Annotated in this window: 53 protein-coding genes, 5 tRNA genes and 5 pseudogenes (1 of these 63 cut by a window edge); 35 read left to right on the top strand and 28 right to left on the bottom strand. The window is 66.4% G+C overall.

The genetic code is table 11. From position 1 onward, the window contains the following. Both FFS49_RS09585 and FFS49_RS09580 read left to right on the top strand, forming a co-directional pair. Positions 1-84: the final stretch of a hypothetical protein gene (locus FFS49_RS09585; RefSeq protein WP_105817552.1), read on the top strand. It extends 129 nt beyond the left edge of the window; the window shows 84 of its 213 coding nt (coding positions 130-213); its start codon lies off the left edge, out of view; its stop codon occupies positions 82-84. 262 nt (positions 85-346) lie between these two features. Continuing rightward, positions 347-601, top strand: a complete 255-nt coding sequence (locus FFS49_RS09580) for a GlsB/YeaQ/YmgE family stress response membrane protein (RefSeq protein ID WP_039343362.1) — start codon at positions 347-349, stop codon at positions 599-601. Positions 602-680: 79 nt separating this feature from the next. Here FFS49_RS09580 and FFS49_RS42365 read toward each other — a convergent pair. The 4 pseudogenes from FFS49_RS42365 to FFS49_RS09565 all read right to left on the bottom strand — a co-directional run. Then, positions 681-866 (bottom strand): annotated as a pseudogene (locus FFS49_RS42365) (TlpA family protein disulfide reductase); the annotation flags it as partial. Beyond that, positions 855-1,155: pseudogene (locus FFS49_RS09575) on the bottom strand (exo-alpha-sialidase); the annotation flags it as partial. The pseudogenes FFS49_RS42365 and FFS49_RS09575, both read right to left, overlap by 12 nt. Beyond that, positions 1,152-1,592 (bottom strand): annotated as a pseudogene (locus tag FFS49_RS09570) (TonB-dependent receptor); the annotation flags it as partial. The pseudogenes FFS49_RS09570 and FFS49_RS09575, both read right to left, overlap by 4 nt. Then, a pseudogene (locus FFS49_RS09565) lies at positions 1,589-1,723 on the bottom strand (DUF2946 domain-containing protein); the annotation flags it as partial. The pseudogenes FFS49_RS09570 and FFS49_RS09565, both read right to left, overlap by 4 nt. A 238-nt stretch (positions 1,724-1,961) precedes the next feature. Here FFS49_RS09565 and FFS49_RS41945 point away from each other — a divergent pair. Together FFS49_RS41945 and FFS49_RS09560 are read left to right on the top strand one after the other, a co-directional pair. Further along, entirely contained in the window at positions 1,962-2,066 is a 105-nt protein-coding gene (locus FFS49_RS41945) for a chorismate mutase (RefSeq protein WP_171026749.1), read from the top strand. Positions 2,067-2,289: 223 nt separating this feature from the next. Next, positions 2,290-2,883, top strand: a complete 594-nt coding sequence (locus FFS49_RS09560) for a chorismate mutase (protein WP_039343368.1) — start codon at positions 2,290-2,292, stop codon at positions 2,881-2,883. Positions 2,884-2,917: 34 nt separating this feature from the next. Here FFS49_RS09560 and FFS49_RS09555 read toward each other — a convergent pair whose 3' ends face one another. Next, positions 2,918-4,054 (bottom strand): exonuclease domain-containing protein, encoded by a 1,137-nt coding sequence (locus FFS49_RS09555; protein ID WP_105817553.1) that lies wholly within the window; start codon positions 4,052-4,054, stop codon positions 2,918-2,920. A gap of 141 nt (positions 4,055-4,195) precedes the next feature. Next, positions 4,196-4,399, bottom strand: coding sequence for a cold-shock protein (locus tag FFS49_RS09550; RefSeq protein ID WP_011351289.1), 204 nt, complete (start codon positions 4,397-4,399; stop codon positions 4,196-4,198). 395 nt (positions 4,400-4,794) lie between these two features. Between FFS49_RS09550 and FFS49_RS09545 the strand changes: the two genes are divergently transcribed. Both FFS49_RS09545 and FFS49_RS09540 read left to right on the top strand, forming a co-directional pair. Further along, on the top strand, positions 4,795-5,067 hold the full coding sequence (locus FFS49_RS09545; RefSeq protein WP_039343484.1) for a hypothetical protein: 273 nt from the start codon (positions 4,795-4,797) through the stop codon (positions 5,065-5,067). A 500-nt stretch (positions 5,068-5,567) separates the two neighbouring features. Then, positions 5,568-6,719: a porin gene (locus FFS49_RS09540; RefSeq protein WP_105817554.1), complete on the top strand. Its 1,152-nt coding sequence runs from the start codon at positions 5,568-5,570 to the stop codon at positions 6,717-6,719. 83 nt (positions 6,720-6,802) lie between these two features. Here FFS49_RS09540 and greB read toward each other — a convergent pair whose 3' ends face one another. Beyond that, the gene (gene greB, locus FFS49_RS09535; protein ID WP_071334099.1) at positions 6,803-7,366 is read right to left on the bottom strand and encodes a transcription elongation factor GreB; all 564 of its coding nucleotides are present in this window, start codon (positions 7,364-7,366) and stop codon (positions 6,803-6,805) included. Positions 7,367-7,494: 128 nt separating this feature from the next. Between greB and FFS49_RS09530 the strand changes: the two genes are divergently transcribed. The 3 genes from FFS49_RS09530 to FFS49_RS09520 all read left to right on the top strand — a co-directional run bounded on the left by FFS49_RS09530 (position 7,495) and on the right by FFS49_RS09520 (position 7,852). Continuing rightward, positions 7,495-7,571 (top strand) — tRNA-Arg (locus tag FFS49_RS09530). 67 nt (positions 7,572-7,638) lie between these two features. Then, positions 7,639-7,715: transfer RNA gene (locus FFS49_RS09525), tRNA-Arg, on the top strand. Positions 7,716-7,775: 60 nt separating this feature from the next. Then, positions 7,776-7,852 (top strand) — tRNA-Arg (locus FFS49_RS09520). A gap of 194 nt (positions 7,853-8,046) precedes the next feature. Here FFS49_RS09520 and FFS49_RS09515 read toward each other — a convergent pair. From FFS49_RS09515 to FFS49_RS09500, 4 genes are all read right to left on the bottom strand, one after another. Beyond that, entirely contained in the window at positions 8,047-10,413 is a 2,367-nt protein-coding gene (locus FFS49_RS09515) for a bifunctional (p)ppGpp synthetase/guanosine-3',5'-bis(diphosphate) 3'-pyrophosphohydrolase (RefSeq protein WP_039343380.1), read from the bottom strand. Positions 10,414-10,476: 63 nt separating this feature from the next. After that, positions 10,477-10,680, bottom strand: a complete 204-nt coding sequence (gene rpoZ / locus FFS49_RS09510) for a DNA-directed RNA polymerase subunit omega (RefSeq protein ID WP_006025620.1) — start codon at positions 10,678-10,680, stop codon at positions 10,477-10,479. A 58-nt stretch (positions 10,681-10,738) separates the two neighbouring features. Then, positions 10,739-11,422: a guanylate kinase gene (gene gmk / locus FFS49_RS09505; protein WP_046545150.1), complete on the bottom strand. Its 684-nt coding sequence runs from the start codon at positions 11,420-11,422 to the stop codon at positions 10,739-10,741. Positions 11,423-11,428: 6 nt separating this feature from the next. Further along, on the bottom strand, positions 11,429-12,352 hold the full coding sequence (locus FFS49_RS09500; RefSeq protein ID WP_011351283.1) for a YicC/YloC family endoribonuclease: 924 nt from the start codon (positions 12,350-12,352) through the stop codon (positions 11,429-11,431). A gap of 173 nt (positions 12,353-12,525) precedes the next feature. Here FFS49_RS09500 and rph point away from each other — a divergent pair, with 173 nt between their 5' ends. From rph to FFS49_RS09450, 9 genes are all read left to right on the top strand, one after another. Continuing rightward, positions 12,526-13,257, top strand: coding sequence for a ribonuclease PH (rph, locus tag FFS49_RS09495; RefSeq protein ID WP_105817555.1), 732 nt, complete (start codon positions 12,526-12,528; stop codon positions 13,255-13,257). 1 nt (position 13,258) lies between these two features. Continuing rightward, positions 13,259-13,885, top strand: coding sequence for an RdgB/HAM1 family non-canonical purine NTP pyrophosphatase (gene rdgB, locus FFS49_RS09490; RefSeq protein WP_039343391.1), 627 nt, complete (start codon positions 13,259-13,261; stop codon positions 13,883-13,885). A gap of 34 nt (positions 13,886-13,919) precedes the next feature. Further along, entirely contained in the window at positions 13,920-15,134 is a 1,215-nt protein-coding gene (hemW, locus tag FFS49_RS09485; protein WP_105817556.1) for a radical SAM family heme chaperone HemW, read from the top strand. Positions 15,135-15,178: 44 nt separating this feature from the next. Beyond that, positions 15,179-15,266, top strand: a tRNA-Ser gene (locus FFS49_RS09480). 142 nt (positions 15,267-15,408) lie between these two features. Further along, the gene (locus tag FFS49_RS09475) at positions 15,409-15,804 is read left to right on the top strand and encodes a hypothetical protein (RefSeq protein ID WP_071334095.1); all 396 of its coding nucleotides are present in this window, start codon (positions 15,409-15,411) and stop codon (positions 15,802-15,804) included. Between the two features lie 239 nt (positions 15,805-16,043). Continuing rightward, positions 16,044-16,337 (top strand): hypothetical protein, encoded by a 294-nt coding sequence (locus FFS49_RS09470; RefSeq protein ID WP_046545146.1) that lies wholly within the window; start codon positions 16,044-16,046, stop codon positions 16,335-16,337. A gap of 336 nt (positions 16,338-16,673) precedes the next feature. After that, positions 16,674-17,165 (top strand): energy transducer TonB, encoded by a 492-nt coding sequence (locus FFS49_RS09465; protein ID WP_039343403.1) that lies wholly within the window; start codon positions 16,674-16,676, stop codon positions 17,163-17,165. A gap of 293 nt (positions 17,166-17,458) precedes the next feature. Next, the gene (locus tag FFS49_RS09455; protein WP_039343408.1) at positions 17,459-18,769 is read left to right on the top strand and encodes an MFS transporter; all 1,311 of its coding nucleotides are present in this window, start codon (positions 17,459-17,461) and stop codon (positions 18,767-18,769) included. A 105-nt stretch (positions 18,770-18,874) separates the two neighbouring features. After that, positions 18,875-19,054, top strand: a complete 180-nt coding sequence (locus FFS49_RS09450; protein ID WP_039343411.1) for a hypothetical protein — start codon at positions 18,875-18,877, stop codon at positions 19,052-19,054. 18 nt (positions 19,055-19,072) lie between these two features. Here the strand turns inward: FFS49_RS09450 and waaC are convergent, their stop codons facing one another. Further along, positions 19,073-20,071: a lipopolysaccharide heptosyltransferase I gene (waaC, locus tag FFS49_RS09445; protein WP_105817557.1), complete on the bottom strand. Its 999-nt coding sequence runs from the start codon at positions 20,069-20,071 to the stop codon at positions 19,073-19,075. Positions 20,072-20,241: 170 nt separating this feature from the next. On the opposite strand from waaC, the gene FFS49_RS09440 reads away from it, so the two are divergent. Further along, positions 20,242-21,798 (top strand): chloride channel protein, encoded by a 1,557-nt coding sequence (locus tag FFS49_RS09440; protein WP_105817558.1) that lies wholly within the window; start codon positions 20,242-20,244, stop codon positions 21,796-21,798. A 116-nt stretch (positions 21,799-21,914) separates the two neighbouring features. On the opposite strand, the gene FFS49_RS09435 is transcribed toward FFS49_RS09440, so the two are convergent. The 5 genes from FFS49_RS09435 to FFS49_RS09415 all read right to left on the bottom strand — a co-directional run bounded on the left by FFS49_RS09435 (position 21,915) and on the right by FFS49_RS09415 (position 25,307). Continuing rightward, positions 21,915-22,316, bottom strand: a complete 402-nt coding sequence (locus FFS49_RS09435) for a YXWGXW repeat-containing protein (RefSeq protein WP_039343424.1) — start codon at positions 22,314-22,316, stop codon at positions 21,915-21,917. Between the two features lie 160 nt (positions 22,317-22,476). Beyond that, positions 22,477-22,731, bottom strand: a complete 255-nt coding sequence (minE, locus tag FFS49_RS09430; RefSeq protein WP_006476634.1) for a cell division topological specificity factor MinE — start codon at positions 22,729-22,731, stop codon at positions 22,477-22,479. A gap of 12 nt (positions 22,732-22,743) precedes the next feature. Continuing rightward, the gene (minD, locus tag FFS49_RS09425) at positions 22,744-23,559 is read right to left on the bottom strand and encodes a septum site-determining protein MinD (protein ID WP_039343429.1); all 816 of its coding nucleotides are present in this window, start codon (positions 23,557-23,559) and stop codon (positions 22,744-22,746) included. Between the two features lie 59 nt (positions 23,560-23,618). After that, positions 23,619-24,404 (bottom strand): septum site-determining protein MinC, encoded by a 786-nt coding sequence (gene minC, locus FFS49_RS09420; RefSeq protein ID WP_105817559.1) that lies wholly within the window; start codon positions 24,402-24,404, stop codon positions 23,619-23,621. A 186-nt stretch (positions 24,405-24,590) separates the two neighbouring features. Next, positions 24,591-25,307 carry a GNAT family N-acetyltransferase gene (locus tag FFS49_RS09415; protein ID WP_224756027.1) on the bottom strand — a complete coding sequence of 239 codons (717 nt, stop codon included), beginning with the start codon at positions 25,305-25,307 and terminating at the stop codon, positions 24,591-24,593. Between the two features lie 466 nt (positions 25,308-25,773). Between FFS49_RS09415 and FFS49_RS09410 the strand changes: the two genes are divergently transcribed. Beyond that, positions 25,774-26,934, top strand: coding sequence for an alkane 1-monooxygenase (locus FFS49_RS09410; protein WP_105817560.1), 1,161 nt, complete (start codon positions 25,774-25,776; stop codon positions 26,932-26,934). Between the two features lie 102 nt (positions 26,935-27,036). Here FFS49_RS09410 and FFS49_RS09405 read toward each other — a convergent pair whose 3' ends face one another. From FFS49_RS09405 to serS, 3 genes are all read right to left on the bottom strand, one after another. Next, positions 27,037-28,572: a methyl-accepting chemotaxis protein gene (locus tag FFS49_RS09405; protein ID WP_105817561.1), complete on the bottom strand. Its 1,536-nt coding sequence runs from the start codon at positions 28,570-28,572 to the stop codon at positions 27,037-27,039. A 519-nt stretch (positions 28,573-29,091) separates the two neighbouring features. Further along, a tRNA-Ser gene (locus FFS49_RS09395) sits at positions 29,092-29,182 on the bottom strand. Positions 29,183-29,297: 115 nt separating this feature from the next. Next, entirely contained in the window at positions 29,298-30,599 is a 1,302-nt protein-coding gene (gene serS / locus FFS49_RS09390) for a serine--tRNA ligase (RefSeq protein ID WP_039343442.1), read from the bottom strand. 263 nt (positions 30,600-30,862) lie between these two features. Between serS and FFS49_RS09385 the strand changes: the two genes are divergently transcribed. After that, positions 30,863-31,129, top strand: a complete 267-nt coding sequence (locus FFS49_RS09385) for a DUF2164 domain-containing protein (RefSeq protein ID WP_105817562.1) — start codon at positions 30,863-30,865, stop codon at positions 31,127-31,129. 49 nt (positions 31,130-31,178) lie between these two features. Here FFS49_RS09385 and FFS49_RS09380 read toward each other — a convergent pair whose 3' ends face one another. From FFS49_RS09380 to FFS49_RS09370, 3 genes are all read right to left on the bottom strand, one after another. Next, positions 31,179-32,489, bottom strand: coding sequence for a replication-associated recombination protein A (locus FFS49_RS09380; RefSeq protein WP_071334088.1), 1,311 nt, complete (start codon positions 32,487-32,489; stop codon positions 31,179-31,181). A gap of 178 nt (positions 32,490-32,667) precedes the next feature. Then, positions 32,668-33,357: an outer membrane lipoprotein chaperone LolA gene (gene lolA / locus FFS49_RS09375; protein ID WP_105817564.1), complete on the bottom strand. Its 690-nt coding sequence runs from the start codon at positions 33,355-33,357 to the stop codon at positions 32,668-32,670. Positions 33,358-33,403: 46 nt separating this feature from the next. Then, the gene (locus FFS49_RS09370; protein WP_105817565.1) at positions 33,404-35,713 is read right to left on the bottom strand and encodes a DNA translocase FtsK; all 2,310 of its coding nucleotides are present in this window, start codon (positions 35,711-35,713) and stop codon (positions 33,404-33,406) included. A gap of 439 nt (positions 35,714-36,152) precedes the next feature. Between FFS49_RS09370 and trxB the strand changes: the two genes are divergently transcribed. From trxB to FFS49_RS09355, 3 genes are all read left to right on the top strand, one after another. After that, positions 36,153-37,115: a thioredoxin-disulfide reductase gene (gene trxB, locus FFS49_RS09365; RefSeq protein ID WP_105817566.1), complete on the top strand. Its 963-nt coding sequence runs from the start codon at positions 36,153-36,155 to the stop codon at positions 37,113-37,115. A 136-nt stretch (positions 37,116-37,251) separates the two neighbouring features. Next, entirely contained in the window at positions 37,252-38,031 is a 780-nt protein-coding gene (locus FFS49_RS09360; protein WP_039343456.1) for a Smr/MutS family protein, read from the top strand. Next, positions 38,018-38,641, top strand: coding sequence for a trimeric intracellular cation channel family protein (locus FFS49_RS09355; RefSeq protein WP_039343458.1), 624 nt, complete (start codon positions 38,018-38,020; stop codon positions 38,639-38,641). The genes FFS49_RS09360 and FFS49_RS09355 overlap by 14 nt, the downstream gene beginning before the upstream one ends. A gap of 81 nt (positions 38,642-38,722) precedes the next feature. Here the strand turns inward: FFS49_RS09355 and ugpC are convergent, their stop codons facing one another. The 4 genes from ugpC to FFS49_RS09335 form a co-directional block, all read right to left on the bottom strand. Then, the gene (ugpC, locus tag FFS49_RS09350; RefSeq protein WP_046545128.1) at positions 38,723-39,841 is read right to left on the bottom strand and encodes a sn-glycerol-3-phosphate ABC transporter ATP-binding protein UgpC; all 1,119 of its coding nucleotides are present in this window, start codon (positions 39,839-39,841) and stop codon (positions 38,723-38,725) included. A gap of 112 nt (positions 39,842-39,953) precedes the next feature. Next, positions 39,954-40,811, bottom strand: coding sequence for a carbohydrate ABC transporter permease (locus FFS49_RS09345; protein ID WP_011544828.1), 858 nt, complete (start codon positions 40,809-40,811; stop codon positions 39,954-39,956). Continuing rightward, positions 40,801-41,739 (bottom strand): sugar ABC transporter permease, encoded by a 939-nt coding sequence (locus tag FFS49_RS09340; RefSeq protein WP_039343490.1) that lies wholly within the window; start codon positions 41,737-41,739, stop codon positions 40,801-40,803. The genes FFS49_RS09345 and FFS49_RS09340 overlap by 11 nt, the downstream gene beginning before the upstream one ends. A gap of 139 nt (positions 41,740-41,878) precedes the next feature. Then, positions 41,879-43,126, bottom strand: a complete 1,248-nt coding sequence (locus FFS49_RS09335; protein ID WP_039343464.1) for an ABC transporter substrate-binding protein — start codon at positions 43,124-43,126, stop codon at positions 41,879-41,881. 431 nt (positions 43,127-43,557) lie between these two features. Here FFS49_RS09335 and zwf point away from each other — a divergent pair, with 431 nt between their 5' ends. The 3 genes from zwf (at position 43,558) to FFS49_RS09320 (ending at position 47,702) form a co-directional block, all read left to right on the top strand. Next, positions 43,558-45,027: a glucose-6-phosphate dehydrogenase gene (gene zwf / locus FFS49_RS09330; RefSeq protein ID WP_046196648.1), complete on the top strand. Its 1,470-nt coding sequence runs from the start codon at positions 43,558-43,560 to the stop codon at positions 45,025-45,027. Between the two features lie 88 nt (positions 45,028-45,115). After that, entirely contained in the window at positions 45,116-45,796 is a 681-nt protein-coding gene (gene pgl / locus FFS49_RS09325) for a 6-phosphogluconolactonase (protein WP_039371066.1), read from the top strand. Beyond that, positions 45,774-47,702, top strand: a complete 1,929-nt coding sequence (locus tag FFS49_RS09320) for a bifunctional transcriptional regulator/glucokinase (protein WP_105817567.1) — start codon at positions 45,774-45,776, stop codon at positions 47,700-47,702. The genes pgl and FFS49_RS09320 overlap by 23 nt, the downstream gene beginning before the upstream one ends. 102 nt (positions 47,703-47,804) lie before the next feature. On the opposite strand, the gene FFS49_RS09315 is transcribed toward FFS49_RS09320, so the two are convergent. Then, on the bottom strand, positions 47,805-49,022 hold the full coding sequence (locus FFS49_RS09315) for a Bcr/CflA family multidrug efflux MFS transporter (protein WP_039371060.1): 1,218 nt from the start codon (positions 49,020-49,022) through the stop codon (positions 47,805-47,807). 249 nt (positions 49,023-49,271) lie between these two features. Here FFS49_RS09315 and FFS49_RS09305 point away from each other — a divergent pair, with 249 nt between their 5' ends. The 8 genes and pseudogenes from FFS49_RS09305 to nusB all read left to right on the top strand — a co-directional run bounded on the left by FFS49_RS09305 (position 49,272) and on the right by nusB (position 55,490). Further along, positions 49,272-49,736 (top strand): hypothetical protein, encoded by a 465-nt coding sequence (locus FFS49_RS09305; RefSeq protein ID WP_011351244.1) that lies wholly within the window; start codon positions 49,272-49,274, stop codon positions 49,734-49,736. Between the two features lie 174 nt (positions 49,737-49,910). Continuing rightward, positions 49,911-51,194 carry a glutamate-1-semialdehyde 2,1-aminomutase gene (hemL, locus tag FFS49_RS09300; RefSeq protein WP_105817568.1) on the top strand — a complete coding sequence of 428 codons (1,284 nt, stop codon included), beginning with the start codon at positions 49,911-49,913 and terminating at the stop codon, positions 51,192-51,194. 15 nt (positions 51,195-51,209) lie between these two features. Beyond that, positions 51,210-52,331: a bifunctional diaminohydroxyphosphoribosylaminopyrimidine deaminase/5-amino-6-(5-phosphoribosylamino)uracil reductase RibD gene (ribD, locus tag FFS49_RS09295; protein ID WP_071334082.1), complete on the top strand. Its 1,122-nt coding sequence runs from the start codon at positions 51,210-51,212 to the stop codon at positions 52,329-52,331. A 2-nt stretch (positions 52,332-52,333) separates the two neighbouring features. Beyond that, positions 52,334-52,432, top strand: a pseudogene (locus FFS49_RS42560) (riboflavin synthase); the annotation flags it as partial. 194 nt (positions 52,433-52,626) lie between these two features. After that, on the top strand, positions 52,627-53,145 hold the full coding sequence (locus FFS49_RS09285) for a DUF1993 domain-containing protein (RefSeq protein WP_105817569.1): 519 nt from the start codon (positions 52,627-52,629) through the stop codon (positions 53,143-53,145). A 193-nt stretch (positions 53,146-53,338) separates the two neighbouring features. After that, the gene (gene ribBA, locus FFS49_RS09280) at positions 53,339-54,481 is read left to right on the top strand and encodes a bifunctional 3,4-dihydroxy-2-butanone-4-phosphate synthase/GTP cyclohydrolase II (protein WP_039371045.1); all 1,143 of its coding nucleotides are present in this window, start codon (positions 53,339-53,341) and stop codon (positions 54,479-54,481) included. Between the two features lie 53 nt (positions 54,482-54,534). Beyond that, a complete protein-coding gene (ribH, locus tag FFS49_RS09275) occupies positions 54,535-55,056 on the top strand; it encodes a 6,7-dimethyl-8-ribityllumazine synthase (RefSeq protein ID WP_105817570.1) in 522 nt (173 codons plus the stop codon). Beyond that, positions 55,053-55,490, top strand: coding sequence for a transcription antitermination factor NusB (gene nusB / locus FFS49_RS09270; protein WP_021157083.1), 438 nt, complete (start codon positions 55,053-55,055; stop codon positions 55,488-55,490). The genes ribH and nusB overlap by 4 nt, the downstream gene beginning before the upstream one ends. The last annotated feature ends 41 nt before the right edge of the window (positions 55,491-55,531 follow it).

The raw sequence follows: 55,531 nt of genomic DNA, 5'->3' as shown, positions 1-55,531 counted from the left end.
CCCGCGACCGTCGCACGGCTGATCGCCGACGCAGGCGACGGATTGCCCGACGTGGGCATGCAGGCATCGGTGCACGAACGATGACGCCGACGGGCGACCTGCTTCACCGGCGGCCGTTTATTACAACTTCATTTCATCATGCATCACCCACGCACGAGCCTAGCCGTATGCAGACAAATTCCCTGGAAAATCCCGTTAAGGGTGCATAACATTACTTAACGATTCCGACCCGTCTAACGCGTTACATTGCGTGGGCGGCGCGGCAGGTCGCGATGCCGCCTTCATTCAGCTTGCGGTAACGCAGCCGACGTCCGGTCTTTCGACACAACTCAAGGAGAGGACAACCATGACTCATGGCTTGATTATGTGGCTCATCATCGGCGCGATCGCCGGCTGGCTTGCCGGTTTGCTCGTCAAGGGCGGCGGCTTCGGGCTGATCGTCGACATCATCGTCGGGATCGTCGGCGCGGTGATCGGCGGCTGGCTCGCCGGGATACTCGGCATCAGCATCGGCAGCGGCTTCATCGGTTCGGTGATCGTCGCGGTCGTCGGTGCGGTGATCCTGCTGTTCGTGATCCGGCTATTCAAGCGAGCGGCCTGACGCTTCTCTCCACGCGCCTTCGGGCGCGTTTTCGCATCAGGCCGGCGCGCGGCCCGTTCGCCGCGCGCCGTCGCCCCATTCAGCGCTTCGCGCGCTCCAACCAGCTGTCGAGCACGTCGGCCGTCAGCAATCCGCTGCGCGCCTCGCGTGCGCCATCGCGTCCGATCCACACGGTGCGCGGCATCTCCCCTCTCCACCCCGCATCGAGCGCCGCGCGCAGACGCTCGGGCATCGGCTCCGCATTCGCATACTGCGCGACCTGCGGGCGATTCCCGGCGCTCGTGTAGACCGGTTCCGGCATCGCGTTGACGGTGACGGGCGCGGACAGCGTGTCGCCGGCATCGTCGGAATGCGCGACGACAACGTGCGCGCCCTCGACCCATGCACACCACAGCCGGTGATGCGTGTCGAATGCCGCCCCCCGTCGCGAGCGGCTACTTCTGCCGCGTGGGTGCGGCCTGCATGCTCATGCGCGCGGCGTGCGAATCGGCGGTCTTCGGCACGTCGTGCGCGTCGTGCACGCCGGCTGGCGACAGCAACGCGAGCGATCTCACAGCGACCACTTCAGTTCTCCATTGAAAGTACGGCCCGGATACGGGTGGAGAACGTAATAGCGGCGGTCCGTCAGGTTGTCGATGCCGAGCGACGCGCTCCAGTGACGGTCGAAGCGGTGACGCGCCTTCAGGTCGACGACCGTGAACGAACTCGTGCCGCCGTAGACGTCCGGGTTCACGTCGCTGTTGTCGAGCGTGTTAGACAGGCGGCCCGAGTAGCGCACGCCGACGCTCGCCACCCAGTGCTCGTCGAAGCGATGCGACGCGAGCAGGTTCGCATGCACGCGCGCAATCCGCGGAAAGCGCGAGCCGACATATGCGGGATTCGCGACGTCGGCGAGGATCCGCGCGTTGCTCGCCGACACGTTCGCGTCAATCGCGAGCCCCTTCAACCCGACGTTCTCGCCGCTGAACGCGAGTTCGACGCCACGTACGCGCCCGCTGCACTGCACAATTCGAGCGTGAGCTCGCCGGAGCCGCTCGACGCGAGACGCGCATAGCCGATGACGGGCGACAGTACGTTCAGCGCCAGCCACACGAGGCCGATCCATCGCGTCGTTCGTTGCATCGCGGTCCAGAAAAAATGCGCGCGAGTGGAACAAGCGGCCCGATTGTTGCCGATTCCGCACAATGCAATAGTCGGCCTCCAGCGCGCGTCAGAGCGCATGTGCCGTTAATACAACAGAGACAAAATCTAACGATTCGCCACTGGCATAAATCCAAGCACGAGGTTGATAATCATCGAACCTGCTGGAGAAATGACCATGGACGAAAGACCAACTCGCATGCCACCGCCGGAGCAAGTGATGAGCCCGGATCCGGAACCCGTCGGCGTGGAATTCCTCGCCGAATTGCCTGACCACGTGCGGGCATTCTTCGACGAGCAGCACAAGCTGTACGCGCCGAAGTGAACGCCTGTTCGGTTCTGTAACCGCCACGTGTCGATCATCGCTATCGTGCGGTTCATCAATGCGCATCGCGCGCAATTCGCCTCGCACCCGGGCCGCAACAGCCTGACGGTGCCGGATCAGCTCGCCTGCTGATTCTCCGGTCGCTGCGCTACGCCGCGCGACTGTCTTCGTCTATCCTTCTGGTTTTCCACTTCCGGCCCGCCCGGCTCTCCCGATCGTTCCGATGAAGCAAGCCATTCGTGCCAGCCTCGCTGTCGCCGCGCTCGGCGTCGCCCTCTTTTCGTCCCCGCGCATCGCCAATGCAGACGGTGACGACACCGCCCTCACCAATATCGTCGCGCTCGCGTCGCAGCGCCTCGCGCTCGCCGAACCGGTCGCTCGATGGAAATGGGCGAATCACAAGGCAATCGAGGACCGGCCGCGCGAAGCGGAACTGCTCGTATCAGTCGAGAAGCGCGCGGCGCAGGCCGGCGTCGATCCCGCGTTCGCACGGACGTTCTTCGAGGATCAGATCGCCGCGAGCAAGGATGTGCAGAACGCGCTGTTCGCGACTTGGCGCGCGACGCGGCCACCGGAAGGCACGCCGCCCGATCTCGCAACCAGCACGCGCCCGGCGCTCGACCGGCTGACGCAGAAAATGCTCGCGGGGCTCGCGCAGGTTGCGCCGCTGCGGGATGCGCCTGATTGCCAGGCGAGGCTCGCGCGCAGCATCGCCAACTGGAAGACGCTCACGCGCTACGACGCCACGCAAACGCAGGCACTCGACACTGCGCTATCGCACGTCTGCTCGGCCGGCGGCGCAAGCGCGATCGGCTGACGGCCGCGGGCGCGGGTGGCGCGACGGCGCCTGATTAACCAGTCTGCCCCGCAGGCGTGAGCGCGGCGAGCGGAATCAGCTGCAGCCCGCGTGCGAGATGCGTCTGCAGCAGGCGGTGGGTGAAAGGTTCGAACGCACCGCCCGCTCCGTCGGCCGCGAGTTGCGCGGCCGCGTCGAGCGATTCCGTCGCGCCGAGATAGCGCCAGCCATCGATCACATGAAACAGGCGGCGCTCACCGCTCGCCTCGAACGCGACGGCACCTTCGAATGGCCAGGGCGCAGCGCCGGCACGAGCATCGGCCGCGGGACGCCGGTTGTACGACGGCCGCAGCCGGGCAATCCATTGCGCTTCGGCCAGCATCGCCCCCAACTCGTTGCCGGTCTCGCGCCATTCGACCCGCCGCACCTGTTGCGCCAGCCGCATTTCCTTCGACGAACGGCGCTCGCCCGTCAGCAACGCACGCAGCCGCTGCCGCACACGCACGCTGCGGCCGACATACAGCGGCACATCCTCCTCCCCGAACAAGGCGTACGCACCGCAGCCGGGCGGCGCGGTATCGAGCCACGCTTCGGTCAGGTCGCCGCCCAGACGGAAGTGGCGCGTCGTGCGTGCGATCTGCTCACGCAGCCGCTCGAGCGGCACGGTGTCGTGCAACAGGCGCCAGAACTGCCACACCAGGTCGGCATCCGCCAGCGCCCGGTGGCGTGCCGCCGGCACGAGGCCGTGGCGCTCGATCAACGCGTCGAGGCCGTGCCGCGATTCACGCGGGAACAGCGCCTTCGACAGCCGCACCGTACACAGCACATCGGGATTGAACGCGAAGCCGGCGCGCTCGAATTCGGCCCGCAGGAAGCCGCGGTCGAAGCTCGCGTTGTGCGCGACGAAAAGCTTGCCGTCGAGCCGCTCGAACAACCCCGGCGCCAGCGACGCAAATGACGGGGCGTCGCGCACCATCTCGTCCGAAATACCCGTCAGTTGCTGGATGAACGGCGGAATCGACTGCCCCGGATTGACGAGCGTCGTCCACGTCGACACGCCGAGCGGGCCGATTTCGACCACGCCGATTTCGGTGATGCGGTGTTCGGCGGGCGAGCCGCCAGTGGTTTCAAGGTCGACGAAAACGAGCGGCTGTTCGCTGGCGGGATCGGACGGACAGGGGGAATCAGACATGAAAAGACTGGAAAACGATGCTTTCGTGAGTATGCACCGGCATCCGGGTTCGCGGCCAGCGCGAACCGGAATGTTCCGCCCCCGCAAAACAAAAAGCCCCCGCAATGCGGGGGCCGGACGTGATCGGCAATGCGTGGCGCGTCAGACCGCCTGGATATTCGCTGCCTGCTTGCCTTTCGGCCCGACTTTCACGTCGAACGAAACACGCTGGTTTTCCTTCAGCGTCTTGAAGCCGTCCATCTTGATTTCGGAAAAGTGCGCAAACAAATCTTCACCACCATTGTCCGACGTAATAAAGCCGAAACCTTTAGCATCGTTAAACCATTTCACGATACCGGTATCCATGTCTTCGTTCCCCACTCGATTAGATCCAAAAAAGCTATTTTTATAGCCGTTTCCCGAAATCCCGAAACATTGCGCCAGCACCCGCACCAGCACGCCGCCCGAGGACGGAGTGCTGACATTTATAAATTGGACAATCCGGGTGCGTCAAGGAAATTTTTGACGATCGTTTTATCAAAAAAGAGCTAATACCACTGGAATCGGTACACCGGCGCCTCTGATTAATTGATTCGCATCAAAAACCTGTCAATATTACCGGGATCGGAGCATTAATAATCGTGGCCGTGAAATTCCTACCGGGGACAAATCGACTCGGTAAATTCCTCGGGTTTTTTCCGGGTTGCGGAAGGCAAAGGATATTGCGATGCTCGGTTAACGCCGGAAGGAAGGAGATGGTCATGTGGCTGGACGGAATCAAGCGCTTCGCGAGCCGGCTCGGACGCGCACGCCGCAAGTCCCGCGCCCTGGCTGAGTCCGCGGCCTCGCGCGAAGCGCCGTACGACACCGAATTCGATACGACCTGGCACGGCGATCACTGGCAGAACCTGCTCTCGTCGCCTCTCGATGCCCGTCACTACGTGATGGAAGACTGGACATACACGCCGCCCCCCAACGAAGCCAAGGAGGCCGCACCCGCGGCCAAGCGCAAGCGGCGCTCGTTCGCGCAATAGCGCGCGGACCGACGGGGCAAAAAAAAAGCGCGACTGGGAAGTCGCGCCGACAAAGGTTTGGAGATCTTTTCCGTCAACGAAAAAGTCTGCTTCGGAAAGCAGAGATCGCAGTATAGCGAGAGAACAACCTTTCATTAGCCATGCTCCACACAAACCTCTATTGCCGATGTGTCAATAATCGGATTACGGGCATCCCCGCCTCCTGTTGACCGCCTGTCGCAAACACGCAACGCCCGTTACGCAGTCCTGATCGCCATTTTTCTTTGCTGCACCACCGCAAACCCTTGATGGGCAATCGTTTGCGCCACATTGCCGATCTTTGCGGATTCCAAAATATACTATTGCTTAAAGCGCATCCCTCCCCCGCTCCGCGCGCTCCGTACACTGCAAATGGCTTTCTGATAGGCGCACCGCCGCCCTGCGGACCGGCCGCAACGTCAAGCAAAGCATGCCAGTCCGCAACAGGTTCGATCGACATCATCCTGTTTGGAGACAGATCCATGAAAAAAACCCTGATCGTCACCGCGTTGTCGGGTGTATTCGTTACGGCAGCTCACGCTCAGAGCAGCGTGACGCTATACGGCCTGATCGACGCAGGCATCACCTATACGAACAACCAGGGTGGCCACAGCTCATGGTCGGAACGCAGCGGCCAGATCAACGGCAGCCGCTGGGGCCTGCGCGGCACGGAAGATCTCGGCGGCGGCCTGAAGGCAATCTTCGTGTTGGAAAACGGCTTCAACATCGCCAACGGCACGCTCGGCCAGAATGGCCGCGAATTCGGCCGCCAGGCGTTCGTCGGCCTGTCTCATGACCAGTTCGGCGCCGTCACCCTCGGTCGCCAATACGATAGCGTCGTCGACTACATCGGGCCGCTGTCGCTGACCGGTACGCAATTCGGCGGCACCCAGTTTGCCCACCCGTTCGATAACGACAACCTCAACAATTCGTTCCGGATCAATAACGCCGTCAAGTATACGAGCATCAATTACGGCGGCCTGAAGGTCGGCGCGTTGTACGGCTTCTCGAACAGCAACCAGTTCTCGAACAATCGCGCGTACAGCGCAGGCGTGTCGTACACGTACGCCGGCTTCAATATCGGCGCTGGCTACCTGCAGTTGAACAACGACATCTCGGGCCTCACGTCGGCTGCGGTCACCAACAGCGGGGGCGCGGTAGCAGGCGACAACACGTTCGTCGGCAAGCGTCAGCGCGTGTTCGGCGGCGGCCTGAACTACACGTTCGGCCCGGCAACGGCCGGCTTCGTGTTCACGCAATCGCGTGTGAACCGCGCGCTCGGCATCTCCGCGGGTGCCTCGGGCGTGTCGAACGGCCTGGGCCTCGACGGCACGTTTGCCCGGTTCAACAACTACGAAGTGAATGCGCGCTACGCGCTCACGCCGGCCTTGTCGCTGGCCGGGTCGTACACATACACCGCCGGCTTCCTGGATGGTCGTCATCCGGGCTGGAATCAGTTCAACCTGCAGAGCGACTATGCACTGTCCAAGCGGACCGACGTGTATGTGCAAGGGGTGTATCAGCGCGTCAGCACGGATGGCCTGGGCATCGGCGCCTATGTCAATGGCCTCGGTGGTGCTTCGTCGACCAACAAGCAGATCGCGGTCACGGCCGGCCTGCGCCATCGCTTCTGAGCGACCGGCATTTCCACCGCACGCCGAATGGCGACGCGCCCCATCGGGGCGCTTTTTCTTTGCCGGGTTGCACCGTGCACCGCTCAGGCGTTGCCAGGCGCCGGGTAACGGACGTCGAGCACGTCGATCGGCTGCGGGCCGGCCGGCGTCATCAGCATGACGGTATCGCCAATCTTCGCCTTGATCAGTGCGCGCGCGACCGGCGAAATCCAGCTGACACGGCCGTGATCGAGATCGACCTCGTCGATCCCGACGATCGTGATCGTGTGATCCTCGCCGTCCGGTGTCTCGTAATCGACCGTTGCGCCGAAAAACACCTGGTCGACATTCTCCTGCCGGCTCGCATCGACGACTTCGGCCAGATCGAGCCGTTTCGTCAGGAAGCGGATGCGGCGATCGATCTCGCGAAGCCGCCGCTTGCCGTAGATGTAGTCGCCATTCTCCGACCGGTCACCATTCGACGCGGCCCAGGATACGAGCCGCACGACCTCGGGACGCTCGACGTCGATCAGGTTCAGCAATTCGTCCCTCAGCCGCTTGTGGCCGGCGGGCGTGATGTAGTTCTTCGAGCCCGCCGGAATCGCGGGCTGGGCCTGGTCCAGATCGTCGTCGTCGCCGTCCGACTCTTTGACAAACGCCTTGTTCATGATGCGGATTCAACATGGATGACTGATACTCCAAGGGTACACGAAGGGCGCCCCGGCAACGCCATGCACCTAATTTGCGAATAAGGCTTCCCTTTTTATACAACCCTGCTATAATTTCGCTTCTGCGTGCGGCTGTAGCTCAGTTGGATAGAGTACTTGGCTACGAACCAAGGGGTCGTGGGTTCGAATCCTGCCAGCCGCGCCACTTTTTCCGAGGGCCTTCTGAACCGAAGGCCCTTTCAGTTCGAAGCAGTAGAAGTTTTGTTTTGCGTGCGGCTGTAGCTCAGTTGGATAGAGTACTTGGCTACGAACCAAGGGGTCGTGGGTTCGAATCCTGCCAGCCGCGCCACTTTTTTGGGAGCCTTCCCATCGCAGAAGGTTCCGACAGTCAAGCAGTACCGTTTTGCGTGCGGCTGTAGCTCAGTTGGATAGAGTACTTGGCTACGAACCAAGGGGTCGTGGGTTCGAATCCTGCCAGCCGCGCCACCTTAAAAGGGCTTTCCTCCGGGAAAGCCCTTTTTCTTTTCCGCCTTCCCTTCCCCTGCTCGCCGCACGGCAACGTCGGTTGCGTAACACCTCCTTTCGGAAGAACGTCGACCACACCGCGCGTTCGCGTCTCCGGCAGCACAAATGAAAACGGCGACCATTGGCCGCCGTCGATCGCCCCTGCGGGCCAGGCGTCAATAATCCTGCCGCTCGCGCTCGATGCGCATGCCGCCGTCGTGGCGCGCATGCGCGCCGTCGTCGGTCGAACGCTCACGCATGATCCGCATCACGTCCGGATTGGTTCGCACGCGCCGCATCACGTTCGCGAGATGCACGCGGTCGCTGACCTGGATCACGAAGCGCAGTACCGTCGATTCGTGCGTCAGATCCTCGTCCATCGCGATATGCACGATGTTCGCATCGGCCGACGTGATGTCCGCCGCCACGCGCGCAAAGATGCCCTTCGTGTTCTTCACGAGCGCCTTCACCGCGACATCGAACAGGCGCCCAGGCTGCGGCGCCCATTCGACGTCGATCCAGCGGCCCGGATCGCGGCGATGGATACGCTGCGCCACGCGGCAATCGGTCGTATGAATCGCCATGCCCAGACCGATGCCGATGTAGCCCATGATAGCGTCGCCCGGAATCGGCCGGCAGCATGCGGACAACTGCACGGACATCCCTTCGGTGCCGGTAATCACGACCGGCGGTGCGTGGTGCGCAGGATGCCGCTCGGACTTCGGCAGATCATCGTCCGCATCACGGCCGCTCATCAGCACCTCGATGCGCTTGGCCATCACCGCGGCCACGCGGCGGCCGAGGCCGATGTCCGCGAAGATTTCCTGACGGCTCTTGTTGCCCGTCCACTGCACGAGCTTCTCCCACACTTCCGGCTCGACATCGGCCAGCGCGAGACCGTAGCCCTTCAGGCTCTGGTCGACCAGCCGCTCGCCAAGCTGCACCGACTCGTTCAGGCGCATCGTCTTCAGGTAGTGACGGATCGCCGAGCGCGCCTTGCCGGTACGCACGAAGCCGAGCCATGCGGGATTCGGCTTCGAATACGGCGCGGTGATCACCTCGACGATGTCGCCGCTCTTCAGCTCGGTGCGCAGCGGCAGCAGCTCGTTGTTGATCTTCACGGCCACGCACTGGTTGCCGAGATCGCTGTGGATCGAATACGCGAAATCGAGTGCCGTCGCGCCACGCGGCAGCGCCATGATCTTCGACTTCGGCGTGAACACGTAGACCGCGTCGGGGAACAGGTCGATCTTCACGTGCTCGAGGAATTCGCTCGAATCGCCGGCTTCGCTCTGGATGTCGAGCAGCGACTTCAGCCACTGGTGCGCGCGCTTCTGCACGTCGCTGAGATCGGCGCTGCCGTTCTTGTACAGCCAGTGCGCGGCGACCCCCGCCTCGGCGATCTCGTGCATCTTGCGCGTGCGCACCTGGAACTCGATCGGCGCGCCGAACGGGCCGACCAACGTAGTGTGCAGCGACTGATAGCCGTTGATCTTCGGGATCGCGATGTAATCCTTGAACTTGCCGGGCACGGGTTTGTACAGCGCGTGCAGCGCGCCGATGCACGTGTAGCAGTCGAGCGGGCTGTCGACGACGACACGGAAGCCGTATACGTCGAGCACCTGCGAGAACGACAGCTGCTTGTCGCGCATCTTGCGGTACACGCTGTAGATGGTCTTTTCGCGGCCGGTGATCTCGGCGTCGATCTTCGCATCGGCCATCGCGCGCTGCGCGGCTTCGAGGATCTTGCTGATCACTTCGCGGCGGTTGCCGCGCGCGGCCTTCACGGCCTTCTCCAGCGTCGCGTAGCGATGCGGGTTGAAGTTCGCGAAGCTCATGTCCTGCAGCTCGCGATACGTGTTGTTCAACCCGAGGCGGTGCGCGATCGGCGCGTAGATGTCGAGCGTTTCCCGCGCGACGCGGCGGCGCTTTTCCATCGGCACCGCGCCGAGCGTGCGCATGTTGTGCAGGCGGTCGGCGAGCTTGACGAGAATGACGCGCACGTCGCGTGCCATCGCGAGCAGCATCTTGCGGAAGTTTTCCGCCTGCGCTTCCTCGCGGCTGCGGAACTCCATCTTGTCGAGCTTCGACAGGCCGTCGACCAGTTCGGCGACCTTCGGGCCGAACCGTTCGGCCAGCTCGCTCTTGGTCACGCCCTGGTCTTCCATCACGTCGTGCAGCAGCGCGGCCATGACTGCCTGCGCGTCGAGCTTCCAGCCGGCGCAGATTTCTGCAACGGCAACGGGATGGGTGATGTAGGGTTCGCCGCTCTGGCGATATTGACCGAGGTGGGCTTCGTCGCTGAAGTGGAACGCCGCCTTGACCTCTTTGATTTCTTCCGGAGGAAGATACTCGGCAAGCACGCCCGTCAGTTTCGCGATCGAGACGACGCCGTGCTTGCGAGGCTGCTCCGGTGTGGCGGTCGGCCCGAACAGATGCCGGAAGGACTGTTCGAGGACCGCGTCGATGTACTGGCGCGCAGGCGACTGGGCCGTGGCTTCGGTGGTCGGATCCGCGGAGGCGGACGATGGGGTGGTGCTCATATTCGCCTCCAGGTCGAGTCGTTGCGCGCGTGGATTACATGGCTGGAACGGGCCGGATGCGCGTTACACCGGCACCTTCTTCAGCATCTCGACGCCGACCTGGCCGGCAGCGATTTCGCGCAGCGCGACGACGGTCGGCTTGTCGCGGCTTTCGATCTTCGGCGTATGGCCTTGCGCGAGCTGCCGCGCGCGATAGGTGGCGGCGAGCGCCAGTTCGAAGCGGTTCGGGATTTGCTTCAGGCAGTCTTCGACGGTAATGCGAGCCATGTTGGTAATTCCTTCTGAATATAGTCCTTATTCTACCTTATGTCCCTCGTCCCCCGCGTCATTCCGCGTGGGGCAGATGGATGCCGAGCTCGATGAACAGCTCCGTGTGTCGCGCGTACTGCGAAGCAAAGCGCAGGCGCGTGGCTGCGACGATGCATTCGAGCTCCGCGAGCGCACGTTCGAAATTCTCGTTGATCACCACGTATTCCGCTTCGGATGCGTGCGCGATCTCGCTGCCGGCGGCCAGCAGGCGGCGCGTGATCACGTTCGGTTCGTCCTGGCCGCGCTTCTTCAGGCGCTCCTCGAGCGCGTCGAGCGACGGCGGCAGGATGAAGATGCCGACCGCGTTGCGGAACTGCTTCTTCACCTGCAGCGCGCCCTGCCAGTCGATCTCGAGCAGCACGTCGTGGCCGTTCTTCATCTGCTCTTCGATCCAGACGCGCGACGTGCCGTAGTAGTTGCCGTGCACTTCCGCGCTCTCGAGGAATTCGTGCGCCGCGTGACGCGCACGGAAATCCTCGACCGTCGTGAAGTGATAGTGCTGGCCGTCCTGCTCGCCCGGACGCGGCTTGCGCGTCGTGTACGAGATCGACAGGCAGATGTCGCTGTCCTTCGACAGCAGCGCATTCACGAGCGTCGACTTGCCGGCGCCCGACGGCGCGACGACCATGAACAGGTTGCCGGGATAGACGCCGCCGTGCAGCGAATGCGACGCGTGGCCGTCGCGGTGGGATTCGGTCATGTTGCTTTACTCCAGGTTTTGCACTTGCTCACGCATCTGCTCGATCAACAGCTTGAGCGCCATCGATGCGTCGGCGAGTTCCTTCGCCGCCGCCTTCGAGCCGAGCGTGTTTGCTTCTCGATTCAGTTCCTGCATCATGAAGTCGAGACGCTTGCCGACGCGGCCGCCCTTCTCGATCACGTGACGCGTTTCGTTCAGGTGCGCGGTGAGCCGCGACAGCTCTTCCGCGATGTCGATCCGGATCCCGTACATCGTCACTTCCTGACGAATGCGCTCCGCGGCCTCCTCGCGCGTGACGATCGTCGAGCTGCCCTCGGGCGCCGCGATACCGAGCGCCTCCTGCAGCCGTTCGACGATCTTCTGCTGGTGCTTTGCGATCAGCTCCGGCACGAGCGGCGTGATGCGCGCGACGATCGCTTCCATCTCGGTGACGTTCGACAGCAGCATCGTCGCCAGTTGCGCGCCTTCGCGCGAACGCACGACGACGAGTTCGCCGATCGCTTCCTTGCCGCACGCGAGCACCGCCTCGCGGATCGCGTCAGCCGACACACCGCTCTCGGCGATCACGCCGGGCCAGCGCAGGATCTCGCCCGCGCGCAGGCGGCCGACGCCCGGGAACGAGTCGAGCACCGAGCGCTCGAGCTCGGCGAGCTGGCCGAGCGCGGACTGGTTCAGCGCGCCCGCGCCGATGCTCTGCTCGCCGCGCTGCAGGTTGATGCGGATGTCGACCTTGCCGCGCGACAGCTTGTTCATCAGCATTTCGCGCAGCGCGGGTTCGCACGCGCGCACGTCGTCCGGCATCCGGAAATTCAGGTCGAGGAAGCGCGAGTTCACGGTGCGCAGTTCGACCGACACGCTGGTGCCGCCGTTGCCGGTGGCCGTCGCGAGTTCGCGCGTCGCGCTCGCGTAGCCCGTCATGCTGTAGATCATGGTTCGTCTCGCCGTCTGGGTGCCCTCGCGGGCGGGAATATGTCGAGGCGCCCGGCGCATCGGAAAGCGCGGGGCGGGAAGCGCGCATTATCCCATTTTTGCGGACCACCCCGCCGGGCACGCCCGCCGTTCGGCGCTAAAATCGGGGTTTCCTCTCGTTCCGCGATTCCCACATGACGTCCTCCGTTTCCCGCCCGAGCGGCCGCCGCGCCGACGCACTGCGCAAGGTCGCCCTCACGCGCCACTACACGAAACATGCCGAAGGCTCGGTGCTGGTCGAATTCGGCGACACCAAGGTGCTCTGCACCGCGAGCGTCTCCGAACGCGTCCCCGACTTCCTGCGCGACCGCGGGCAAGGCTGGCTGACCGCCGAATACGGGATGCTGCCGCGCGCGACGCACACGCGCAGCGACCGCGAAGCCGCCCGCGGCAAGCAGACCGGCCGCACGCAGGAAATTCAGCGCCTGATCGGCCGTGCGCTGCGCGCGGTGTTCGACCTCGAGGCGCTCGGCACGCGCACGATCCATATCGATTGCGACGTGATCCAGGCGGACGGCGGCACGCGCACGGCCAGCATCACCGGCGCATTCGTCGCCGCGCACGACGCCGTGTCGAAGTTGATCGCGGCCGGCAAGCTCACGCGCTCGCCGATCACCGACCACGTCGCCGCGATCTCGGTCGGCGTGTACCAGGGCGCGCCGGTGCTCGACCTCGATTACGCGGAAGATTCGCAGTGCGACACCGACATGAACGTCGTGATGACGGGCGCCGGCGGTTTCGTCGAAGTCCAGGGCACGGCCGAAGGCATGCCGTTCTCGCGTGCCGAGATGAACGCGCTGCTCGACCTCGCGCAGGGCGGGATCGCCGAGCTCGTGCAGCTTCAGAAAGACGTGCTGGGCGCCTGACATGCCGGACGACCACACCACCGCGCCGCTGTCGCGCATCGTTCTCGCGTCGAACAACGCCGGCAAGCTGCGCGAATTCACTGCGCTGTTCTCGACGGTCGGCATCGAGATCGTCCCGCAGGGCGACCTTGCCGTGCCGGAAGCGGAGGAGCCGTTCGGCACCTTCATCGAGAATGCGCTGACGAAGGCACGCCACGCGTCGCGGCTCACCGGGCTGCCGGCGATCGCCGACGATTCGGGCCTGTGCGTGCGCGTGCTGCGCGGCGCGCCGGGCGTCTATTCGGCCCGCTACGCGCAGCGCGCGGGCCGCGACAAGGGCGACGCGGCGAACAACGCGTATCTCGTCGAGCAGTTGCGCGGCGTCGACGACCGGCGCGCATACTACTGCTGCGTGCTTGCGCTCGTGCGCCACGCGGACGACCCGGAGCCGCTGTTCGCCGAAGGACGCTGGGCGGGCGAAATCGTCGATACGCCGCGCGGCGAGCACGGATTCGGCTACGACCCGTATTTCTACCTGCCGTCGCTCGGCGCGACGGCCGCCGAACTCGAGCCGGCCGTGAAGAACACGCACAGCCATCGCGCGCTGGCGCTGAAGGCGCTGCTGGCGCGGCTCGCGGAGGAAGCATGAGCACGCCCGATACCCGTTTGCCAACGGAGGCCGCATGAGCCAGGCCGCGGAAACCGGCGCGCGCGTCGTCGCGACCTTCACGTCGCCCGGCCAGGTGCGGCTCACGTCGCTGCCGCCGCTCGCGCTGTACGTGCATTTCCCGTGGTGCGTGCGCAAGTGCCCGTACTGCGATTTCAATTCGCACGAGTGGAAGGGCGAACGGTTTCCGGAAACCGAATATCTCGACGCGCTGCGCGCCGATCTCGAGCAGGCGCTGCCGCTCGTGTGGGGCCGCCAGGTGCATACGGTATTCATCGGCGGCGGCACGCCGAGCCTGCTGTCGGCGGCCGGCCTCGACCGGATGCTGTCCGACGTGCGCGCGCTGCTGCCGCTCGACGCCGATGCCGAGATCACGCTCGAGGCGAACCCGGGCACGTTCGAGGCCGCGAAGTTCGCGCAGTTCCGCGCGAGCGGCGTGAATCGCCTGTCGGTCGGCATCCAGAGCTTCAACGAGGCGCACCTGAAGGCGCTCGGCCGGATTCACGACACCACGCAGGCACGCGCGGCCGTCGAGATCGCCGCGAAGAACTTCGACAACTTCAACCTCGACCTGATGTTCGCGCTGCCGAACCAGACGCTCGACGAATGCCGCACCGACATCGAGACCGCGTTGTCGTACGCGCCGCCGCATCTGTCGCTGTATCACCTGACGCTCGAGCCGAATACGCTGTTCGCGAAGTTCCCGCCGGTCGTGCCCGATGACGACGCGTCGGCCGACATGCAGGAATGGATTCACGCGCGCACGACCGAGGCCGGTTACGGACGCTACGAAGTGTCCGCGTATGCGAAGCCGAATCATCAGTGCAAGCACAACCTGAACTACTGGCGCTTCGGCGACTATCTGGGGATCGGCGCGGGCGCGCACACGAAGCTGTCGTTCCCGAACCGGATCCTGCGGCAGGCACGCTACAAGCATCCGGCAACCTTCATCGAGCAGGCGATGGCCGGCACGGCCGTGCAGGAAGAGCGTGAAGTCGGCGCGCGCGACCTGCCGTTCGAGTTCATGCTGAACACGCTGCGGCTCGTCGAGGGTTTCCCGGTGCACAGCTTCGCCGAACGCACGGGCCTTCCGATGAGCACGATCGAGCCGGCGCTGCAGGAAGCGGAACGGCGCGGGCTGATCGCGCGCGATTTCGCGCAGATCGCGCCGACGCCGCTGGGCCAGCGTTTCCTCAACGACCTGCAGGAATTGTTCCTGCGCGACGATTGAGGGGATGAACCACGCGGCATTTCGGTTACAATGCCGCCTCGTGTGGAAGCGTGGCCGAGCGGTTTAAGGCACCGGTCTTGAAAACCGGCGACGGGAAACTGTCCGTGAGTTCGAATCTCACCGCTTCCGCCAGAAAGTTCGCCAAACCCCGTCCATTCACCGAATGACGGGGTTTTTTGTTGGTCCGTTCACGCCCTTACGTCACGTTCCGACGCGTCACGCCGGATGCCGTTACAATCCGGCGCTCCGATTCGCGAAACGGGAAACCCACGTCATGAAGCCCTTCATCGTCTCGTCGCTCGCTGCATTGCTGGTTGCCGTCAGCACGCAGGCGACGGCCGACACCGCCGCCGGCAGCAACGCGCAATCGTCGTGCGCGATCGCCTACGTGACCGGCGTCGGCGGCTCCCCGCGCGGCCTGAGCGAATACCTCGCGAGCCCGTCGCCCTACAACTACGTGAAGGACAACGACCTTCAGTGCAAGGTGGGCGACGATGGACGCACGTCGAACTGCACCGGCGTGACGTACCTCCGGAACGAACAGGTCAGCGTGTACGACGATTCCGATCCGGCAACGCTGACCGTCGTGGCGCGCGTGGAGCTCGACCACGGCCAGAAATACCCGGTGATCATCGTCGTGCAGCGCAAGGACGCGCGCTGCAAGCAATGACGCGACGCCGCGCGCGAGCCCGTCCGCCGAAACGGCACGGGCGTTCGCGCCGGCCCTCGCCGCACGGCGCTTAAGCTGCGGACACGGCCAGCGGCCCGCCATCGCGCCGCGCCGCGTCGGAAGCCATCCTCCCGGCCGGCCGCTCGATCACCTAGAATTCGATCAACACGGCGACACGACCGCCGCCGCGTACTCGATGCCGCGCGCGCCACCCCTGCGTGCGGTACACGGAGATCGCCATGACCGAACTGTCGACACCGGCGGAACACGTCGATTACGAAGGCTTCGAGATCCATGTCGTGCCGGCCACCGTGCCCGGCAGCGACACGCGCTACACCTACACCGGTTACGTGTGCCATCCGGGTGCGAATCCCGCATTGCCCGGCCACGCGGTGCCCTTCCATGCAGACGGCGAGGAAAGCTTCGCGAGCCTCGACGAAGCCGTCCACGAAGCCGTGCACATCGGCAAGAGCATCATCGACGGCACGCACCCCGACCTGTCGATCCTGTCACTCGTGACGCACGGCTTCTGACCCGGGCGCCACGCATCGCCGAAGATGGCGCGGGCAGCCGCCGCGGTGCTGCCTGCGGCAACCCGCTGCGCTCGCGCCGGGCCATCGCCCCGCGCCTGCGTGCCGCTCGCGTTCCTCACGATTCTTTCAACCTTGCAACACGCACGCCGGGATGCATACGGCCGGCAGCCACGCGAGCGTGCCGTCACATGTCACGTCACATCGCGATGCGCGAGCGCACGTCATCTCGTCATCGGCAAACGTATCGTCCGGCATCGCCCTTTATGCGTTTCTCCCGATATCGCCTCGCGCCCGTGCGCCTATCATTTTTTTATAGTCACTTCTGGCTAGCCTCCCATGCGCCCCCTTCCCCGTTTGCATGTCGACCGGCTGCGTGCAGTTGCGCTGGCCGTCGCCGCCATGCTCGCGGCGTGCACGATCACGCCGCCTCCGTCGCTGCACTCGATCCTGACGATTCCGTCGATCACCCGCAGCGGCAATCTCGACCAGTACCGCGTGGAAGTCGCGCAGCGTGTCGCCGAACGCAATCCGTCCGGCATGCTGCACGGCACACCACAGGCGATGCTCCGCTCACTCGTCGTCGTGGCCTTCACCGTCGATGGCAGCGGCCGGCTCGTCAACGCCTCCGTCTATCGCAGCAACGGCGACAGCGAAGCGGAAGCACTCGCGCTCGCGTCGCTGCGCCGCTCGGCGCCGCTGCCGCCGCCACCGTCGCGACTGCTCGACGGCAACGGTCGGCTCGAATTGATGGAAGGCTGGCTCTTCAACGACGACGGCCACTTCCAGTTGCAAAGCACCGCGTCGGCGCAGGCGCAATCGATCGACTGACCGGTCGCCGCCCCGCGATTGCCGGTGCGAGGCGGCGCTGGCTATAATTTTCCGCAATCGCGCGGCCATCACGCCGCGCGCACGTTCGCGCGCCCCACCCGGCATGCGAGCCGACCACGCCGGCACCGGGCGGCGGCGACGTACCCGTCTCCATCGTCGACCGGCGGGTGACGCGCGCGCCACGGCGCGCGTCCACGCCGCCACCGCATCATCCGCTCGGCTGCCACCGGCAGGCATCCGCCTGCCCGTCCGCACGCCCAGCCGACCGCCCCAACGACAAAACGGAGACATCCATGTCCGCATCCCCCCCGACCGTTGCACACGCAACCGGTTCGGCCGGCGCCGTCAGCCACCGGCGCATCGTGTTCGCCAGCTTCATCGGCACCGCAATCGAGTTCTACGACTTCTACGTGTACGCAACGGCCGCCGCGCTCGTCATCGGCCCCGTGTTCTTCCCGCACGGGTCCGCGACCGCACAGGCGCTGTCCGCCTTCGTCACGTTCGGCATCGCGTTCATCGCACGCCCGATCGGGTCGTTCCTGTTCGGGCACTTCGGCGACCGCATCGGCCGCAAGTCGACGCTCGTCGCATCGCTGCTCGTGATGGGGGTGTCCACCACCGCCATCGGCTTCGTGCCCGGCTACGACGCGATCGGCGCGCTCGCGCCGGTGCTGCTGTGCGTGCTGCGCTTCGGCCAGGGGATCGGGCTCGGCGGCGAATGGGGCGGCGCCGCGCTGCTCGCGACCGAGCACGCGCCGCAGGGCAAGCGCGGCTGGTTCGGGATGTTCCCGCAGCTCGGGCCATCGGTCGGCTTCCTGATGTCGAACGGGCTGTTCTTCGCGCTCGCGCTGTCGCTGTCGGACGAGCAGTTCCGCAGTTGGGGCTGGCGCATCCCGTTCCTGGTCAGTGCGGTGCTCGTCGCGCTCGGCCTGTACGTGCGGCTCAAGATCAGCGAAACGCCCGCGTTCCAGGCCGCGCTCGATCGCAACGAGCGCGTGCGCGTGCCGGTCGCGACACTGATCACGCAACACTGGCGCCCGACGCTGCTCGGTGCGCTCGCCATGGTCGTCTGCTACACGCTGTTCTACATCTCGACGGTGTTCTCGCTGTCGTACGGCGTGTCGGCGCTGCATATTCCGCGCCAGAGCTTCCTCGGCCTGCTGTGTTTTGCAGTCGTGTTCATGGGGCTCGCGACGCCGCTGTCCGCGTGGGCATCGGACCGTTTCGGCCGCAAGCCGGTGCTCGTCGTGGGCGCGATCGCCGCGCTGCTGTCGGGTTTTGCGATGGAGCCGCTGCTCGGCAGCGGCTCGATGCCGCTCGTCGCGCTGTTCCTGACGATCGAGCTGTTCCTGATGGGCGTGACGTTCGCGCCGATGGGCGCGCTGCTGCCGGAGCTGTTCCCGACCAACGTCCGCTACACGGGCGCGGGTGTCGCGTACAACCTCGGCGGGATCCTCGGCGCGTCGATCGCGCCGTATATCGCGCAACTGCTGGCGGCGCGCGGCGGGCTGTCGTGGGTCGGCGGCTATGTATCGGTTGCGGCGGCAATCAGCCTGATCGGCGTGCTGCTGATGCGCGAGACGCGCGACGCATCGCTCGTCTGAGACTCCGGGGCGACCCGGGTTGTGCGGTGGCCGGCGCTGCCTATACTCGATCCTGGGTGCGCCGCTGCGCGCCCCCCGGGAACCCGCCCCGAAGGAGCCGCCGCCATGAACATCCGCCTCGGCAATGCCGATCTCGTCCTGATCCTCGCGCTCGCGCTGGGTGGCGCGATCCTGCTCGCGATGCGCTTCCGGCCGCAGACGTGGCGCGGCCTCGTGTTCGAGGCGCTGCTGGCGAACCTGGCGGCCGTCGCCGCCGTCGTCACCGTCGAGGCACTGCTCGCCTGAACCGCCGCGCCCGCCTCTTCAGGCGGTCAGCCGCGCGCGCAGCGCGCCGTAGGCCGGACTGACCGTATCGATCGCATCCAGCGCCTCGTCGACCGACGGCATCGTGCCCGGCTCGCCGATCGACAATGCATTCGGCGCGCCGCCGATCCCGCAATGATGGCGCGACGTCGCGACGAAAATCATCACGGTCGGCCGCTGCAGCGCGTGCGCCATGTGCACGAACCCCGTATCGACCCCCACCACGAGCGCAGCCCGGCCGAGCGCCGCGCCGAGCTCGCGCACCGTCATCGCCGGCAGCACGACCGAACCCGGCGCACGTGCGGCGATGTCCTGCGCATCGTCATGCTCGGCAGCCGATCCCCACGGCAACAGCACGCGCACGCCACGCGCCATCATCTGCGTGGCGAGCGCGGCCCAGCGGTCGGCCGGCCATTTCTTGTCGGGGTTGGACGTTGCATGGAACAGCAGCATGAATGGGGCGCCATCGGTCACGGCGGCCGGCAGGTTCACGTCCCGTGGCGGGACGATGCCGTACGTGGCAATGCCTTCGGGCACGTAGCCAAGCGCCTCGCCGGCGCTCACGCGCATCCCGTGCCACGCGTCGCAGTCCGGCCGCGGGCCGAAACGATGCGAATACGCGAAGCGTGCGCCCGTTTCGCCGAGATCCTGCGTCTGGTAGCCGATGCGGCGTGCAGCGCGTGCGAGCGCCGAAATGATCGCGCTCTTGTAGACGCCATGCAGGTCGATCACCGCGTCGTAGCGATGCGCCCGCAGCGCGCCGATCGATGCCGTGATTGCCTTCAGGTCGCCGCGATTGCGCATCTTCTTGAAGCGGCGCAGCGGCGCGCACAGGACGTTGCTGACGCCCGGATGCCAGCGCACGACCTCCGAGCACGATTCATCCACCGCCCAGTCGACCGTTACGCCCGGAAAGGCGCGATGAAGATCCGCGACGACGGGTAGCGTCTGGACAACGTCGCCGAGCGACGTCACTTTCACGATGAGGATACGTTTCACGATGTGTGGGGAAAAGCCGGCCAATTTGGCATGCTAACGATGGTTACATGCGCGAACATTACGTGAAAATTACTTTTGAAACAAAATGCAACTCCTTTCGGAAACATTCTCGCCTCCCGCCTCCATCCGGTTCTTTTTATAATCCGGTCTTTGCCTACCGGCCCGCGTCAATGCCACGCCCCGCCCTTCCCGCCCTGTTTCCCGCCCTCACCCGTCGTTCGCTTAGGATCTGGCGCCAATACGGCGTTTTCTGGCTCGGTGCGATCGTCGTCGGCCTCGCGGCTGTACTTTACGCGCGATTGATCGACTGGGGCTACGAAACTTTCCGCGCGATGCGCGACCACGCCGCGTGGCTGCCGCTACTGCTGACGCCGGCCATCGCCGCGGTGTCGGTATGGATCACGCGCCGCTTCTTCCGCGGCGCCGAGGGCAGCGGCATCCCGCAGGTGATCGCGACGCTGCATGCGCGCCCGAGTGCATTCGGCTCCCGGCTGCTGACGCTGCGCATCCTGTTCGGCAAGGTGCTGGTATCGTTCCTCGGTATCCTGGGCGGCTTCACGATCGGCCGCGAAGGGCCGACCGTGCAGGTCGGCGCGGCGCTGATGTTCAACCTGCGACGATTCTACCCGCGCTCGAACGCGCAGATCGAGCGCCAACTGGTGCTCGCCGGCGCGGCGGCCGGGCTGTCGGCCGCGTTCAATACGCCGCTCGCCGGGATCGTGTTCGCGATCGAGGAGCTGACGCGCAGCTTCTCCGCGCGCGCCAGCGGCGTGCTGATCACCGCGATCATTCTCGCCGGCGTCGTCGCGCTCGGGCTGAACGGCAACTACACGTATTTCGGCACGATCGATGCCGGCCCTCATTTCCCGAAACTGCTGGCGCTCGCCGTGCTGGTCACCGCGATCGTGACGGGGATCGCAGGCGGCCTGTTCTGCTGGTTGCTGCTCAACACGGGGCGCTGGCTGCCCGCGCAGCTGCTCGGCCTGTATCGCGAGCGGCCGATCGCATTCGCCGCGCTGTGCGGCTTCGCGATCGCCGTCGTCGGCCTCGTATCGGGCGGCACGACCTTCGGCAGCGGCTACGCCGAGGCGCGCGGCCTGCTCGACGGCAGCCAGCATCTGTCGGTGTTCTATCCGTTCCTGAAGATGATTTCGATGGTCGCGTCGTACCTGCCGGGCATCCCGGGCGGGATCTTCGCGCCGTCGCTGTCGATCGGCGCCGGGTTCGGCAACCTGCTGCACGTCGTGTTCAGCAACATGAGCCTGCCGATGCTGATCGCGCTCGCAATGGTCGGCTACATGGCGGCCGTCACGCAGTCGCCGATCACGTCGTTCGTGATCGTGATGGAGATGATCAACGGTCACGCGCTCGTGATTTCGCTGATGGCCACCGCGTTGGTATCGAGCCGCGTGTCGCGCTTCTTTGCGCCGCCGCTCTACGAAACGCTTGCCCTGCGCTATCTCGCACCACCCGTCACGGCTGCGGAACCGACTTCGGCAGCCGCGGCGAGCGCGACGGTGGCGACCGGCGTCACCGAGCCGCAGGATGCGGCCGCGGCGCCCGCCGATCCGCTCGACACACTGCGCGACGAAGACGGCAGGGGCGACGAAGCGCCCGCCGCCACGCTGGCCGAACGCGCATCGCATGCACCGGCGCCGCACGACGACGAGCCGGCCGCAGCCGGGACGAACGGCCACGCGCAGTCCGGGCCGCGCGACCCTCAGTAGATCACGACGGGCGCCGGCCGGTAGTACACGGGCCGCGCCGGCACGACGATGCATCCGGCCAGCGTGATCGCGACGAGCGCGATGGCGATTGCGGTTCGTTTCATCGTCCGCCTCCATCATGCCCAGTGGCCACGGGTCCAGAACCAGTTCGGACCGCGCTGGTCCCAATGGCCCGGCACCCATTGCATGCCGACGCGCTCGGCTTCCCAGTGGCCGCCGATCCACACGTAGCGGCCGTGCTCCCAGTGCCAGTGCCCGCGATCCCACACGTAGCCCACGCGCGAGGCCGGCACGACCTCGTAGCGCACCGGCGGCGGCGCATTCGGCGCGACGACCACGATTTCCTCGGTGCGCACGGCGACCGGCTCGGCGACGACCACGCGGCCCTGCGGCACGATCACGGGGGTGCCGACGAGAATCTCGTCCGCATGCGCGGCAAACGGTGCGACGACGGCTGACAGGCCCGCGGCAAACAGGGCGAGCGAAACGATACGACGTTGAACAGTAGAGACAGCCATCACAACCTCCTGGTTGAACAAGTTACGCGAGCGTATTCGTTCAATGCGGGAGGCGCGGTAACGGCCGACAGACGCCGTGTTACGGCATGCCCGAAAGTGCAACAGGGCGTAAGACGCGCACGGCGGCGAGTGCCGCCGTGCGGAGGGATACCCGCAACGGTCAGGCTTGCGGGATCTCGATCTTCACTTCGAGGACTTCGAGATCGTCCTGGCGCTCGAGGCTCACGCGGATGTCATCGTCCGAAATATGGACGTACTTCGAGATGACCGCGACGAGCTCTTTCTGCAGCGCCGGCAGGTAATCGGCTGGCGGCCGGCCGCCGACCCGCTCGTGCGCGATGATGAGCTGCAGGCGCTCCTTCGCGACCGATGCGGACTTCTTCTTCTCGCCGAGGAGAAACGAAAGGATGGACATGGTCGGCCTCCGTTACTTGCTGCCGAAGAGGCGCTGCAGCAGGCCCGGCTTCTGGTAATCGGTGAAGCGCAGCGGCTTGTCTTCGCCGAGGAAACGCGCGACGACGTCCTTGTACGCTTCCGCAACGTCGGTACCGTCGATATGCACGGCCGGCAGACCCTGATTCGATGCATGCAGCACGGCTTCCGACTCGGGCACCACGCCGATCAGCTTGATGCGCAGGATCTCGCTGATGTCCTCGAGCGACAGCATCTCGCCTTCGCTGACGCGCTTCGGGCTGTAACGCGTGATCAGCAGGTGTTCCTTGATCGGATCCTTGCCTTCGGTCGCGCGCTTCGTTTTCGACGACAGGATGCCGAGAATGCGATCCGAGTCACGCACCGACGACACTTCCGGGTTCGTGACGATCAGCGCTTCATCCGCGAAGTACATCGCGTGCAGTGCGCCCGCCTCGATACCGGCCGGCGAATCGCAGACGATGAATTCGAAATCCATCGCGACCAGGTCGTTCAGCACCTTCTCGACGCCGTCACGCGTGAGCGCATCCTTGTCGCGCGTCTGCGACGCCGGCAGGATGAACAGGTTCTCGCACTTCTTGTCCTTGATCAGCGCCTGGTTCAGGTTCGCTTCGCCCTGGATCACGTTCACGAGGTCGTACACCACGCGGCGCTCGCAGCCCATGATGAGATCGAGGTTGCGCAGGCCGACGTCGAAGTCGATCACGGCCGTCTTGTGGCCGCGCAGCGCGAGACCGGACGCAAAGCTCGCGCTCGTCGTCGTCTTGCCCACGCCGCCCTTGCCCGAGGTCACCACGATGATTTTTGCCATTTACCCAATACCCTGTGTTCGTCAATGAGAGCCGATCGACCCGGAGCGCGCCGCGTGTATTACGTCAGGCGCAGCGGTTCGATCATCAGTTTTTCCTCTTCGAGCCGGATCTGTACCGATTTGCCCAGTACGTCGGCGGGCAACGGGTTCTCGGTCGTTCGATAGATACCCGCGATCGAAATCAGTTCCGGCTCGAGACACGTGCAGAAAATGCGCGCGTCGTGATTGCCGTGCACGCCCGCGAGTGCGCGGCCGCGCAACGGCGCGTAGATGTGGATATTGCCTTCCGCGATGATCTCCGCGCCGTGACTGACCGGCGCGAGCACCACGAGGTCTCCTTTCGCGTAAATCTGCTGCCCCGAACGCAACGGCCGGTCGATCACCAGCGTCTGGCCACCGGCCTGCACGGGCGTCGGCGCGGGCTCCGACGGCTGTTCGGGCGCCGCTGCGGTTGCCGCAGCGGCGGCGGGCTCGACGGCTGGCACTGCCGCCGGTTCCGCTTCGTCGGCAGGTTTCGCGGCCGGCGCGCGGCGATCGCGCGCCTCCAGCAACGGCAGGCCGGCTTCCCCCGCCCAGCCCTGCGTTGCCAGTGCGACGACGCCCACCGGACGCATCCGCACGTCGTTCAGCATCTGGCGGATGTCCGCGAGCGCGACGCGCTCGCCGTCAGCCAGGCGGCGGACGTCGATCGCGACGACATCGTCGGCGAAAAACTCGGGAGTCGCTTCGAAGCGCTTGACCAGTTCGGTACGCAACGCATCGAGATCGGTCGTCTTCACGGTGAACAGCAACGTATCGACCGATCCGCTGCGCAGCTCGAAGAATGGCGATTTTTTAAGCGACATGGACACTCTGCAAAAATTTTTTGCGTATTTTACAGGCGTCCACGCGTGCGGCCATTATTTTTGGGGAACCGGGTGGCGGCGGCCCGGGCGGGCGCACAACCGGCAGGCAGGCAGGCAGGCAGGCAGGCAGGCCAGCGGGCGCTCGGGCTTTCGTCGCGCCGCGCGGCGGGCTGTTTCGAGGTCGCGTCAGTGCTTCACCTGCGACACGAACAGCGATTTCATCGCGCCGGGCATCCGCGCGATCGGCGCATGTTCGCCGGTGTTGCCGAAACCGGCACGCTCGTAGAAGCGGATCGCGTTGCGGTTCGCATCAGCGATCCACGCGTAGACGTCGGTGGCGCCGCGCTCGGCGAGCCATGCGGTGGCCGTCTCCAGCAGCAGCACCCCGCCGCGCAGGTGACGCACCGCATGCGCGACCCACAGCTCGCTGACGAACGCGCGCCGATCGGGCGTGTTGTCGAAATACGCGCCGATCATGCCGGCCGGGTGGCCTTCGGTGTACAGCAGGAAAGTCGTCGACTCGTCGGACACGGCGCGCTGCGCGGCAATCGCCGACGCCGCGTCCGTTTCGACGGTCAGCAATTCGGCCTCCGGCGCTTCGCCGGGCGCATAGGGCTCACGCAGCGATGCGGCGCGGAGTTCGCGATACACGCCGCCCTGGTCGGCAACGATACGACGAACGGTCAAGGTCGAACTCATGCAGGCACAGCCCCCTTCGGACAGCAAGCTAGTAGCTTCAACCGAAAGCGGGGCATGAGTCAAATCGTAATTTTCAAATGACAGCGCGAATCGAAAGGCAGCATGCACCGCCGGCGGCCGGGCGACCGGCTGGTGTGCAGGTGCAGCATCGCCACATCGATACGTGCCGCCGAAAGACGATTGCGGCGGCCTGGTTCGACGCATGACGGCGGTCGCCTTGCGACACGCGGCAGTTGCCCGTCGGACCCCGTGGATTTGAGCGCGAAAGCCGTCATGATCCGTAAGATTGGCGACCCCTGAAATAGGTATCGCGGGTACCAGCCGCCCGCCCTATATTGCATCGCAACATTTGTTGCGGACCCGTGGCGCCGACACCCTCACGCGTCGCGACGCGCCATCCGTCTGACGAACCGGTCGGCCGTGCGGGTCGATCCGGCGTTCCGCGCATGTTTCAATCAGTGTGCGCGGGCCCTTCGCTGCCTGCTCCGCCCGCGCCCCGCCCGTTTGGAGCTTCGCGCCTAGTGCCGGAGTTTGGCAAGCGTGCGCATGGGTCGTATAACAGGCAGGACCGGGTGACGATCCGGCCCGACCGCGCGTGCTTCGCGGACCAACGATAATTCGAACAACCGTACAGGCGGCCGCCCTCGGGCCGGCCGGCAGGAGGGAGACAATGGCAATGACCAACGGATCGGCTTCGGGCTGGTCGGACGGCAAGCGTTACCTGTGGCTGCTCGGCGCGCTGACGATCACGCTGCCGATCCTCGCCGCCCAGCTCGCGCTGTCGACGGGCCTGCACGTGTTCTGGTGGTTCGGCCCGCTGTTCGCGTTCGGCGTGATCCCGGTCCTCGATACGCTGATCGGCGACGATCGCGACAACCCGCCCGAGGACGTCGTACCGCAACTCGAACGGGAGCGCTACTACCGGCTGATCGTCTATCTCGCGACGCTCGTCGAATATGTCGCGTTCTTCGTGTGCGTCTGGATCGTCGGCACGCACGCGCTCGCCTGGTACGACTACGTCGGCTTCGCGCTGTCGCTCGGCGCCGCGACGGGCATCTCGATCAATACCGCGCATGAACTCGGGCACAAGACCAACCGCTTCGAGCGCTGGCTCGCGAAGATCACGCTCGCGCCGGTCGCATACGGCCACTTCTACGTCGAGCACAACCGCGGGCACCACGTGCGCGTCGCGACGGCCGAGGACCCGGCGAGTGCGCGCTACGGCGAATCGTTCTGGGCATTCCTGCCGCGCACCGTGACCGGCAGCATCCGCTCGGCGTGGCGGCTCGAGAGGGCGCGCCTCGAACGGCTCGGGCATTCGCCGTGGACCTGGCGCAACGAGGTGCTGCACGCGTGGGCGATGACCGTCGTCGTGTGGGGCATCGCGATCGCGATGGCCGGCAAGGTCGTGATCCCGTTCCTCGTGATCCAGGCCATCTACGGCGCGTCGCTGCTCGAAGTCGTGAACTACGTCGAGCATTACGGGCTCGGCCGCCGCAAGCTGCCGAACGGCCGCTACGAACGCTGCACGCCGCAGCATTCGTGGAACAGCAATCACGTCGTCACCAACCTGTTCCTGTACCAGTTGCAGCGGCACGCCGACCATCATGCGAATCCTACGCGCTCGTACCAGGCACTGCGTCACTTCGACGATGCGCCGCAACTGCCGGCCGGCTACGCGACGATGATCCTGTTCGCGTACGTGCCGCCGCTCTGGTATCGCGTGATGAATCCGCGCGTCGTCGCGCACTACGGCGGCAACATGGCGCAATCGAACATCAAGCCGTCGATCCGCGCCCGGGTGCTCGCGCAATATCCGGCCGCGGCGTGATCGCGGGGGACGGGCCGGGGTCGACTGGCGCAGGTGCGCCGCTGAAAGCCGGCACCGCGCCGGCCCCGGTTCCATCGAAGCCGGGCGCGACGGCGGCCGCCGTCACGCCATTTCCGGCAGCCTGAACACGGCCACCGCATGCCGCAGCGCGCTCGCCTGCTCGGCCAGCGCCTGCGTCGCGGCCGAGGCCTGCTCGACGAGCGCCGCGTTGCGCTGCGTCGCTTCGTCCATCTGCGTCACCGCGATGTTCACCTGCTGGATGCCGCCGCTCTGCTCCTGCGACGCGGACGAGATCTCGCCGACGATCGTCGTGACACGCTGCACCGCACCGACGATCTCGTGAATCGATTCGCCCGCTCGGCCAATCAGCACGGCGCCCTCGTCGACCCGCTTCGTCGACTGCTCGATGAGTTCCTTGATCTCCTTCGCGGCGGCCGCGCTGCGTTGCGCGAGCGTACGCACTTCCGCCGCGACGACCGCGAAGCCGCGGCCCTGTTCGCCCGCACGCGCGGCTTCGACTGCCGCGTTCAGCGCGAGGATGTTGGTCTGGAACGCGATGCCGTCGATCACCGCGATGATCTCGCCGACCTTGGCGGAGCTGTCGGCGATGCCGTTCATCGTGCCGACGGCATCCGTCATCACGCCGCCGCCCGCCGCTGCGATGTTCGACGCGTCGTGCGCCAGCTGCGCCGCGTGCTGCGCGTGCTCGGCCGACTGGCGGACGATGCCCGTGAGTTCGGTCATGCTGGCAGCCGTCTCCTCGAGCGACGCAGCCTGCGCCTCGGTCCGAGCCGACAGGTCGTGATTGCCCGATGCGATCTGTGCGCTCGCCGTCGCGACGGCTTCGGCATGCGTGCGCACTTCGAGCACGACGCCCGACAGGCTCGCCTGCATCATCTGCAACGCGCGCAGCAGATCGGCGATCTCGTCGCGGCCGGCTGCATCGACATTGCGCGTCAGGTCGCCCTCGGCGACGGCCTGCGCGCACGCCACCGCACGGTCGAGCGGACGCAGGATCGCGCGGCTGAACAGGAATGCGCCGACCATCGCGACGCCGAGCACGACCAGCATCAGCACGAGGCTCGCGGTCGTGGCGTGCTGCGCGTCGCGGCTCGCCTGTGCCGACACCGCGGCACTCTCGTCGGCGATCGACTTCGCGGCCCGCTCCAGCAACGCCGCCGGCTCGCGGTCCACGCCCGCCACCGCGGCATCGCCCGCCGACGGCTCGAAGCCGGCCGCCTTGAACGCGTCGAACCCGCGCCGGTAACCCTCGCCCATCGCCGTGTGCGCGCGCATGAACTGCTCGACGAGCGAGCGGCTCTCGCCGGGCGGCAACTGGTGAACGAGCTGCGCGGCGAGCGTGTCGACCGTCCGCTCGCGCGTCTGGAAAGCCTGCCAATACTTGTCGAGCTTGTCGGGCTGCTTGCCGCGCAACAGCGTGTCCTTCCATTCCTGAACCTGCAGCTTGAACTGCACGAGCGTGGCCGACACGAGCCGTTCATTGCCAACGTTCGTCTGCACGTCTTCGGCGAACGTATCGATCGACCGGTTGAGAATGTGGATACCGTACAGCGCGCCACCGAACATCAGTAGCAGCGCGACGGCGAATGCGAGGGGAATCTTGTAGCTCAGCTTCATGGGACCTTGAATCGACGGGGAACGATGCGGTCCGGCGCGGGCGCCGGCCGCCGCCACGTGTTAACGGCGCGGGAAGCACGGGCTTAAAGCTGAAGATTGCGGCGAAGGCTGGACGCGCATAGCGAGGCCGGCCAGTGCGCTCAGGTCGGATGCGGCGCGCGCGGCCCGATTGTCGCGCCCCTGCGCGGGCCCGCCATCCTGCGACGCACGACGACGATCGACGGCACCCCGTGTACGATCCTCGCGATCACGTGCGACAGGTAGTGGAGTGGCCACCTTGTGTCGACGTCGACACGATCATCGCGGCATTCAGCACGATCGATGCTGCGTTTGCCATTCAGCGCGGCTGTATCGAGGACGCGCCACGATCATGCATGCGGTGGGCGCCTTCGCATCCGCACGATACGAACTGCCGAAGGTCGAGCTGTTGCCACTGCAACGACTTGCGACACAACGCACGCACCGCGAACCCAAAACGAAAAACCCCTTGATCCTTCCGGATCAAGGGGCTTCGTATTTTGGCGGAGAGGGTGGGATTCGAACCCACGGTACGGGGAAACCGTACGCCTGATTTCGAGTCAGGTACATTCGACCACTCTGCCACCTCTCCTTCCTTGCTGCATCTCGCGGCTGGTCGTTTCCGCGAGAAAAAGATTATAAGACGATCGCTTCGTAGCTGACAAGCCCTTTCTGCAAATTTTTTTGCGAGGGCTTTGCAGGCCGCGTTACGACGCCTGTGCCGGCGCGTCGATACGCTCGATGCCGCCCATGTACGGACGCAGCACTTCCGGCACCGTGACCGAGCCGTCCGCGTTCTGGTAGTTCTCCAGCACCGCGACGAGCGTACGGCCGACGGCAAGCCCCGAACCGTTCAGCGTATGCACGAGCTCCGGCTTGCCTTGCGCGTTGCGGAAACGCGCCTGCATCCGGCGCGCCTGGAACGCTTCGGTGTTCGAGCAGCTCGAGATCTCGCGATAGGTGTTCTGCGCAGGCAGCCACACTTCGAGGTCGAACGTCTTCGCGGCCGAGAAACCCATGTCGCCCGTGCACAGCGTGATCACGCGGTACGGCAGGCCGAGCTTCTGCAGGATCGCTTCCGCATGGCCGACCATCTCGTCGAGCGCGGCGTACGACGTTTCCGGCGCAACGACCTGCACCATCTCGACCTTGTCGAACTGGTGCTGGCGGATCATGCCGCGCGTGTCGCGGCCGTATGAACCGGCTTCCGAGCGGAAGCACGGGGAATGCGCGGTCAGCTTGATCGGCAGCGCGGACGCGTCGACGATCGACTCGCGCACAGTGTTCGTCAGCGAGATTTCCGATGTGGAGATCAGGTATTGCGTGACCTTGTTCTCCTCGCCGCCCTTCTCGACGCGGAACATGTCGTCCGCAAACTTCGGCAGCTGGCCCGTGCCGTACAGGATCTCGGGGTTCACGATGTACGGCGTATACGCTTCGGTATAGCCGTGCTGCAGCGTGTGCGTATCGATCATGAACTGCGCGAGCGCGCGGTGCAGGCGCGCGATCGAGCCGCGCAGCATCGTGAAGCGCGCGCCGGCGAGCTTCGCACCGGTCTCGAAATCGAGGCCGAGCGGCGTGCCGACATCGACGTGATCCTTCACTTCGAAATCGAACTGGCGCGGCGTGCCCCAGCGGCGCACCTCGACGTTGTCGGCTTCGTCCTTGCCGACCGGCACGCTCTCATGCGCGACGTTCGGCATGCCCAGCATCAGGTCGGACAGGCGCGCCTGGATCTCGCCGAGCTTGGCTTCCCCCGCCTTCATTTCGTCGCCGATCCCGCCGACCTCGGCCATCACGGCCGACGTGTCCTCGCCCTTCCCCTTCATCGCGCCGATCTGCTTCGACAGGCTGTTGCGGCGCGCCTGGAGCTCTTCGGTACGGGTCTGGATCGCGCGGCGTTCCGCTTCGAGCGCGGAGAAGGCGGCGATGTCGAGGGTGTAGCCGCGATCGGCGAGGCGCTGGGCGACGCCGTCGAGGTCTTTGCGCAGCAACTGGATGTCGAGCATGGGAGGACTTGGAGAATCGTTGTGTAAGACGGGAATTCTAACGCACCACGGGGCCGCCACGGCACTGGCCGGACGGACAATGCTGCAAACGGGCGATGACCGTGGCGCGACGGCCATGGCAGTATCGCATTGCCGGTCCGCCAGTCGGCACCCGCGAAATCGCGCGGCATCGACGCGCCGCGGATCGCGAAACACCCGTGCGTGCCCGCCGCAGCGCATCGAACGAGGCACGCGCCACCCGTCACAACGACCCAAGGAACCCGATGGCCATCGAACTGGAGAAGGACGTACGCGACCGTGCGATCGCGTCGCTGCAACGCTATTTCACGGAAAACATGGATGAGCCGATCGGCAATATCCAGGCGGGTGCACTGCTGCACTTCTTCGTCGAGGAAATCGCCCCCGCCATCTACAACCTCGCGATCGCCGATGCGCAGCAGAGCCTGCACGCCCGCGTCACCGAACTCGACATCGAGTGCCATCAGGAGCCGTTCGGCTACTGGAAGCAGCAGCCGGCCCGCAAGCGCTGACGCGTTCGCGGCACCGGCACCGGCGCGGGCCGCGCCGGACGTTGCCCGGTCAGTCCTTCTTGCCGGCCTCTCGGTCGAGTTCGCGCAGCCACGCGAGCTTGTCGGCGATCTTCGCTTCGAGCCCGCGCGGCACCGGCTTGTACCAGCGCGGCTCGCGCATCCCGTCCGGCAGGTACGTCTCGCCGGCCGCATACGCATTCGGCTCGTCGTGCGCGTAACGGTACGCGTGCCCGTAGCCGAGCTCCTTCATCAGCTTGGTCGGCGCGTTGCGCAGATGCACGGGCACCTCGCGCGATTTGTCCTGCTTCACGAACGCCATCGCCTGGTTGAACGCGTTGTAGCCCGCGTTGCTCTTCGCCGCGCAAGCGAGATAGATCACCGCCTGCCCGAGCGCGAGCTCGCCTTCCGGCGAGCCGAGCCGCTCGTAGGTTTCGGCTGCGTCGTTCGCCACCTGCAGCGCGCGCGGATCGGCGAGGCCGATGTCTTCCCACGCCATCCGCACGATCCGCCGCGCGAGATACTTCGGATCCGCGCCGCCGTCGATCATCCGGCAGAACCAGTACAGCGCACCGTCCGGGCTCGAACCGCGCACCGACTTGTGCAGCGCCGAGATCTGGTCGTAGAAGTTGTCGCCGCCCTTGTCGAAGCGCCGGGCGTTCAGCGTCATCGCGCTGCTGACGAAGTCGGCATCGATCGTCGCGGTGCCGGCCGACGTAGCCGCCGTCTGCGCCTGCTCGAGCAGGTTCAGGAAGCGCCGCGCGTCGCCGTCCGCGTAGCCGACCAGCGTATCGACCGCCTTGTCGTCGAACGACAGGCCGTCGAGCGCGATTTCCTGTGCGCGCTTCAGCAACTGGCGCATCTCGTCGTCGTCCAGCGACTTCAGCACGTACACCTGCGCACGCGACAGCAAGGCCGAGTTGACCTCGAAGCTCGGGTTCTCGGTCGTCGCGCCGATGAAGGTCACGAGCCCCGACTCGACGAACGGCAGCAACGCGTCCTGCTGCCCCTTGTTGAAGCGGTGGATCTCGTCGACGAACAGGATCGTGTGGCGGCCGGTGCGGTTCAGCGTGTCCTTCGCCTGCTCCATCGACTCGCGGATGTCCTTCACGCCGCCGAGCACCGCGGACAGCGCAATGAACTCGCAGTCGAACGCGAGCGCGGTGAGCCGCGCGAGCGTCGTCTTGCCGACGCCGGGCGGCCCCCACAGAATCATCGAATGCGGCTTGCCCGATTCGAACGCAAGCCGCAGCGGCTTGCCTTCGCCCAGCAAATGCGTCTGGCCGATCACCTCGGCGAGCGTCTTCGGCCGCAGCGCCTCGGCGAGCGGGCGGCGCGGCTCGACTTGAAACAGGTCGGACATGAACCCTCGCTCCACATCAAACAATGGCGGCCGAACCAGCCGCCGGACCCGACATTATGACAGCCGCGCGAAAGCACCGCCGCGCCCGGTGCCCGGCGCCTGGTGCCCGGCGCCCACAAACAACAAGGGCCTGCCGTCGCCGGCAGGCCCTTCGGTGAAACGGCAGCGCGCGGCGCGGTCAGCCGGTAATCACGTCGGCGCCCTTCGGCACGACGAACTTGAACGTATCGCCCTTCAGCGGCGGATTCGTCTGGATGTTCGTAAACGTCAGCAGCGTGACGTTGCCGAACACGTCGTGCAGTTCCATCGCGGCCAGCGTGCCGTTCTTGAAGCCGATGCCGATCCGCTGGAACTGCGTGTCCTGCGCCTTCGGCAGCATCTCGAGCCACTCGATGCCGCCTTTCTCGCCGGCATCGCGCAGCGTGTAGTTCTTGTCGAGATCGTTGCTGCCGAACAGGATCGCGGCCGGGCTCGCGCCCAGCGCGCCGTTCAGCTTGCGCTCGGTGACCTGGTTCAGGTCGCGGTCGTACACGTAGAGCTTTTCGCCGTCGGCCTGCAGCACCTGCTGGTACGGCTTCTGGTACGTCCAGATGAACTTGCCCGGGCGCGCGAACACGAACGTGCCGCTCGAATTGTCGGTGGGCTTCGGCACGGCCTGCGCGGCGCTCGCACCCTTCGCCGGGGCCTTGACGATCTGCTGCGTGAAGTCGCCCTTCGCCGAACGCACTTGCGACACGAACGCCTTCAGTTGCTCGGTGCCGCCCGCGAACGCGTGCGTCGCCGCGAGCATCAGCGATGCGCCGGCGAGCGCCGCGCCGAGCCAGCGGCGCGTCGAACGAAGGGACATTGCGAACGAATGTTGCTGCATATTGCGGTTTTCTCCCTGGGTGGCCGGCGCGGCGAGCGCCGCGGACTCATTCCGCGTCGCGCGCCGGCACAAGAATTTCGCGGTTGCCGCTCGACGACATCGCCGACACGAGCCCCGACTGCTCCATCTGCTCGAGCAGCCGCGCCGCGCGGTTATAGCCGATCCGCAGGTGGCGCTGCACGAGCGAGATCGATGCGCGGCGGTTCTTGATGACGATCTCGACCGCCTGGTCGTACAGCGGATCAGACTCGTCGCCGCCTTCGCCGGTTCCCGCGCCGGCCGAGCCCTCGTCGCCGTCGGCCGTGCCGCCTTCGAGCAGGCCCTCGACGTAGTTCGGCTCGCCCTGCTCCTTGAGCTTCTCGACGACGCGGTGCACTTCGTCATCTCCGACGAACGCGCCGTGCACGCGCACCGGCAGCCCGGTGCCCGGCGCCAGGTACAGCATGTCGCCCATCCCGAGCAGCGATTCGGCGCCCATCTGGTCGAGAATCGTGCGCGAGTCGATCTTCGACGACACCTGGAACGCGATCCGGGTCGGCACGTTGGCCTTGATGAGGCCGGTGATCACGTCGACCGACGGACGCTGCGTCGCGAGGATCAGGTGGATGCCGGCCGCGCGCGCCTTCTGCGCGATCCGCGCGATCAGTTCCTCCACCTTCTTGCCGACGACCATCATCAGGTCGGCCAGCTCGTCGATCACGACGACGATGTTCGGCAGGCGGCCGAGCGGCTCCGGATCTTCCGGCGTCAGGCTGAACGGATTCGGCAGCTTCTCTTCGCGCTTCGCGGCCTCGTCGATCTTGTTGTTGTAGCCGGCCAGGTTGCGCACGCCGAGCTTGCTCATCAGCTTGTAGCGGCGCTCCATTTCCGCGACCGTCCAGTTCAGCGCATGGCCGGCCTGGCGCATGTCGGTGACGACCGGGCACAGCAGGTGCGGAATGCCTTCGTAGACGCTCATTTCGAGCATCTTCGGATCGATCAGGATCAGGCGCACCTGGTCAGCGGTCGCCTTGTACAGCAGCGACAGGATCATCGCGTTGATCCCGACCGACTTGCCCGAACCGGTCGTGCCGGCGACGAGCAGGTGAGGCATCTTCGCAAGATCCGCGCACACCGGCTTGCCGCCGATGTCCTTGCCGAGGCTCAGCGTGAGCGCCGACGACGCGGCCGCGTACACCTCGGAACCGATGATCTCGGACAGGTGCACCGTCTGGCGGCGCTGGTTCGGCAGCTCGAGCGCCATGTAGTTCTTGCCGGGAATCGTCTCTACGACGCGGATCGACACGAGCGACAGCGAGCGCGCGAGATCCTTCGCGAGGTTGACGATCTGGCTGCCCTTCACGCCGGTGGCCGGCTCGATCTCGTAGCGCGTAACGACCGGGCCCGGATACGCGGCGACGACGCTCGCCTCGACGCCGAAGTCCTTCAGCTTCTTCTCGATCAGGCGCGACGTGAATTCGAGCGTGTCGGCGGAAATCGATTCCTGCGCCTTCGGCGCGGGATCGAGCAGCGATACCGCGGGCAGCGTCGAATCGCCCGGCAGGTCGGTGAAGAGCGGCACCTGGCGTTCGCGTTCGACACGCTCGGACTTCGCCGGCGTGACGACCGGCGGCACGATCGTCACGGGCTCGTGATCCTCGATGCGCACGCGCTCCTCTTCGACCTTGCCTTCGCGACGCACGGCCGCGGCCTCGCCGAGCTTGCGGTCGCGCTCGGCCTCGCGGCGCAGCTTCGCGACGTTGACGGCGGACAGGATCGCGCCGCCGACGCGCTCGGCGACCGACAGCCACGAGAAGCGGAAATACAGCGACAGGCCGATCGCCAGTGCGATCAGCAGCAGCAGCGTGCCGCCCGTGAAGCCGAACGCGTGCGACATCGCGCCCGCGACGGCCTCGCCGACGACACCGCCCGGCGCACGCGGCAACTGCACCTTCAGCGACCACATGCGCAGCGCCTCGATGCCGTCGCACGCGAGCACGACGAGCACGAACGCGAGGATTTCGGTGAGCCAGCCGATCGGCCGCTCGGGTTCGTCCGCGACCGCCTCGTGGCGCGTGATGCGGCGATAGTTGACGGCGATGCGCCGCGCGAGCGGCACGATCAGCCAGTAGGCCGACAAGCCGAACAGCAGCAGGATGATGTCGGCCGTCCAGGCGCCGACGCGGCCGGCCCAGTTCGTGATGTGGTCCACCTGTGCGGCGTGCGTCCAGCTCGGATCGCGCCGGCTGTAGCTCAGCAGGGCCATCACCAGAAATGCGCAGAGCGCGACCTGGAGAATCCAGCGGATCTCCGTGAGGAGCTTCGACATCCGGTGCGGCAACGCCTGTGCCTGGGCGGAATAAGGAGCTTTTGCCATGAATCCGTATTTAGAGGACGGGCCGTGCGCCCGCCTGTCGTTCGATCCCGCTTATTGTAAACGCTGCACCGGGCCGCCAAGTGTAAATGACGGTTACATAACGGGGCCGGGGTACTGGCGGCCCGTCGGACGCGCGCCGCAGCGGCCCTTTCCCCCCGTCCGTCCGGCGCCGGCGGGCACCGCTGCCACGCTCCCCGAGCCGGCGCCAGGCCCCGCCGCCCCCGTGCGGCAACGCGCCGCCGCGCGCGTCGCCCACCCCGCGTGCGCGTCCATTGCGCTGCCCGACACTATCGCCACGATTGAAACTCTCGTTCGGCAACGCAGCAACGGGGCCTTTATAATGCGCGTCTGATACCCATCTATGACGGCATCCCGGTCAACCCGGATCGTCCGGCGAGCCCTACCCCGCCCGCCACGGCCGCCTTTTACGGATTCGCACATGTCCACGCCCAAACACGCCAAAGTCCTGATTCTCGGTTCCGGCCCCGCCGGCTACACGGCTGCCGTCTACGCGGCACGCGCCAACCTGTCCCCGGTGCTGATCACCGGCATCGCGCAGGGCGGCCAGCTGATGACCACGACCGACGTCGAAAACTGGCCGGCAGACGCGAAAGGCGTGCAGGGTCCGGAGCTGATGGCGCGCTTCCTCGAGCACGCCGAGCGCTTCAACACCGAGATCGTGTTCGATCACATCCACACCGCGAAGCTGCACGAGCAGCCGATCCGCCTGATCGGCGACTCGGGCGAATACACATGCGACTCGCTGATCATCGCGACCGGCGCGTCCGCGCAGTATCTCGGCCTGCCGTCCGAAGAAGCGTTCATGGGCAAGGGCGTGTCGGCCTGCGCGACCTGCGACGGCTTCTTCTATCGCGGTCAGGAAGTCGCGGTGATCGGCGGCGGCAACACGGCCGTCGAGGAAGCGCTCTACCTGACGGGCATCGCGAAGAAGGTCACGGTGATCCACCGCCGCGACAAGTTCCGCGCGGAGCCGATCCTGATCGACCGCCTGCTGGAGAAGGAAAAGGAAGGCGCCGTCGTGATCAAGTGGGATCACGTGCTCGACGAAGTGACGGGCGAGGAGTCGGGCGTCACCGGCCTGCGCATCAAGAACGTGAAGACCGGCGCAACGGAAGACCTGCACGTGCAGGGTGTGTTCGTGGCGATCGGCCACAAGCCGAACACCGACCTGTTCCAGGGCCAGCTCGAGATGAAGGACGGCTACATCCTGACGAAGAGCGGCCTGCACGGCAACGCAACCTCGACGAGCGTGCCGGGCGTGTTCGCCGCGGGCGACGTGCAGGACAACGTGTACCGCCAGGCGATCACCAGCGCCGGCACGGGCTGCATGGCCGCGCTCGACGCACAGCGCTACCTCGAAAGCCTGCACGACAAGAAGTAAGCCGCGAGCCTTGCCGCGCCGGGCGCTACAATGGCGTCCGCTGCCGCGAAGCGGGCTCGACCGGAAAGCCGCTGCCGCCGCGCAGCGGCTTTTTTTCTGCCCGCGCGCCCGAACGCGCTTGCCCCGTTACCGAATCATGGCGAAGAACCAGCCCCATCCGAGCGATCCCGCGAAGCGGACGATCGCTGCCCGCCCCGTGACCCCGGCGCCCGAAGCGCCGCCGCCCGCGCTCGATGCGGCCGCGTTGCGCGGCCAGGGGCTCGCGGGCCTCGGCGCATTGCGCAAGTCGCTGCAAGGCGAGGCCGATCGCCGCGAACGCGCGCGCGTCGAAACGGCCAAGGCCGAGCGCAAGGCAGAAGCCGACGCGAACCTGTTCCGCAACGAGATCGGCGCGATCCAGCCGCTGAACGCGCCGCCGCGCGCGGCGGCCGGCCGCACGCCGCCCGACCCGGTGCCGAAGCAGACGCAGCGCGACGAGGAAGCCGTGCTGAACGCGACGCTATCCGACGAATTCGATCCCGAGACGCTGCTCGACAGCGACGACTCGCTGTACTACCACCGCCCCGGCATCAGCCGCGACGTCGTGCGCAAGCTGAGGAGCGGCGCATGGATCGTGCAGGCGCAGATCGACCTGCACGGCATGCGGCGCGACGAGGCGCGCGACGCGCTCGCCGAGTTCATCCGCGAAGCCGGCAAGAAAGGGCTGCGCTGCCTGCGGGTGATCCACGGCAAGGGGCTCGGCTCGATCGGCAAGGAACCCGTGCTGAAGGGCAAGGTGCGCGCATGGCTCGTGCAGAAGGAAGAAGTGATCGCGTTCTGCGAGGCGCGCGGCAACGACGGCGGCGCGGGCGCGGTGCTGGTGCTGCTGCAGCCGTTCGCGACACCGGCCGACCGGGGGCCGCGTGCCGCATCCTAGGCTGACGCTCGCGATCGCGGTACTGGAGGCGATCGCCACGCTGGCCTTTGCGATCTCGGGCTTCATCGAGGCGCGCAAGAACCGCCTCGACTCGGTCGGCACGTTCGTCGTCGCGCTCGCCACCGCGTTCGGCGGCGGCACGCTGCGCGACATCCTGCTCGAGCGCCGGCCGTTCTACTGGGTCGTGCACGACGACTACGTGATCGCGATCTTCGTGCTCGCGCTGTTCGCGCCGTTCGTGCTGCGGATGTTGTCGCGGCTGTCGGCCGAGCGGTTGCTGCTCGTGGCCGATGCGATCGGGCTCGGGATCTTCAGCATCTCGGGCACGGCGATCGCGCTCGACGCCGAGATGCCGCGCTTCATCGCGGTGATGATGGGCGTGATCACGGGCGTGGTCGGCGGGATCGTCCGCGACGTGTTGTGCAACGACATCCCGCTGATCCTGCGCGATTCGCGGCCGTATGCGACCTGCGCGTTCGTCGGCTGCTGGTTCTACCTGCTGCTCGTGTGGCTGCAGTTCGACTCGGTGTACAGCGTGCTGCTCGCGACCGGCTTCATCCTCGTCGCGCGGCTCGCGACGTTCAAGTTCGACGTCAGGCTGCCGCATTGACGCATTGACGCCGCACCCGCATGCGCAAACGAAAGGGGCCGTCTCGAAACGGCCCCTTCTTCATTCAGCGCATGGACCGCGTCACGCGATCCGCTCCTCCGACGCCGGATCGAACAGCACCGCCTTCGACACGTCGAACAGCAGCGACAGCGTCTGGTCGGGCTGCGGGTTCGCGGCCGGATGCACGCGGCTCACGATGCGCTTGCCGTTCACCTGCGCGAACACGTGCGTGTCCGGCCCGGTCGGCTCGGTCACGTCGACGCGCACGTCGAACGGTTGCAGATGCGACGCGTCGCCGTTGTGCGCGTGGCGCACGTCGGTGATGCGCTCCGGCCGCAGGCCCAGGATCACTTCGCGGCCGACGTGCGACTTCAGCTTCGCCGCGTCGAACGGCAAGTTCAGCGCGCCGCGCTTGACGCCCGTGTCGACTTCGAGCGCGATCCCGCTGCCCTGCTCGACCAGCTTGCCGTTGATGAAGTTCATCGGCGGCGCGCCGATGAAGCCCGCGACGAACAGGTTCGACGGCGAATCGTAGATCTCCTGCGGCGCGCCGAACTGCTGGACCACGCCGTCCTTCATCACCGCGATCCGGTCGCCGAGCGTCATCGCCTCGATCTGGTCGTGCGTCACGTAGACGATCGTCGTGCCGAGGCGCTGGTGCAGCAGCTTGATTTCGGCACGCATCTCGATGCGCAGCTTCGCGTCGAGGTTCGACAGCGGTTCGTCGAACAGGAACAGCGACGGATCGCGTGCGAGCGCACGGCCCATTGCGACGCGCTGGCGCTGGCCGCCCGACAGCTGGCCCGGCTTGCGGTCGAGCAGGTGCTGGATCTGCAGCATCTGCGACACGCGGTCGACGATCTGCTGCTGCTCGCTCTTCGGCACCTTGCGGATGTTCAGGCCGAACGAGATGTTCTCGCGCACCGTCATCGACGGGTACAGTGCGTACGACTGGAACACCATCGCGATGTCGCGATCCTTCGGCGACAAGTCGTTGACGACCTTGCCGTCGATGCAGATCTCGCCGCTCGTCACGGTCTCGAGCCCGGCGATCATGTTGAGCAGCGTCGACTTCCCGCAGCCCGACCCGCCGACCAGGATCAGGAACTGTCCGTCCTCGATCTCGATGTCGACACCCTTCAGGACCGGCACCCCGTTCGGGTAGGTCTTGTACACGTCACGGATGGAAAGGCTTGCCATGCTGTGAATCCTCTGTCTCGTCTCGCGCGGCGCACTCCGGCGCCGCGTCGGGTTCGTTTCGATGCGCCGCGCGCGAGGCGCGGCCGGTTCGTCGTATCGGATGAAACCGCGCTTACCCCTTCACCGCGCCCGCCGTCAGCCCGCGCACGAAATAGCGGCCGGCGACAATGTAGACGAGCAGCGTCGGCAGCGCGGCGATGATCGCGCCCGCCATGTCGACGTTGTATTCCTTCACGCCCGTCGACGTGTTGACGAGGTTGTTCAGCGCAACCGTGATCGGCATCGAATCGACGCCGGAGAACACGATCCCGAACAGGAAGTCGTTCCAGATCTGCGTGAATTGCCAGATCAGGCACACCATGAAGATCGGCAGCGACACCGGCAGCAGGATCTTCGTGAAGATCGTGAAGAAGCCCGCGCCGTCGATGCGCGCGGCCTTCACGAGCTCGGCCGGCACGCTCACGTAGAAGTTGCGGAAGAACATCGTCGTGAACGCGATGCCGTACACGACGTGCACGAACACGAGGCCCGGAATCGTGTTGGCGAGGCCGAGCATCCCCTGCAGGCGCGCCATCGGCAGCAGGATCACCTGGAACGGGATGAAGCAGCCGACCAGCATCATCGTGAACAGCGCATCCGCGCCGCGAAAGCGCCAGTGCGTAAGCACATAGCCGTTGAACGCGCCGATCAGCGACGAGATCAGCACGGCCGGGATCACCATCTGCAGCGAGTTCAGGAAGAACGGCTTCATGCCGTCGCAGCGCACGCCGGTGCACGCGCCGCTCCATGCCTTCACCCACGGGTCGACGGTCCACGTGGTGGGCGGCGTCAGCAGGTTGCCGGTGCGCAGCTGGTCGAGATCCTTGAACGACGTCGACAGCATCACGTAGATCGGAAACAGGAAATACAGCGCGAACAGGATCAGTGCCGCATAGATCACTGCCCGGCTGATCGTCATCTTAGGCTGCATTGCGGGTGCTCCTCGATTCCATATACATCAGCGGCACCAGCACCGCGACCACGGTCGCGAGCATCATCACCGAGGACGCCGCGCCGAGCCCGAGCTGGCCGCGGTTGAACGAAAACGTGTACATGAACATGGCCGGCAGCGACGACGACGTGCCCGGGCCGCCCGCCGTCAGCGCGACGACGAGGTCGAAGGTCTTGATCGTGATGTGGCAGAGGATCAGCAGCACCGAGAAGAACACCGGGCGCATGCTCGGAATCACGATCTTGCGGTAAATGGTCGGCAGCGTCGCGCCGTCCACCTGCGCGGCCTTGAAGATCTCCGCGTCGACACCGCGCAGCCCCGCGAGAAACAGCGCCATCACGAAGCCGGTCGACTGCCACACAGCCGCGATCACCACGCAGAAGATCGCCTTGTCCGGATCGTCGAGCCAGCCGAACGAGAAGCTCGTCCAGCCCCAGTCGTGCATCACCTTCTCGAGGCCGAGGCCCGGGTTCAGGATCCACTGCCAGGCGGTGCCGGTGACGATGAACGACAGCGCCATCGGATAGAGGAAGACGGCGCGCAGCGCGCCTTCATTGCGGATCCGCTGGTCGAGCAGGATCGCGAGGAACAGCCCGAGCGCGACGCAGATCACGATGAACGGGATCCCGAACCAGCCGAGATTCGCGGCGGACGTCCACCATACGTCGTTCTGGAACAGATCCGAGTAACGGCCGAAGCCGTCGAATTCGTAGTTCGGCAACAGCCGCGAATTGGTCAGCGACAGATAGCCGGTAATCAGGATGAAGCCGTAGATGAACACCACGGCGATCGCGACGCTCGGCGCAAGCACGAGCTTCGGGATCCAGCGATCGGCGAAGGCCGACATCGGCGACGTACGCCGCGCGGCGGCAGCGCCGGATCCGTTTCCGCTAAGAGGGGCAGCCACTTGATTCGACTCCTGGAACGAGGGCGACGCAGGCCGGGCCGGCGCCGGGTACGGCACGGGCTTCGCGGGCGAGCCCGTTTGCTGCACATGCAAAAACGCCCGGCCGATGAAGCGTTTCCGGCCGGGCGCCTGTCGCGCGTTACTTGACCTTCGCGGCCTTCGCGAGCGCGGCGACCGCGCTCTTCGAATCCTGCTGCGAGTTCATGAACTTCGTCACGACGTCCGTGATCGCGCCGGCGGTCGCGTCGCTCTGCGCCATCCCGTGCGCGAGCGACGGAACGAAGCCGCCCGACTTGATCGCGGTCTGCTCGTCGGCGTACGACTTCTTCGCGCAGTCGTCGAACTTGTCCATCTTCACGCCGAGGCGTACCGGCACCGAACCCTTCAGCAGGCTGAACTGTTCCTGGAAGTCCGGCGTCATGATCGTCTTCGCGAGCGCGAGCTGGCCCGGCGTTGCCGCCTTCTCGCCCTTCTGCTGGAAGAACACGAACGAATCGACGTTGAACGTGTACGCATTCGCCGTGCCCGGCACCGCCGCGCAGATGTAGTCCTTGCCCGCCTTCTTGCCGGCGTTCTCGAACTCGCCCTTCGCCCAGTCGCCCATGAACTGCATGCCGGCCTTGCCGTTGATCACCATCGCGGTCGCGAGGTTCCAGTCGCGGCCGTTACGGCCGGTATCGAAGTAGCCCTGGATCTTGCGCACCGTGTCGAACACGGACAGCATCTGCGGCGAGGTCAGCGTCGCCTGGTCGAGGTCGACCAGTGCCTTCTTGTAGAACGCCGGGCCCTGCGACAGCACGACGTCTTCCCACAGCGTCAGGTCCTGCCACGGCTGGCCGCCCATCGCGACCGGCTGGATGCCCGCGGCCTTCAGCTTGTCGGCCACCGCGAAGAATTCAGGCCAGGTGGTGGGCACCTTCGCACCGACCTTGTCGAGCGCGGCCTTGTTGATGTACAGCCAGTTCACGCGGTGCACCGAGAACGGCGCCGCGACGGTGTGGCCCTTGTACTTGATGATCTTGTCGATTTCCGGCGGAAGGTTCTGCTTCCAGTCGCCGGCAGCGGAATCGATGTTGACGAGCACGCCCTGGTCGGCCCAGTCCTGGATCAGCGGGCCCTTGATCTGCGCGGCCGACGGTGCGTCGCCGCTGATCACCTTGGTCTTCAGCGCGGTCATGGCCGCGGCGCCAGCGCCGCCCGCGACCGCGAAGTCCTTCCACACGTAGCCCTGCTTCTGCACGTCGTCCTTCAGCACGCCGACGGCCTTCGACTCGCCACCCGAGGTCCACCAGTGCAGCACCGTCACATTCTCGGCTGCCTGCGCCGCCACGGCGCCAGCCATCAGACCTGCGGCGCAGAGCGCGCCCATGATCGAGCGAACTTTCATTACTTATCTCCTCCAGACTGAATCAACTCGTGAGGTTCCCGGACGGGGAACCGGCTTCTTGATAACGACGGGGAAATCGAGCCGCGGGACGCATGCAGCGTACGGGGCCGATGACCGGCCGGGCTCTTACAGAAAGCGTGAATCGAGATTCAACGGCGTGTCTCCTCTTTGTGTTTCTGGCCCGCCGCGATGATGCGGCGCGAGCCCGGGGCCGACGCCGCGCTGACGATGCGCGCCGTCAATGTCCGATAACATTCGGCACAAGGCGTTCCCGAAGGCGAAGCTCGCGCAGTTCATCGACCGCACTTCTTTTTTTCTTCACCCAGGTGCTACCCCTTGCGGCGGATTGTAGTTAAACTACAATTCAGTGTCAAAAATATTTTTATCGCACTACGGATCGCTTCCGGGCACCCCCAACACGGCGGAGACACATGCATACCGATTCCAGCTTTACCTTCGTACTTTTCGGCGGCACCGGCGATCTGTCGATGCGCAAGATCCTGCCTGCGCTGTTCGAAGCGCACCGTGCGAACATGCTGGCGGAGAGCGGCCGGATCGTCGCCGTGGCGCGTCATGAATCGGATCGGGCGTCCTATCTCGAATGGGTCGACACGCACGTGAAGCCGCACGCGGCCAAGGCCGCCGGCAAGGCGTTCGACGAAGCTGCGTGGAAGTCCTTCCTCGATCGCATCGAGTACGTGCACCTCGATCTCGGCCGCGCGGAAGACTACGTCGTGCTGCGCGACGCGGTGGCATCGCTGCCCGGCATCCGCGTGTTCTATCTGGCAACGGGCCCGTCGCTGTTCGTGCCGATCTGCAAGGCGCTCGCGGCGGTCGGCCTGAGCGAAGGCTCGCGCATCGTGCTCGAGAAGCCGCTCGGCTACGACCTGAAGTCGTCGAACGCGATCAACGACGCGGTCGGCGAGATCTTCGCGGAAGGCCAGATCTACCGGATCGACCACTACCTCGGCAAAGAACCCGTGCAGAACCTGCTCGCGCTGCGCTTCGGCAATGCGCTGTTCGAGCCGCTGTGGCGCCGCGAATGGGTCGAGAGCATCCAGATCACGATCGCCGAGGAGCTCGGCGTCGAGGCGCGCGGCGATTTCTACGACAATACCGGCGCGCTGCGCGACATGGTGCAGAACCACCTGCTGCAGTTGCTGTCGATCGTCGCGATGGAGCCGCCGCATTCGATGGATTCGGATTCGGTGCGCGACGAAAAGCTGCGCGTGCTGCGCGCGCTGAAGCCCGTCGATCCGCGCGACATCGGCAAGGTGGCCGTGCGCGGCCAGTATCATGCGGGCGTGATCAAGGGCGCGCAGGTGCCGGCCTACGCGACCGAGCCGGGCGTGAAGCCCGACAGCCAGACCGAAACCTTCGTCGCGCTGAAGGTCGAGATCGAGAACTGGCGCTGGGCCGGCGTGCCGTTCTTCCTGCGCACCGGCAAGCGGCTGGCCGATCGCGTCGCGGAGATCGTCGTCAATTTCCGCCCGGTGCCGCATTCGGCGCTCGGGCCGACCGCGCTGCGCCCCGGTTCGAACCGCCTCGTGATCCGGCTGCAGCCGAACGAGACGATCCGCCTGTACTGCCTCGCGAAGCAGCCCGGCGAAGGGATGAACCTCGCGAGCGTGCACCTCGACCTCGCGTTCGACCAGTTCTTCAAGGAAGGGCAGATGGAGGCGTACCAGCGCCTGCTGCTCGACGTGATCAACGGCCGTCTCGCCCTCTTCGTGCGCCGCGACGAACAGGAAGCCGCATGGCGCTGGGTCGAGCCTATCCTGAACGAATGGGCGCGCACGCTGAAGCCGCCGAAGCCCTACGCGGCAGGCACGTGGGGGCCGGCCGCGGCGAGCGCGATGCTCGCGCAGCACGACACCTGCTGGCTCGAAGAAGAGAACTGATGCAAACCGTTGCCGCGCACGCCAGCGTGCGCGGCAACGTGCTCCACGATTCGTACGATTTGAACAGACAAAGCAGTCCGGAGGAGATGTGATCGAGATTCACGCTTTCGACACCCAGGAAGCGCAAAGCGAAGCGCTCGCGCGCGCCGTCGGCGATGCGCTGCGCGCCGCGCTCGCCGGCCCCGCGCGCCCGACGCTCGCGGTGTCCGGCGGCACGAGCCCGCGCCCGTTCCTGCAAACGCTGTCGCACGCGGCGCTCGACTGGGCCGGCGTCGACGTGACGCTGGTCGACGACCGCTGGGTGCCGGAGGACGATGCCGCCAGCAACGCGCACCTCGTGCGCGACACGCTGCTGCAGCACGCAGCCGCCCCTGCCCGCTTCCTGCCGCTCGTCGACACGCGCGCCGCGCTCGACGCGCACGTCGCCGCGCTGAACGCGAACGCCGACTACCGCGTGCCGACCGTCGCGGTGCTCGGCATGGGCGAGGACGGCCATACCGCGTCGATCTTCGCCGATGCGCCCGAATGGGATCACGCGATCACGACGCCCGAGCGCTTCGTCGCCGTCCATCCCGGCGCTGCGCCGCATGCACGCGTGAGCTTCTCGCTCGATGCGCTCAAGCGCGTCGACCGGCTGTTCCTGCTGATCGCGGGCGAACGCAAACGCGCGGTGCTCGACGCCGCAGCCGCATCGCTGCAGAAGAACGCGATTTCCCAACTGGCCAACGACAAGGGGACCCAGCTCGATGTCTACTGGTGCGCAAAGTAAGGCGGCCGTCGCAGGCCAGCATGCCGACGGCCCGCGCCTGCTCGCGGACGTCGGCGGCACCAACGCGCGCTTCGCGCTGGAAACCGGCCCGGGCGAGATCACGCAGATCCGCGTCTATCCCGGCGCCGATTACCCGACGATCACCGACGCGATCCGCAAGTATCTGAAGGATGTGAAGATCAGCCGCGTGAACCACGCGGCGATCGCGATCGCGAACCCGGTCGACGGCGACCAGGTCACGATGACCAACCACGACTGGAGCTTCTCGATCGAGGCGACGCGACGCGCGCTCGGCTTCGACACGCTGCTCGTCGTCAACGATTTCACCGCGCTCGCGATGGCGCTGCCCGGCCTGACCGACGCGCAGCGCGTGCAGGTTGGCGGCGGCACGCGCCGCCAGAACAGCGTGATCGGCCTGCTCGGGCCCGGCACCGGGCTCGGCGTGTCGGGCCTGATTCCGGCCGACGACCGCTGGATCGCGCTCGGCAGCGAAGGCGGTCACGCATCGTTCGCGCCGCAGGACGAGCGCGAGGATCTCGTGCTGCAATACGCGCGCAAGAAGTTTCCGCACGTGTCGTTCGAGCGCGTGTGCGCCGGCCCCGGCATGGAGATCATCTATCGTGCGCTCGCCACGCGCGACAAGAAGCGCGTGGCCGCGTCCGTCGACACGGTCGAGATCGTCGAGCGCGCGCATGCGGGCGACGCACTCGCGCTCGAGACGGTCGAGTGCTTCTGCGGGATTCTCGGCGCGTTCGCGGGCAGCGTCGCGCTGACGCTCGGCGCGCTCGGCGGCGTGTACATCGGCGGCGGCGTCGCGCTGAAGCTGGGCGAGCTGTTCACGCGCTCGTCGTTCCGCGCGCGCTTCGAGGCGAAGGGCCGCTTCACGCACTACCTCGAGAACATCCCGACCTACCTGATCACCGCTGAATACCCGGCGTTCCTCGGCGTATCGGCGATCCTCGCGGAGCAGTTGTCGAATCGTTCGGGCGGTGCGTCGTCGGCCGTGTTCGAGCGGATCCGCCAGATGCGTGACGCACTGACGCCGGCCGAGCGCCGCGTCGCCGATCTCGCGCTGAATCATCCACGCTCGATCATCAACGATCCGATCGTCGACATCGCACGCAAGGCCGACGTGAGCCAGCCGACGGTGATCCGCTTCTGCCGCTCGCTCGGCTGCCAGGGGCTGTCCGACTTCAAGCTGAAGCTGGCGACCGGCCTCACCGGCACGATCCCGATGAGCCACAGCCAGGTGCATCTCGGCGACACGGCCACCGACTTCGGCGCGAAGGTGCTCGACAACACGGTGTCCGCGATCCTGCAGCTGCGCGAGCACCTGAATTTCGAGCACGTCGAGAACGCGATCGAGATCCTGAACAGCGCACGCCGCATCGAGTTCTACGGGCTCGGCAACTCGAACATCGTCGCGCAGGACGCGCACTACAAGTTCTTCCGCTTCGGGATTCCGACGATCGCGTACGGCGACCTGTACATGCAGGCCGCATCGGCCGCGCTGCTCGGCAAGGGCGACGTGATCGTCGCGGTGTCGAAGTCGGGGCGCGCGCCGGAGCTGCTGCGCGTGCTCGACGTCGCGATGCAGGCCGGCGCGAAGGTGATCGCGATCACGTCGAGCAACACGCCGCTCGCGAAACGCGCGACCGTCGCGCTCGAGACCGACCACATCGAGATGCGCGAATCGCAGTTGTCGATGATCTCGCGAATCCTGCATCTGCTGATGATCGACATCCTCGCGGTCGGCGTCGCGATCCGTCGCGCGTCGACCAACGGCGAACTGCCCGAGGCCGTCGCACAGGCGAGGGCACGCGCGAGCGACGACGAGACGGCCGACGTGCTCGACTGGCTGAGCCACGGTGCGTCGCCGGCGGCGAAGGACGTCGCGCGGGATTGACGCGGCGCGGCAGCAGCCGCTTGCCGCGTTCCAAACGAGAACGCCACCGGCGCAGCGCGCACGGTGGCGTTTTTCATTGTGCGGCCCGGCTGGCCACGCGGCTCAAGCGCCCGCTTTCACGGGCCGACCATGCCAGCGCAGCACGAGGTAGCGTCCGGCGAGACACAGCACGCCCGAAACACCGATCGTCACGCCCATCGCGAACGGCGTGCCGTCCGCGAGTGCGCCGATCGCGACGCTCGCGAGCGCGCCGAGCGCCAACTGCATCGCGCCGAACACGGCCGCCGACGCGCCCGCGTTGTGCGGATAGCGATGCATGAGGTCGGTCGTGCAGTTCGCGGAGAGGATCCCGACCACGCCGACGACGAAGAACAGGCACACGACGATCGACCACAGCCCGCCCCACCCGGTCAGCGCGACGAGCGCGACCGCGAGCGACGCGATGCAACTCACGAGCGACGCGGCCGCGATGATGCGCAGCGAACCGAGGCGACCGACGAGCCGCGTGTTCGCGAAGTTGCCGATCATGATGCCGACGACGTTCAGGCCGAACAGCAGCCCGTAGTGTTGCGGCGACACGTGGAAATACTCGATGTACACGAACGGCGTGGCGGTGATGTACGAGAACATCGACGCGAACGCCATCCCGCCGCACAGCATGTGCCCCCAGGCGACGGGATCGGACAGGATGCGCCCGTATGACGCGAACGACGCGAGAACGGCCGCGCTCTTGCGCCGCTCCTTCGGCCAGGTCTCGGGCACGCGCAAGTACGCGGTCGTCGCGCATATCGCACCGAACACGGCCAGCACGACGAATACGCCGCGCCAACCGGAGAAGCGCAGGATCTGACCGCCGATCAGCGGCGCGAGCAGCGGCCCGACCGCGGTGACGATCGCCACCATCGACAGCACCTTCGCCGCGTCGGTCGGCTCATGCGCGTCGCGCGCGATCGCACGCGACAGCACCGATGCCGCGCCGGCGCCAAGCGCCTGCAGGAAGCGCACGAGGATCAGCATGTCGATCGACGTCGACACGAAGCAGCCGATGCTCGCGAGCGTGAACAGCGCGATACCGCCGAGCAGCACGGGGCGTCGGCCCCACGTGTCGGACAGCGGACCGTACAGCAGCATCCCGACCGAGAAGCCGGCCATGAAGCTCGTGAGCGTGCGCTGCGCGGCGCCGGGGCTGACGGAGAAGCCGTGGGCGATCGACGGCAGGCTCGGCAGGTACATGTCGGTAGCGATCGGCCCGCAGGCGGCGAGCGCGCCGAGCAACAGGATCAGCCGGGCATCGGGCCGGCGTCGGATGACGTGAGACATGGGTATCCGGAATGGAGCCCGCGCGCATCGGGGCGCGCGTGGCGGTGAAGACGGCCGGCCGCGCCGCGAACGGCGCGCCCAGGCCCATGATTGTACGCGCAACTTTTTTGCTTGCTGGCGGCGTGAGTGCGCAGCAGGCCCGAAAGTCACTGTGCGGCACCCGCCATGCGGGATCGAGAGCATGGATTCGATTAAGCTTGCAGCGCCTCCTCTCTTCTTGTCTGACCAATACAGCGCACGACCGAACCGATGACCGCCTTCCTGTTGATCTGGAGCCCCAAGAAATGGCCATGGCCCGAGCTGCCCGACGTCGCCGCGCGCGTGAAGGCCGGCGAGGCCGTACATGACGTGTGGGGCTGCGGCTTCGCGCGCGGCATCCTCCCGGGCGACCGCGTGTTCCTGCATCGCGTCGCGAAGGAGCCCAAGGGCGTGTTCGGCTCAGGCTACGTGACGCGCGCGCCGTACGAGGTGCCCGATCCGTCGACGAAGCGCGGCTACCGGCTGTGCATCGACTTCGTGTACGACTGGCTGGTCGACGCGCACCAGGACGTCGTGATCGCGCGCGACGCGCTGCGCGTCCATCCGTATTCGGTGCAGACCTGGGATGCGCAGAGCTCCGGCACGGTGATCAAGCCGATGGTCGAAGGCCCGCTCGAGAAGCGCTGGGCCGAGCTGACCGGCAAGCGCAAGCCGCCGCCGTTGCCGGATCGATAACGGGGCCGAATCCCCCTGTTCCTTCCCGGCCCGCGCGATCCCTCGCGCGCCGATACGCCGCAGACCGCGCCGCCGGCTCGCCGCGCGCGTCTCCGGTACAATCGGACGATCGTTCCGCCCAGGCGCCGCGGCCCGTGCACAGGCTCCCGCGCCCTTCTCTCGCAGGTTTCGTCCATGTCCAACAACCAGATCCTCTTCGAACGCGCCCAGAAAACCATTCCCGGCGGCGTCAACTCGCCGGTGCGCGCATTCCGTTCGGTCGGCGGCACGCCGCGCTTCGTTGCTCGCGCACAAGGCCCGTACTTCTGGGATGCCGACGGCAAGCAGTACATCGACTACATCGGCTCGTGGGGCCCGATGATCGTCGGCCACGTCCATCCGGAAGTGCTGTCGGCCGTGCAGAACGTGCTCGCCGACGGCTTCTCGTTCGGCGCGCCGACCGAAGCCGAGATCGAGATCGCCGAGGAAATCTGCAAGCTCGTGCCGTCGATCGAGCAGGTGCGGATGGTGTCGAGCGGCACCGAAGCCACGATGAGCGCGCTGCGTCTCGCGCGCGGCTTCACGGGCCGCAGCCGCATCGTCAAGTTCGAAGGCTGCTACCACGGCCACGCGGACAGCCTGCTGGTCAAGGCCGGCTCGGGCCTGCTGACGTTCGGCAACCCGACGTCGGCCGGCGTGCCCGCCGACATCGCGAAGCACACGACCGTCCTCGAATACAACAACGTCGCCGCGCTCGAAGAAGCGTTCGGCGCGTTCGGCGACGAGATCGCCGCCGTGATCGTCGAACCGGTCGCAGGCAACATGAACCTCGTGCGCGGTACGCCCGAATTCCTGAACGCGCTGCGCGCGCTGTGCACGAAGCACGGCGCCGTGCTGATCTTCGACGAAGTGATGTGCGGGTTCCGCGTCGCGCTCGGCGGCGCGCAGGCCTACTACGGGATCACGGCCGACCTCACCTGCCTCGGCAAGGTGATCGGCGGCGGGATGCCGGCTGCCGCGTTCGGCGGCCGCCGCGACATCATGGCCCACCTCGCGCCGCTCGGCGGCGTCTACCAGGCCGGCACGCTGTCGGGCAACCCGATCGCGGTCGCGGCTGGCCTGAAGACGCTGCAACTGATTCAGGCGCCCGGCTTCTACGACGCGCTCACCGCACAGACGAAGCGTCTCGCCGACGGCCTCGCGGCCGAAGCGCGTGCGGCCGGCGTGCCGTTCGCGGCCGACTCGATCGGCGCGATGTTCGGCCTCTACTTCGCCGAACGCGTGCCGGCGAGCTTCGCCGAAGTGACGAAGAGCGACACCGAGCGCTTCAACCGCTTCTTCCACCTGATGCTGGACGAAGGCGTGTACTTCGCGCCGTCCGCGTACGAGGCCGGCTTCGTGTCGAGCACGCACGACGACGCGGTGATCGACGCGACGCTCGCGGCCGCGCGCCGCGCATTCGCGGCACTCGCCGCCTGACCCGGGGCCGCGCGCATGTTCTCGGATACCGATTTCGCCCACATGCAGCGCGCGCTCGCGCTCGCCGCGCGCGGCATGTATACGACGGCGCCGAACCCGCGTGTCGGCTGCGTGATCGTCAAGGACGGCGACGTGATCGGCGAAGGCTTCACGCAGCCGGCCGGCCAGGATCACGCGGAAGTGCAGGCGCTGAAAGACGCGCGTTCGCGCGGCTACGACGTCGCCGGTTCGACCGTCTACGTGACGCTCGAACCGTGCAGCCACTTCGGCCGCACGCCGCCGTGCGCGAACGCGCTGATCGAAGCGCGTGTCGCGAAAGTCGTCGCCGCGATGGAAGACCCGAACCCGCAGGTGTCGGGGCGCGGCCTCGGCATGCTGCGCGACGCGGGCATCGACGTGCGCTGCGGGCTGCTCGCGCACGAAGCGGGTGAACTGAACGTCGGCTTCGTGTCGCGGATGACACGCGGCCGCCCGTGGGTGCGGATGAAGACCGCCGCGTCGCTCGACGGCCGCACCGCGCTGCCGTCCGGCGAAAGCCAGTGGATCACCGGCGAGGCCGCGCGCCTCGACGGGCATGCATGGCGTGCGCGCGCCTGCGCGATCCTCACCGGCATCGGTACCGTGCGTGAAGACAACCCGCTGCTGACCGTGCGCGGCATCGACACGCCGCGCCAGCCGCAGCGCATCCTGGTGGACAGCCGCCTCGACCTGCCGCTCGATGCGCGGCTGCTCGAGGGTGCGCCGCTGCTGATCTTCTGCGGCCGGCTCGACGCCGCCGGCGAAGTGCGCGCGAACGTGCTGAAGGCGCGTGGCGCGGAAATCGTGCCGATCGCGAACGCGCAAGGCAAGGTCGACCTGCCCGCGATGCTCGCGGCGCTTGGCGCGCGCGGCGTCAACGAGCTGCACGTCGAGGCCGGCCACAAGCTGAACGGCTCGCTGCTGCGCGAGCAGTGCGTCGACGAATTGCTCGTCTACCTCGCGCCGAGCCTGCTGGGCGCCGATGCGGCCGGCATGTTCGACCTCGCCGCGCCGGCGAACCTCGACGCGCGTACGCGGCTGTCGTTCCACGGAATCGAGCGGGTCGGCGACGACCTGCGGATCCTCGCGCGCTTCGCACCGCCCGACGCCACGCACTGAACGGGTCGATCACGGTCAACGGCGTGAGCCCGACCGTCAACGCGGTCGACGATCGCGCGGGCGGCTGCGCGTTCTCGATCAACCGGATCTCTCACCCCATTTCGCGCCGCGCGTCGCCGGTCGAAGCCACGATGCCTGCGCTCGACGCTCGCCTGCCCGCGCCGACATCTGGCCGAATGGCCAACGACGCGCACGGGTCATGCCGCCGCGCTAAGATGCGTCGACAGCGGTTCCGGCGCCGCAACGCGCGGCGCGGCCGCGTATTGGTCACCCTCTTCCTCAAGGAGTCGTCCCCATGTCCATTTCGATGTATCAGGCCTCGGTGCCTGTCCTGATCCGTGGCCTGACCAATCTTCAGCACATTCTCGGCAAGGCGCAGGCGCATGCGGCCGAAAAGCAGATCGATCCGTCGGTGTTCATCGGCGCCCGCCTGTACCCGGACATGCTGCCGCTCGTCCGCCAGGTCTATATCGCGACCGACACGGCCAAGGGCTGCGCCGCGCGCCTCGCCGATGCCGAGATCCCCAGCTACCCGGACGTCGAGCAGACCTTCGACGAACTGCACGCCCGCATCCAGAAGACGATCGACTACCTGAAAAGCTTCGACGCCGCGCAGATCGACGGCAGCGAGACGCGCCAGATCGTGCTGAAGATGCGCGTCGGCCCGATCGAGTTCACCGGCCAGTCGTACCTGCTGAACTTCGTGCTGCCCAATTTCTTCTTCCACGTGACGACCGCGTACGACATCCTGCGCCACGGCGGCGTCGAGCTCGGCAAGCTCGACTACCTGGGCGGGCGCGACCAGCACGCCTGACGCGCGGCCGGGCAAAGCCCGGGCCGCCACCGTCCGCACGCGCATGCAGCCAATGCGCGGCGGCCACGCCAGGCCTGCCGCGCAGGCCGGCCGCGGCGCTTTCCGGGGCGCTCGGCGGTCGAGCGCGGTCCACGCCAGCCGAAACGTCGTCCGGCTGGCGTAAAATACGCACTTTCCTCTTTCACGCCCCCTTATGACGCTCGCCTCCACGCTCGACATCATCGCCGAGCTGAAAGCCGGCCGGATGGTGATCCTGGTCGACGAAGAAGACCGCGAAAACGAGGGCGACCTCGTGATCGCCGCCGAATTCGTCACGCCGGAAGCGATCAACTTCATGGCCAAGTACGGCCGCGGCCTGGTTTGTCTGACATTGACGCAGGAACGCTGCAAGCAGCTGCACCTGCCGCTGATGACCTACCGCAACGGCACGCAGTACGGCACTGCCTTCACGGTCAGCATCGAAGCGGCCGAAGGCGTGACGACGGGCATCTCGGCCGCCGACCGTGCGCACACGATCGCCACGGCGGTCGCGCACGACGTGCGCCCCGAGCACATCGTGCAGCCGGGCCACGTGTTCCCGATCATGGCGCAGCCGGGCGGCGTGCTCGTGCGCGCGGGCCACACCGAGGCCGGTTGCGACTTCACCGCGCTGGCGGGCCTCACGCCGGCCGCGGTGATCTGCGAGATCATCAAGGACGACGGCACGATGGCGCGCCTGCCCGACCTGATCGAGTTCGCGCAGGAACACAACCTGAAGATCGGCACGATCGCCGACCTGATCCAGTACCGCAGCCGCACCGAATCGATCATCGAGCGGATCGCCGAGCGTACGATGCAGACCGCGCACGGCACGTTCCGCGCGGTGCTGTACCGCGACCAGCCGAGCGGCTCGCCGCACATCGCGCTGGTGCGCGGCACGCCGTCGCCGGACGTCGATACGCCGGCGCGCGTGCACGAGCCGCTGTCGGTGCTCGACCTGCTCGAGACGGGCGTGTCGACGCACTCGTGGACACTCGACGCCGCGATGCGCGAGATCGCGGAGCGCGACCTCGGCGTGATCGTGCTGCTCAACTGCGGCGATACGAAGGAACACCTGATCGACGTCTTCAAGGCGTTCGACGAGGAAGAAAAGGCCGCTGCGCTCAAGCGCCGGCCGGTCGATTTCAAGACGTTCGGCATCGGCGCGCAGATCCTGCGCGATGTCGGCGTCGGCAAGATGCAGGTGCTGTCGAATCCGCGCAAGCTGGGCAGCATGTCCGGCTACGGCCTCGAAGTCACGGGCTTCATTCCGATGCCCGGCGGCGAAGCCACGTCCTGCCCGGCGTCCCACGCGTAACCCGCCACGGCGCTTTCGCCCTATAACCGTTCATCCACACCACGGACCAGATCATGGAAATCGGACAATACCAACCGAATCTCGAAGGCGACGGCCTGCGTATCGGCATCGTGCAATCGCGCTTCAACGAACCCGTGTGCAACGGCCTCGCCGACGCGTGCGTCGAGGAACTGGAACGCCTCGGCGTCACCGGTGAAGACGTGCTGCTCGTGTCGGTGCCCGGCGCGCTGGAAATCCCGCTCGCGCTGCAGAAGCTCGCGGAAAGCGGCCAGTTCGACGCGCTGATCGCGCTCGGCGCGGTGATCCGCGGCGAGACCTACCACTTCGAACTCGTGTCGAACGAGAGCGGCGCGGGCATCACCCGCATCGGCCTCGACTTCAACCTGCCGATCGCGAACGCGGTCCTGACGACCGAAAACGACGAACAGGCCGTCGCGCGCATGACCGAAAAAGGTCGTGACGCCGCACGCGTCGCCGTCGAGATGGCCAACCTGACGATGGCCCTCGACCAGCTCGGCGACGACGACGAGGACGAGGACGAAGAGGAAGAAGACGACGAAGAGGAGCGCGCATGAAGAAGAGCGCCCGCCGACAATCGCGCGAGCTGGCGACGCAGGGGCTGTACCAGTGGCTGCTGTCGAACGCGTCCTCCGGTGAGATCGACGCGCAACTGCGCGGCGCGCTCGGGTACGACAAGGCCGACAAGGAACTGCTCGACGCGATCCTGCACGGCGTGATCCGCGAGCACGCCACGCTCGTCGAAGCGCTGACGCCGTCGCTCGACCGCCCGATCGACCAGCTGTCGCCGGTCGAACGCGCCGTGCTGCTGATCGCCACGTTCGAGCTCACGCACCACGTCGAAACGCCGTACCGCGTGATCATCAATGAAGCTGTCGAACTCGCGAAGACGTTCGGCGGCTCCGACGGCTACAAGTACGTGAACGGCGTGCTCGACAAGCTCGCCGCGAAGCTGCGCCCCGCCGAAACGCAGGCGCGCCGCAACGGCTGAACCCGTTGGTCCGGAACGGGCGCGCATGCGCCCGTTTTTTC

The organism is Burkholderia sp. 4NA327C6, from assembly GCF_005502655.1.
GTDB classification, from domain to species: Bacteria; Pseudomonadota; Gammaproteobacteria; order Burkholderiales; family Burkholderiaceae; genus Burkholderia; species Burkholderia contaminans.
This window is presented reverse-complemented; position numbering and strand designations above follow the sequence as displayed.

Bases quoted from the DNA above. Each gene is read 5' to 3' on its own strand.
- ribD (WP_071334082.1), top strand. From the start codon at position 51,210: ATGTTCTCGGATACCGATTTCGCCCACATGCAGCGCGCGCTCGCGCTC.
- FFS49_RS09315 (WP_039371060.1), bottom strand. From the start codon at position 49,022: ATGTCTCACGTCATCCGACGCCGGCCCGATGCCCGGCTGATCCTGTTG.
- FFS49_RS09380 (WP_071334088.1), bottom strand. From the start codon at position 32,489: ATGTCCGACCTGTTTCAAGTCGAGCCGCGCCGCCCGCTCGCCGAGGCG.
- FFS49_RS41945 (WP_171026749.1), top strand. From the start codon at position 1,962: ATGAGCCCGGATCCGGAACCCGTCGGCGTGGAATTCCTCGCCGAATTG.
- minC (WP_105817559.1), bottom strand. From the start codon at position 24,404: ATGTCGCTTAAAAAATCGCCATTCTTCGAGCTGCGCAGCGGATCGGTC.
- FFS49_RS09305 (WP_011351244.1), top strand. From the start codon at position 49,272: ATGACCGCCTTCCTGTTGATCTGGAGCCCCAAGAAATGGCCATGGCCC.
- minE (WP_006476634.1), bottom strand. From the start codon at position 22,731: ATGTCCATCCTTTCGTTTCTCCTCGGCGAGAAGAAGAAGTCCGCATCG.
- FFS49_RS09515 (WP_039343380.1), bottom strand. From the start codon at position 10,413: ATGAGCACCACCCCATCGTCCGCCTCCGCGGATCCGACCACCGAAGCC.
- FFS49_RS09370 (WP_105817565.1), bottom strand. From the start codon at position 35,713: ATGGCAAAAGCTCCTTATTCCGCCCAGGCACAGGCGTTGCCGCACCGG.
- FFS49_RS09455 (WP_039343408.1), top strand. From the start codon at position 17,459: ATGTCCGCATCCCCCCCGACCGTTGCACACGCAACCGGTTCGGCCGGC.
- greB (WP_071334099.1), bottom strand. From the start codon at position 7,366: ATGAACAAGGCGTTTGTCAAAGAGTCGGACGGCGACGACGACGATCTG.
- FFS49_RS09435 (WP_039343424.1), bottom strand. From the start codon at position 22,316: ATGGCTGTCTCTACTGTTCAACGTCGTATCGTTTCGCTCGCCCTGTTT.
- FFS49_RS09360 (WP_039343456.1), top strand. From the start codon at position 37,252: ATGGCGAAGAACCAGCCCCATCCGAGCGATCCCGCGAAGCGGACGATC.
- FFS49_RS09545 (WP_039343484.1), top strand. From the start codon at position 4,795: ATGTGGCTGGACGGAATCAAGCGCTTCGCGAGCCGGCTCGGACGCGCA.
- rdgB (WP_039343391.1), top strand. From the start codon at position 13,259: ATGCCGGACGACCACACCACCGCGCCGCTGTCGCGCATCGTTCTCGCG.
- FFS49_RS09465 (WP_039343403.1), top strand. From the start codon at position 16,674: ATGCGCCCCCTTCCCCGTTTGCATGTCGACCGGCTGCGTGCAGTTGCG.
- ribH (WP_105817570.1), top strand. From the start codon at position 54,535: ATGGAAATCGGACAATACCAACCGAATCTCGAAGGCGACGGCCTGCGT.
- hemL (WP_105817568.1), top strand. From the start codon at position 49,911: ATGTCCAACAACCAGATCCTCTTCGAACGCGCCCAGAAAACCATTCCC.
- FFS49_RS09540 (WP_105817554.1), top strand. From the start codon at position 5,568: ATGAAAAAAACCCTGATCGTCACCGCGTTGTCGGGTGTATTCGTTACG.
- serS (WP_039343442.1), bottom strand. From the start codon at position 30,599: ATGCTCGACATCCAGTTGCTGCGCAAAGACCTCGACGGCGTCGCCCAG.
- FFS49_RS09475 (WP_071334095.1), top strand. From the start codon at position 15,409: ATGAAGCCCTTCATCGTCTCGTCGCTCGCTGCATTGCTGGTTGCCGTC.
- FFS49_RS09555 (WP_105817553.1), bottom strand. From the start codon at position 4,054: ATGTCTGATTCCCCCTGTCCGTCCGATCCCGCCAGCGAACAGCCGCTC.
- FFS49_RS09580 (WP_039343362.1), top strand. From the start codon at position 347: ATGACTCATGGCTTGATTATGTGGCTCATCATCGGCGCGATCGCCGGC.
- FFS49_RS09440 (WP_105817558.1), top strand. From the start codon at position 20,242: ATGCCACGCCCCGCCCTTCCCGCCCTGTTTCCCGCCCTCACCCGTCGT.
- ugpC (WP_046545128.1), bottom strand. From the start codon at position 39,841: ATGGCAAGCCTTTCCATCCGTGACGTGTACAAGACCTACCCGAACGGG.
- FFS49_RS09410 (WP_105817560.1), top strand. From the start codon at position 25,774: ATGGCAATGACCAACGGATCGGCTTCGGGCTGGTCGGACGGCAAGCGT.
- FFS49_RS09470 (WP_046545146.1), top strand. From the start codon at position 16,044: ATGACCGAACTGTCGACACCGGCGGAACACGTCGATTACGAAGGCTTC.
- FFS49_RS09405 (WP_105817561.1), bottom strand. From the start codon at position 28,572: ATGAAGCTGAGCTACAAGATTCCCCTCGCATTCGCCGTCGCGCTGCTA.
- hemW (WP_105817556.1), top strand. From the start codon at position 13,920: ATGAGCCAGGCCGCGGAAACCGGCGCGCGCGTCGTCGCGACCTTCACG.
- FFS49_RS09285 (WP_105817569.1), top strand. From the start codon at position 52,627: ATGTCCATTTCGATGTATCAGGCCTCGGTGCCTGTCCTGATCCGTGGC.
- FFS49_RS09415 (WP_224756027.1), bottom strand. From the start codon at position 25,307: ATGCGTCGAACCAGGCCGCCGCAATCGTCTTTCGGCGGCACGTATCGA.
- ribBA (WP_039371045.1), top strand. From the start codon at position 53,339: ATGACGCTCGCCTCCACGCTCGACATCATCGCCGAGCTGAAAGCCGGC.
- FFS49_RS09560 (WP_039343368.1), top strand. From the start codon at position 2,290: ATGAAGCAAGCCATTCGTGCCAGCCTCGCTGTCGCCGCGCTCGGCGTC.
- FFS49_RS09320 (WP_105817567.1), top strand. From the start codon at position 45,774: ATGTCTACTGGTGCGCAAAGTAAGGCGGCCGTCGCAGGCCAGCATGCC.
- lolA (WP_105817564.1), bottom strand. From the start codon at position 33,357: ATGCAGCAACATTCGTTCGCAATGTCCCTTCGTTCGACGCGCCGCTGG.
- FFS49_RS09385 (WP_105817562.1), top strand. From the start codon at position 30,863: ATGGCCATCGAACTGGAGAAGGACGTACGCGACCGTGCGATCGCGTCG.
- rph (WP_105817555.1), top strand. From the start codon at position 12,526: ATGACGTCCTCCGTTTCCCGCCCGAGCGGCCGCCGCGCCGACGCACTG.
- FFS49_RS09335 (WP_039343464.1), bottom strand. From the start codon at position 43,126: ATGAAAGTTCGCTCGATCATGGGCGCGCTCTGCGCCGCAGGTCTGATG.
- FFS49_RS09550 (WP_011351289.1), bottom strand. From the start codon at position 4,399: ATGGATACCGGTATCGTGAAATGGTTTAACGATGCTAAAGGTTTCGGC.
- FFS49_RS09345 (WP_011544828.1), bottom strand. From the start codon at position 40,811: ATGCAGCCTAAGATGACGATCAGCCGGGCAGTGATCTATGCGGCACTG.
- rpoZ (WP_006025620.1), bottom strand. From the start codon at position 10,680: ATGGCTCGCATTACCGTCGAAGACTGCCTGAAGCAAATCCCGAACCGC.
- FFS49_RS09450 (WP_039343411.1), top strand. From the start codon at position 18,875: ATGAACATCCGCCTCGGCAATGCCGATCTCGTCCTGATCCTCGCGCTC.
- minD (WP_039343429.1), bottom strand. From the start codon at position 23,559: ATGGCAAAAATCATCGTGGTGACCTCGGGCAAGGGCGGCGTGGGCAAG.
- nusB (WP_021157083.1), top strand. From the start codon at position 55,053: ATGAAGAAGAGCGCCCGCCGACAATCGCGCGAGCTGGCGACGCAGGGG.
- FFS49_RS09500 (WP_011351283.1), bottom strand. From the start codon at position 12,352: ATGATCTACAGCATGACGGGCTACGCGAGCGCGACGCGCGAACTCGCG.
- trxB (WP_105817566.1), top strand. From the start codon at position 36,153: ATGTCCACGCCCAAACACGCCAAAGTCCTGATTCTCGGTTCCGGCCCC.
- gmk (WP_046545150.1), bottom strand. From the start codon at position 11,422: ATGACCGAATCCCACCGCGACGGCCACGCGTCGCATTCGCTGCACGGC.
- zwf (WP_046196648.1), top strand. From the start codon at position 43,558: ATGCATACCGATTCCAGCTTTACCTTCGTACTTTTCGGCGGCACCGGC.